The organism is Desulfosarcina sp. (genome assembly GCF_046496365.1).
Lineage (GTDB): Bacteria > Desulfobacterota > Desulfobacteria > Desulfobacterales > Desulfosarcinaceae > Desulfosarcina.
The window spans coordinates 1-43,820 of the sequence record NZ_JAWOHB010000065.1 but is presented as its reverse complement, the minus strand read 5'-3'; the positions used below and the strand labels follow the sequence as shown (position 1 = coordinate 43,820).

Below are 43,820 nucleotides of genomic sequence, written 5' to 3'. Positions count from 1 at the left end.
TAGATCTGCCCCTGGCGGCATACAATGTCAGCGGCGAGTTTTCCATGATCAAAGCGGCTGAAAAAATGGGCTGGATTGATGGTCAGAAGGTCATGATGGAAACCCTCACCGCCATCAAACGGGCCGGTGCCGACATGATCCTGACCTATTTTGCCATGGATGCAGCCGCGTTGATCAACGCGTAGTTTTTTGGCCCTTCCCCTGCTGACAGGCGGCCACCGGTACAAAAGACGACGGGCAAAGGATAGATAAGAGCCATGAGTCCCCACTCCCCCCACAGCGAAAAAGGGAATCCGCCCCGCGGCCAAGGAAAGGGCAACACCCTTCGACTGGTTGCCTGGGAGACCACCAGGAACTGCAATCTCTCGTGCGTTCACTGCCGTGCAGCTGCAACAAGGGGGCCTTACGCGGGAGAACTGGATACCGGACAGGCCTTCACGTTGCTGGATCAGATCGCCGCGGTAGGCAAGCCCATCATCATCCTCACCGGCGGCGAACCCCTGCTCAGGGATGACATCTTCGATATTTCCAAATATGGCGACGACCTTGGGCTGAGAATGGTGATGGCCCCCAATGGAACCTTGATCACCCCGGCGGTAGCCGAAAAAATGGCGGCCTCGGGCATTCGGCGGATCAGTGCCAGCATTGACGGTGCCACCAAGGCCTTTCACGATAAATTCCGTGGTGTTGACGGTGCTTTTGATGCCGCCATTCGGGGTATTGAATATGTTAAGGCTGCGGGAATCGAATTTCAGATCAACACCACCATAACTAAAACCAATCTGGACCAGATCCCCAAGATTCTTGAACTGGCCGAACGGCTTGGGGCTGCAGCCCATCATATTTTTCTGCTGGTGCCCACCGGCCGGGGAAAGTACATCGTAGACCAAGCCATCGACGCCAAAGAGTACGAATCTACGCTCAACTGGTTTTATGACCAGCGTGAAAAAACACCCCTGCAGCTCAAGGCCACCTGCGCACCCCACTACTACCGGATATTGCGTCAACGAGCCAAAGCGGAAGGCAAGACCATCACCTTTCAGACCCACGGGCTCGACGCTGTCACCCGGGGCTGCCTGGCCGGCACGGGATTCTGCTTCATCTCCCATACCGGGGTTGTGCAACCGTGCGGCTATACCGATGTCAACTGCGGGGACATCACCAAAACCCCATTTGGCAAGGTCTGGAACCACGCACCGGTTTTCCTGAAGTTGCGCGACTTCAACCAGTTGAAGGGTAAATGCGGCCGCTGCAATTACCGCGCAGTCTGCGGCGGATGCCGGGCCAGGGCATTCGAGGCCACCGGCGACTACATGGCTGAAGAGCCGCTGTGCGCTTTCCAGCCGGAAAAGCATTATCCGCCCGAATAGGATTTCTGATAGGGATCGACAGCAACCGGGAGAAACCTAATCCGGCGCTCCCACCCAAAAAGTGAATTGTTGAGTCGACGTCCGGACACGGCCAGCGCCGCACTTAAAAAAAGACGAAAGCACAGGAAATGAATGGACCCGAGCAGCACAAAAACCATGACCACGCAAGCATCCTCGAACAGATCCGCAACGACCGGATCGACATCGGTACCATGGATGGATTTAAACCCCTGCTTGAAGCTTTCCCAGAGAATCCGGATCTGTATCGTAAATATGCCGATCGTTTAGCCGCGGCCAATCAGCCCGAAGCGGCCTTGGTGGCTTACCACCGAGCCGCCGGCCTCTACCTTGAAGCCGGCATGGTTCTGCAGTCGATTGTGGCTAAAATTCTGGCGTGGAGCATCGTCAAACCTTCCCACCGAGAGGGTCGCGATTTCCACGCGAAAGTCCGGCGCATGGGAGGAGGCGATGTGCCGTCACAACTTTTTTTTCCCCAGCTGCGATATGAGGAGATGGTTGCCCTGATGCTTCGCCTGACCCGCATCCGCCTAGCGCCCGGCACGACGGTCTATGATGTCGGCCAGGAGGCCACACAGATCTATTTTATCGTATCGGGCGAATTGACCGAGACACCGCCGCAGACCAAGGATGGCCAGCCATCCGACGCCATTGCGCTGGCGGAAAACGACATTTTCGGGGATATTTTTCCTCTGGAAGAAGCGTCGTATTGCCGCGCACGGGTCGCGACCACCTCCGCTGTGGAAATGGTCAAGATGTCAAAACCGGTACTAAAGGCCGCCTGCTATCGATATCCGCGCATTCGCGAAAGACTCGAACGGTTAAGCCGGGTTCGGACGCCGCAGGACAGCGACCGAATCTGGAAGACGGTCCGACGATCCTGCCGGTATTGCCTTCCGGCCGATGTCAAACTGGAGCTCGCACCGAAAAACCCGGCTGAAAAACGGGTCCTCCACGGCAGCCTCAGAGACCTTTCAACCGGCGGGATTTGCGTAGCCCTGAAAAATGATTTTCCACCCCCTGATTCAAAGTTTCAGCTTAAAGAAAATACGACCCTGACGATTCTTGAAGGAAATCGAACGGTCATCAATCACCTGACCGGCAAGGTGGCCTGGCGTACAACGGTCGGCAGCAGCTCCCATCCCATCCACATCGTCGGTATCGCCTTCAATCAAATGGCTGAAGAGACGGCCATTGCACTAAATGCGTTCTGCACCATCTCCAACGACGAGCAGGACATGATCTGGAATCTGTGGAATCATTTGGTACGGCCCTGAATTTCAAGGAAAAAAACGAATGCAACAACGACACACGGAAAATGAGCGGAACCACGCACCTCAAATCTGGGCAGTCGGCGGCGGGAAAGGTGGCATCGGCAAGAGCGTGCTGAGCATCCTGATTGCCATAGCACTGGCTGAAGAGGGCAATGACACCGTGGTCATCGACGCGGATTTGGGTGGCGCCAACCTTCACACCTTCATGGGCATGCGCAGCCCCGGCAGAACCCTGAATGATTTCCTGAACCGCAAGTGTGAAACCCTGGACGACGTCTGCATGGGTACCGAGCAGAAGGGACTCAGGATCATCTGCGGCGCCAGCGAGGTGCTGACCCTGGCCAATCTTCAGTATGCCCAGAAAATAAAAATCCTTCAGGCCATCTCCAGGATCAAAGCCGACCATGTGGTTATGGATCTGGGGGCTGGTGCCGGCTTCAACACCCTTGACTTTTTCCTTTCCGCCGACCGCCAGATCGTCGTGATGACACCGCAGCCAGTGGCTATCCAGAACGCGTATGCCTTCGTCAGAAACGCCGTATTTCGAACGCTGAGCCGGTTGGCGAGCCGCCGACCCGCTCTGGGCGAGCTGGTACAAACGGCGATGGACCCCACAAACGGCATGCAAGTAAAAACGGTCAATACCCTGCTCGATCAGGTGGCTGAAAACGGGGATCCGGCGGATGCGGCAGTGATGGCAGGGCACCTCAAGCGGATTCGACCCACACTGATCACCAACATGGCCAGAGAACCACGGGACAAAAACGCCAGCCAGATCATTCAGGTCGTATCTCAAAAACACTTGATGATTCAAACCGAGAATGGCGGCGGGGTTTACTATGACCCCAAGATCAATGCCATGGTTTCGGCAATGGAACCGCTCACACGGGTAGACAGAGACAGCCATGCCGTCAAATCGGTGTCGGCCATCGTGTCCCATCTGGAAAAAGACAAGCCGCGCATTCTCCGAAATTGAAGTTTATCTGGCTTGGCGATCTCCGGGCTGAACCGTTCAGCGAAGGGGCAGGGTGTCCCGGAAGGTTTCAAAGCAGTTTTTAATGGCCTCAAAATTTTTAGGGGTCAGATCCACAAAAAAACAGCCCACACCGCGTTTGTTGACATTTGCGATTTTGGCCTTTAACAGAACCGCCTTCTCCTCGGTGGGAAACTTTATTGCCAGACTCACCACCCGTCCAGGATCGAGCCCGGTCTTATTCTTGACTTCAACAAACAGGCCGTTCAGGCTGAGATCGGTCACATTGAGCACATCTTTGAGATGGCCGAAGAGCGCAGTGCAACGAAATTCAAGTCTGGGATACTGCCGCCGCTCATTGCTGACTTCAATGTGCTGGCTTCGAACATCTATCATTTCCAGTTCAACTCCTTAGATCCAACCCCACGCTGGTTGGGGTTGATTATAGTACGGCCAATTCTCTTTTTTTCAACCTGTGCCAAATTGAGAACTGTCCTGATGGTGGAGGCGGCTTATCAGATTCTTCATTATTTCCAACTGGTAACTGGTCATTGATTCATATTTGATCCCAACCCCCCCTTGCTCCAGACGAATGACACGGCCTTTGAGTTTGAGGGCCAGGTGCTCCGCCGCCAAAGAAAAGCAGATGGATACGGATTGCCCCATGCTGAAGGGTTCACAACTCTCCACATACATCCCTCCCGCGCTGATATCCACGGCAGAGCAGTTGATCGCACGGCTATCGGCAGCCAGATCCAATGTAATATTACAAGGGACGCGCGGGAATTCCCGCAGCATGGCAAACCGTTTTTGCTCGTATCGGTTCATGAACCGGAGCAGATCGGCTTCGTTCAATTGATTGATCAAAAGAAAAAAACGGGCAATGAGCAATTGCCTGTCTCTGGCGCCCACGACACCATCCGGATGGAGCTTCGGAATTTCAAGAAGTTTCTCTTTTTCTTTGAGATCCAAATCTTTAAACAGGTGCAGGAGAGAGATCAACTGTTCATCCGTCATTTTGTAGATGGCAATGGAAAGGCGGGTCAGAAGCTTCTTTTTTTCCGCCTGCCAATTTGAATCATGCATCACAATTGTCTCCTTTTGTCATGGGCACTATATCCCGTTTCCCCCAAAAAAAGCAAGCCACTATTAATGCCAATAATATCGAATAATCAACAGTTACAAGAAGATAGCAAATTAACCCACAAGCGGCCCACGCAAACACCGGCTTCCGGCCAAAACGGGAGGGCCGGGTCGACCTATTCCGGCGGTGTTTCGGCAATTTGGCGTCCGGTTTAAAAAAAGGTATTTAAAATCATAGAAAAAACTTGATAATCCAAGGCAAAAAAGGGTATTAGACGCACGTGAACCGGTAAAACCGTTTGCCACCAAGGCGGATTTCCATGGCCTCCGCGCAACGGGCAGCGGAGGCGCTTACGTGGCGGTGAACCCGCGTGCAATTGCCGACACCTTTTTGGTACGTAGGTTGCCGATGTGGCCGGCTGCCTGGGATAGACCTGATTCAGCAAGGAGGAAGGGACATTGTCTTATATCCTGGACCAAGAACAACTGGACGGCTTGGAAGAAGCGTTGACCACCGATCTGATGACGCTGGGAATACAATCTGTTATCCTTATCGACATGGCCGGCAATGTAATCGTCAATCTCGATGACGGCAAAGTTCACCACGATGTATATTCTCTGGCAGCACTGGCCGCAGGCAACTTCGGTGCGGTTAGCGCCATGGCCTCAATTATCGGCGAGGAGGAATTTTCGCTGCTGTTTCACAAAGGCAAGAGCGAGAATATCAATTTCACCAAGATCATGGATGACTTTCTGCTGGTTTCTATTTTCGGAAACGATGTGTCACTGGGCTACCTCAGATTGAAAATTGACGAAGTGATTAAAAAAATAAAGATACTGATTGACCAGACACGATCGACGTAGACTGTCGGCCTGCACGTTGAGGGCCTGTACCACCCGAACTTTTGGACAACCGGGACGGAAGCATGGCTTTTATTAATACAAAAACCAAAGAAGTTCAGGTCAAACTTGTTTTTGTCGGCCCCGGAAGGGGCGGGAAAACCACCAATCTGGAATATATCTTCAGTCGGATCCGCCACCGCATCCAATCGGACATGGTCAGCATCAAAACCCAGGGCGATCGGACCCTGTTTTTCGACTTTCTTCCCTTTGAACTGGGGGCCATCAAGGGTTACAACGTCAAAACCCAACTCTACACGGTTCCCGGCCAGGTCAAGTACAACGCCACCCGCAAATTGGTGCTGAAAGGCGTTGATGGGATTGTCTTTGTTGCCGATTCGATGGTCGACCGGCGGGAAAACAATATCAGTTCTTTCAACAACCTGAAAGAAAACTTAAAATTCTACGATATTGACATCGCTGATGTCCCCCTCGTTTTTCAATACAACAAGCGCGACCTGGCATCCCAGGGAATTCCCATCCTCGATGTCGAAACCTTGGAGCGGGATCTCAACTCGCAACTCAAGGCTCCCAGTTTCACGGCCAGTGCGCTGAAGGGAGACAATGTAATCCCTACGGTCAAAAAGGCCATTTCGATAACGATTGTGGGCATCCGGGAAAAGCTTCTATAGGAGGTACCGCCGTGGACAAAAAAGCGAATGATACGTTCGCCTTTGATTTGGAAAACCGTCTGGATGATTTTTTCAGTGATTCGCTGCCTCCCCAAGATGAAACGCCTGCCGATGCTCATCCAGCAGCCAAAACCGACACTGCGTTAAAAGATCTTAAATCCACGGTTCTGGCCATTGACTGGGAAATCACGGATGATGCCCTGGAAGCCTTCATCTTCCGGATTGATGGGCTGGTGGACCGGTTCAAGGACGACAAGGTGGTCAGTACATTTCTTAAGCTTCTGAAATCAATGGGCAAATATGTTCGCAGGCATAAATCCAACGCCCATCCGGACACCATCAAACGAATCATGGCCGTCTACGCTGCCTTGGAAGAATCGGTTACCAATGAGAGCTTAAGCCCTGCCGAAAAAGAGAAAATACTTTTGGGGGAGGTCAGGCAGTTTCAGCGACTGAAAGCAAAAATTGTTGCATCCCGATCCCCCCACCCGGCCAGTGGTCATTCAGCGCCAGTACAAACGGGGGAATTGTCCGGCATCGACGCACTCATCAGGGCCATCGATGAGCTCAAATCAATGATGGCAGCCGAACTGAGCGCCATTCGGAAAGAACTCGGGCAACTGCGCCAGAAATAAATCCTTATCGTAATTTCACGCGATTTCGGATACGTGGGCTGCATGGCGTCCCTTTCCGTCAAATCCTCATGGGGCGTCCATCATATCACGAGGCGGTATGCCTTGTGCCTTCATTCCGGTTTTGAAAAGCGGTTTATTTTATCGGTTGACCCTGCTATGGGTGTGCCGATGCACCCATCTTAGGGGACTTTTTCCGGCAATATAAAAAGCATTGGAAACTGAACCGACATGACTTTTACCCGTGCACTTACCAGGCGACCAGGCCAAGACATGGCTGCCGGCATTACCACATCAGCCCTGGGGCCCCCGGATTACAAAAAAGCCCTGGAACAGTTTGATGCGTATGTCGAGGCATTAGGTAAATGTGGGTTGTCGGTGATTGTGCTCGATCCGCTGGAGGGGCACCCCGATGCCCATTTTGTAGAAGATGCCGCCGTGGTGACTCCGGAAATAGCGATTATCACCAATCCGGGGGCCGCTTCGCGCAAGGGGGAAGTGACTTCCATCGCGGCTGCCCTGAAGCCTTTTCGAAAATGCGTCTGGATCCAGACGCCGGGAACCATCGATGGTGGCGATGTGCTGACAATCGGGCGCCATGTTTTCATCGGGCTATCCGACCGAACCAACGCAGACGGCGCCAGACAATTGGGAGATGCCCTGGCCGGCTTTGGCTATACCTGGACACCGGTACCCGTCGCCGCCGGTCTGCATTTCAAATCCAGTGTCAATGCAGTGGGCAGGGATACCCTGCTGATCACCCAGCCCTTTGCAGCGCATCCGGCCCTCGCCGGCTTTGACCGGATCGTGGTGTCGCCGCAGGAGGAATATGCAGGCAACACGTTGCTGGTCAACGGCCATCTGATCATGCCCGCTGACTTCCCTGACACCCGGCAGAAACTACAGGCACTGGAAACGCCCATCATCGAACTGGACACCAGCGAATTCAGGAAAATGGATGGTGGCCTCACCTGTCTTTCCCTGAGGTTCTGATCCGATGAGGGCCGATCCCGACCGGCACATCAAAAGCGGTCGCGGACATGGCAATCCGGATCTCATTGAATCTTCCCCGCGGCAAGCCGCAGGGAAGATTCGCCGTAAGGATGAAGATCGATTTCCAGTTTGCGCGCACTCCCCGCCGCAGGCAGCGTGGAGTGCGCGCGCTATCGCGGTTCACTGACCGATCAACGCTTTTCACAGCAAGCCAACGAGGCCCCCATGATTCGCATCAACGAAAATTACCTCAAACTCCAAGCATCCTACCTCTTTGCCGACATTGCCAGACGGGTTGCCGCCCACCAGAAGGCGCAACCCGATCGGCCCGTCATCCGGCTGGGCATCGGCGATGTCACCCGCGCACTGCCCGAAGCCTGCATCACCGCCTTTCACCAAGCCATTGACGAAATGGCCACCGATGCCGGTTTCAGGGGATACGGCCCCGAGCAGGGGTACGGTTTTTTGCGCGAGGCCATCGCCCAAAACGACTTTAGGTCCCGCGGAGCACACATCCATGCCGACGAAATATTCGTCAGCGACGGTGCCAAGTGCGATACCGGCAACATCCAGGAAATTTTCGACAGCGCCTCTCGAATCGCCATTCCCGATCCGGTATACCCGGTTTATCTGGACACCAACGTCATGGCCGGCAGAACCGGAAAATGCCGCAACGGCCGCTACGATGGCATCACCTATCTAGACGGCAACGCACAAAACGGTTTCATCCCCGAATTACCCGAAGTACCGGTGGATCTGATCTACCTGTGCTTTCCAAACAACCCCACCGGCGCGACGATCACCGCACAACAGCTCAAGGTGTGGGTGGACTATGCCGCGGCCAACCGGTCCATCATCCTCTACGACGCCGCCTACGAAGCTTTTATCCGCGATGACGGCCTGCCCCACTCCATTTATGAAATCGAAGGCGCCAGGCAGGTGGCCATCGAGTTCAGAAGTTTCTCCAAAACCGCCGGGTTCACTGGCACCCGATGCGCCTACACGGTCGTACCCAAATCCCTGATGGCGTTCACTGCCTCAGGTGAGCCCCATTCGGTTCACAGTCTGTGGAGCCGACGCCACAGCACGAAGTTCAACGGGGTTTCGTACCCGGTCCAGCGGGCTGCACAAGCGGTGTACAGCGATGCGGGCAAACGCCAGGTAGCCGACCTGATTGACTACTACATGACCAACGCAGACCGGATTCGCCGGGCGCTGCAAGCCCTTGGCTACCCATGCATCGGCGGCGAGAACTCACCCTACATATGGGTCTCGACAGGCAAAGATTCCTGGGCCTTTTTCGACATGCTGCTGCAAAAAGCCGGTGTGGTTTGCACGCCGGGAGCCGGGTTTGGCACCTGCGGTGAAGGCTATATCCGCATCAGTGCATTCAACAGCCATGAGAATGTAGCCACAGCCATGGACCGCATCCGTCAAGCCCTTGAATCCTGAGGAGTTCCCGCATGCCCATGTCAGGTCCATTCGAAAATCGCCTATATCCCCGACTGGAGGAGATTGCCGCCCATTTTGGCACGCCCTTTCACATTTACGATGAAACCGGCATCCGCGAGACCGGCGCCCGGCTTAAACAGTGTTTTTCCGGCATACCCGGATTCAGGGAGTTTTTTGCAGTAAAGGCCCTGCCCAACCCCGCCATTCTGGCCATCATGGCCGATATGGGGTTCGGTTTCGACTGCAGTTCGATTGCCGAACTGATCCTTGGCAGGCGCGTGGGAGGCAGCGGCGAAGATCTGATGTTCACCTCCAACAACACCACTCGCCGGGAGTTTGCCGCGGCTATGGCTGACGGGGGCAGCATCGTGAACCTGGACGACATCTCACTCATCGACAAACTCCCCGCTATGCCGGACCTGGTCTGCTTTCGCTACAACCCCGGCGCGCGGCGGTCGGGAAATGCCATCATCGGCAACCCGGTGGAATCCAAATACGGGGTGAGTCACGATCAGATGATCCAGGCCTATGCAACGGCCAGGAACCGTGGTGCCCGGCGCTTCGGGCTGCATACCATGCTGGCCTCAAACGAGCGGGATTACACCTACATGGTACAGACGGCGGCCATGCTCCTCGAAGAAGCCGAGCGCATCGCCAGAGCGCTGAGCATCCGGTTCGCTTTCATCAATATCGGCGGCGGCTTGGGCATCCCCTACCGGCCTGCAGACAGCTCCCTGGATCTGGAAGCCATGGGCCAGGCCATTACCGTTGCATTCAATGAATTTTCCCGGCGCAACGGCACCATGCCACGGTTATACATGGAGAGCGGCCGTTTCATGACCGGCCCCCACGGGGTTCTGGTGGCCACCGCCATCAACCGCAAAGAGATCTATCGCACCTATGTGGGGTTGGACGCCAGTATGTCAGCCCTCATGCGCCCGGGCATGTACAACGCCTATCACCATATCACTGTACCCGCCAGGAGCACGGAATCGATCGAAGTCGTCGATGTGGTGGGGTCCCTTTGTGAAAACAATGACAAGTTTGCCATCCAGCGCCCCCTTCCCACCATCGCTGAAGGCGACCGTGTGGTGATTCACGATACCGGTGCCCACGGTCACGCCATGGGATTCAACTACAATGGCAGTCTCCGACCCAAGGAGCTGCTGCTCAAAACGGACGGAACGATTGCGCTCATCCGTCGGGAAGAGCGCCTGGAAGACTATTTTGCAACGCTTTCGTACACGCCCGATTCGATGCCGGCGAAGGCACCTTGAAAACGTTTATTCGATCACCGGTCTGCCATCAGGATTTTCACAATCCGGCTAAAGTCATCTGCGACCCGACCGATAAGTCCAGACAGAAAGGCGCCCGAAATCGTTTTGCACGGTGACCGATCAGACCGTACTGAAATCGGTGCCCCCAGGCCATCAATGCCGAAAAGTGCGCTTTCCATCATCCAGGACGGAATGCAAACCAACGCACGGATTTATTTTTTTTCGCGTCCGCAAAACATCGTTGACTAATTTTAAAAGGGCTGGTTTATATCTGACAGTCAAAAAAGGAGACCCCATGGATGATTTTCTGCACAATCTGAGAAGTGGAAAACTGAAACAGCCGGACCGGGGTAGGCGTGAATACACGGACTACAAAGGTCCCCAGCGCCGTGCACCCAGCGATCGGCGACGGACGGACTACTACGCCAAAGTAACCAATGAGAATTTTTCTCTGGTCAAGGACAGCCTGGACCTTCTGGTAGAGAACCAGAAACGCATTGCCGATGCACTGGCTAACGGAAACAAATCGGAGTCCCGCATCGCCGACGCCCTGGAAGCCATCGCCACCATGATGGGACGTCAATGGGGCCATGAAGACCTGTTGCCCCGACGCGGTGAACCGACCGAGGTGAAAGCGGACAAAGCGGTAATCGAAAGCCCCGTTCCGGCTGAAGGTGCTGGTAATCTCGCCGGTCTAAACATTGGCAATGGAAAGCTCAACGTTGATGACAAGCCCAGACTGCTGAATGCCATTGCAGCCATGCGGAACGAAGGCGACAGCTGGGAGTCAATCGCCCGCCATCTGGACGAGCAGGAAGTCCCTACCCTCACAGGCAAAGGGAAATGGCGCGGTACGGCCATTAAAAAATTCTGGGATAGCAAAACCGAAGATGCCGGATCCTAACCCGAGGAATAAGGCGTACTCAGCGTACGCCGCAGTGACGAGGGATGACGCGTAACCCGGATAGGCCTTTTTACGCAGCCGTCAAGGCTTACCCCGTTGATCGATACCAGGCCAGGGTATCGATCAACCCCTGGCGCAGGGCTACCCGAGGGCTAAATCCAAGCAAACCACCAATCCGACCGATGTCAGAGACGGATTCACGGATATCGCCGGCGCGAGGCGGGCCGAAAACCGGACTGATCTTTACGTTGGAAAGCGCGCCAATCATTTCCCACAGGTCACAAATGCGGATAAACGAACCGGTTCCCACGTTGAATACCCGCCCGTTTGCCGCCGCTTCGCTGGCGGCCAGCAAATTGGCGCGAACCACATCTTTGACGTATATAAAATCCCTGGACTGACCGCCGTCACCATATATGGTTGGCACCTGGCCGGAAACCGCCTTCGCCATGAAGATGGAGATTACGCCGGAATAAGGCGACGACGGGTCCTGTCTGGGGCCGAACACATTGAAATATCTGAGGCAGACCGTTTCCAGTCCGTAGAGCCCCCCGAAAACTGCGGCGTAAAACTCCCCGGCAAGCTTTTGCACCGCATAGGGACTCAATGGTTTGGGCGTCATATCCTCCGTTTTAGGCAGGCGCGGGTCATCACCATAAACGGCGCTGGAACTGGCCATGACCACCCGCCGCACACCGTTTCGCCGGGAGGCGTCCAGAACACGAACCGTTCCCAGATCATTGACCTCGCAGGAAAATGCAGGATCTTGAACGGTTTGGGAGACCGACACCACCGCCGCTTGGTGAAACACCACCTCACAGCCCTTGGTCACATGGTCCAGCAGGTCGGCGTCCCGGATATCGCCTTCGACGAATTCGATCCGATCCCCCAGGCCAACGATATTGTGGCGATGGCCGGTGGACAGGTTGTCCAACACGGTCACGCGGCATCCGCTGGCCGCCAGCTGTTCCACCAGGTGAGAACCGATGAAGCCTGCGCCCCCTGTGACCAGCGCGCGACTGATTGGTTGCATCTATCGAATCCTTTTCTTGACGCCCGTCCACCGGGAAAAAGAGTCTTGCCACAATCGCGGCCAATGGGCTAAGACGGCCACAGATTGAATCCTCCCCGCGGCAAGCCGCGGGGAGGATTCACCGCAAGGATGAAGATCGATTCCCCCGTTCGCTCGCTATCGCGGTTCAATCATCATCCGAGAATCCATTGTCATGAAGCCAAGCACAACCATCGTCTGCCGCAAATGCAGGTTTTATTTCATCACCTGGGACACCCGTCAACCCCATGGGTGCCGGGCGATGAATTTTAAAAGCCGGCACCCTCCCAGTTTTGTGGTCCGAAAGCACTCGGGGCAGGAATGCCTGCGATATACCCCCAAAAATGAAACCGACGGCAACGATCATGACCCGACCTAACCCACACTCAACCAGAAAGAATAGGTGACCGCTGAGATCAGGGTGGTCGCCGAGATGGCTGCCACGGCAAAATCCGAATCCGCGTCCATTTCCCTGGCCATGACATAAGCAATGGTCGCCGTGGGGGAAGCCAATAGAATCAGGGCCGGCATATAGTGCTCCAGCGCTTGCCCGGCAAGGCGGTAAAGCAGGACGGCCAGACCCGGCAGAATCACCAGTTTCAGCAGGCAGGCACCCACCAGGGCAGTTACGCGTGCCTTGATCAGCTGCAAGGATAGCGAACCGCCGATTATTAGCAGCGCCATGGGCAGGGCAAGACCGCTCAGGATCTGCAGCGTGCGGTCGACCACCAGCGGCATGGAGAGACCGGCCATTGAAAACAAGATACCGGCGCTCGCCGAAATGATCACCGGATTGGCGATGATCTTTCCAGCCACTGCGCTGATACGGCCGCCCTCACCTTCGACCTGGTTCTGACGGTGGGATTGAAGTACCGCCACCGCCAGGAAGTTTTGCAGAATCATGACAAAGGCTGCCAGGATGCTGGCCCTGGCCAGCCCGTCCGCCCCCAGGTGGTAAAAGGCCACCGCCAGGCCGATATACCCGAGATTCCCGTGAAAGGAACACTGAATAAAGGCCCCCCGTGTCGCAACTGGAACGCGTAATACCAGACTGCCCATCCGGCAGATAAAAAACAGCACCACCAGGGCGACAAGGGACAGCCAGAGGACGGTTGGGTTGAACTGGCGGGTCAAGGAAGCGTTGGCGATCGCCCTGAAGATCATTGCCGGAATGGCAAGGTAGTAAACCAGCCGGTTGGCCGGGCCGAGGAACTCAGTGGGCAGGAATCCTCTGGCACGGGCGATGATGCCAAGCACCACAAGACTGAAAATGGGGATAATCGTGGTTACAATGTGGCCCATAAAACTGAACCTCACCCATGCCTGACATAAAACCGGAACCGAGAAAGCTGGGCGATAATGCCACAAGAAGGTTTCAAAAGCAACCGAATGACTTGACGGATACTTCTTTTGTCTTAGATTATGGCGTGTTATGAAAAAAAGAACCTGCCATGGATGAGGAAGCCCATGTCGTCAACGCATATTCAACTCAAGCTTTTCGCCGCTTTGACCCCGCTATCACCGGAAAACGCCGACCGGGTGCCCATCGAACCGGGTGTCTCCGTCAGGGCACTTCTGGAACGGTACAACATTCCCGTCGTCAAGGCGCATTTGATTTTTATCAACGGGGTCAAACGCTGCCTTGACGCCCGTTTGAACGGCGGCGAACGGGTGGGCATCTTCCCGCCGGTGGCCGGCGGGTAATTCATGAAAAATAAACTTTCACAGCGACTTGATTCACTGGCCGTCGAATCATCCCTTGCCGATGGAACCCCCTGCCGAACGATTGCCCCCATGGATGTCAGCCGCCTGGCAGATGAAACCGGCATCACTGGGCGGGTTCTTGAAATTGAGGCGCTAAGGCAACACATCCTGCCGGACCGTTATCTCCGCAACATGCGCACCCTTGCCGAAACCGATCAGATCCGGCTGCTCGAATCCGCCGTCTGCATCATCGGTTTGGGAGGGTTGGGGGGCCTGGTGACGGAGACGTTGGCCCGCATGGGCGTCGGTCGATTTTATCTGGTCGATGACGACGTTTTTGAAGCCCACAACCTCAATCGACAACTGTTCAGCGGGATGGACCAAATCGGCAGGTCCAAAGTGCAAGCCGCGGTGGAGGGTGTGAAAAGGGTCAACCCCGGCCTCGAGGTCTTTGCCTTCGAGGAATTGCTGACCCCAGACAATGCCGACCAAATCGTGGGTTCATGCCATCTCGCGGTGGATTGTCTGGATAACATCCAATCCCGATTCATCCTCGAGGCGGCGGCCAAACGTGCCGGGATCCCAATGGTTTCGGCTGCCGTGGCAGGCATTTCCGGGCACATAACCACCATCTTTCCCGAAGACCAGGGGCTATCCGCCATTTACGGGCCCGCAGACCGGCTGAACCGGATTAAAGGCGCAGAAAAGGAGCTTGGCTGCCTGGCCCCGGGAGTAAATCTCATGGCTTCGTTGGAGTGCGCCGAGGTGTTCAAGGTCCTGCTTGAAAGACACAAACCTCTGAAAAATGCCTTGCTGGTAGTGGATCTGGCCGATTACACATTTGAAACCCTCCAGCTCTCCTGAACCACCGCTGCACAGTTCCACCGTTTTCATGCCCAACGTGCGTCCGTCTACTTGCCGAGATCGCTTACCCCATCCCATTTCTCGACCCCCCAGCGTGAAAAAACCCTTTAGTTTACCTGAAAGCTGACGAATATCTGACTTAACCGGTGTCGTCAGGACTGTTCACAAGAAATCTGGAAGTTTCCTCCATGCAGGCAAGCCGCGAATTTCTTTTCTTCTGAACTGTTTCAAGATTTTGACTTGTTAGTCAACGCTAATGGAAGGAGATCATCAATGCGCGTCGGCCATAAAATCATTCTGGTTTCTTTGTCGGGAATCGTCCTGCTGGGTTCCGCCGCCCTGCTTCTGTCTGTAAATTCGCTTCAGAAAAGAGGTGCCGCAGAGGCCGTCTTTGCTCAGTCCATGATGATGGAGGAGAAGAAGGGCAAGCTTCAGGACCTGATCAAAAGCACCTACGCCGTCATTCAGGCCCACTATGACTATGCCCATGATCCTGAAAAAGTTGCCGCCACCTATCGCGGGCAGCTCAAAAGCATCGTGGATGTGGCCTACAAAACCGTCGAACAGATTCACTCCCGCAGTGACATGAATGACCACGAAAAAATGCGTCTCGCCACCGAACTGGTCGGCGCCATGCGCTACAACGGGAATGACTACCTGTGGATCAATGACATGGAGCCGAAAATGGTCATGCACCCCATGAATCCGGCCCTTAACGGCAAGGATCTTGCTGACTACAAGGATCCCAACGGCAAGAAACTTTTCATCGCTTTCGTCGATGTCTGCCGCCAGGAAGGTGAAGGCACGGTGGACTACCTATGGCCCAAGCCGGGCCATGATCAGCCCGTGGCCAAACTCTCCTACGTGAAGTTGTTCAAACCGTGGAACTGGGTGATCGGCACAGGTGTCTACCTGGAAGCCGCGGAGCAGCGCTTTATGGAAGATGCCAAAAAAGCCATCGCCCAGTTGCGCTACGGACCCACGGAACAAGATTATTTCTGGATCAACGACATGACCCCCAAAATGGTCATGCACCCGATCAATCCGGCGCTTGACGGCAAGGACCTGTCTGAGAACAAGGATCCCAACGGCAAGCGGCTGTTCATGGATTTTGTCGGTGTCTGTCGGGATAAGGGTGAAGGTTTCGTCGACTACCTGTGGCCCATGCCCGGTCACGAGGCCCCGGTGCCCAAACTCTCCTACGTTAAGCTGTTCGAGCCCTGGGGGTGGATTGTCGGCACCGGCATTTATCTGGACGACGTCGACCAGGCCGTCCAATCCAAGGAAGCGGAAATCCAAGCGGCGGTTTCAGCTCAGCGAAACAGCCTGATCGGGACGATTCTGGCGCTGCTCATCTTGACCGCTGCGGTCATCGCTTTCATCAGCAAACGGATCACGCGTCCCATCGTAACGGCCAGCGACATGCTCAAGGACATCGCCCAGGGCGAAGGAGACCTGACCCGTCGGCTGGAGGTGACCAGCAAAGACGAAATCGGTGCGATGGCCAAGTGGTTCAATGTCTTTGTCGAGAATGTCCAGCGGATCATTGGATCGGTGGCGGAAAACGCACGTCAGGTGAATGCCGCCTCCTCCGAACTGAAGGCCATCTCTGATCAGATGTCCGCCGGTGCCGGCCAGACATCGGACAAGGCCAATACGGTTGCCGTGGCCTCCGAGGAGATGAGCACCAACATGAACAGCGTGGCCGCAGCGATGGAGCAGGCATCCACCAATGTGGGCATGGTGGCATCGGCCGCCGAAGAGATGACGGCGACCATCAACGAGATCGCCCGGAACACGGAGAAGGCGCGCGGCATCACCGGAGAGGCCGTCAGCCAGGCGGGCAACGCCTCCTCCCAGGTGGCCGAACTGGGCACGGCCGCCCAGGAGATCGGCAAGGTGGTTGAGACCATCACCGAAATTTCCGAACAGGTCAATCTGCTGGCCCTGAATGCCACCATCGAGGCGGCCCGGGCTGGAGACGCCGGCAAGGGATTTGCCGTGGTAGCCAACGAGATCAAGGATCTGGCCCGCCAGACCGCCGCCGCCACGGGAGAAATTAAATCGCGCGTGGAGAGCATTCAAAATTCAACCGATGGCACCGTCACGGAAATCGGCAACATATCCCGCGTGGTCAATCAGGTCAACGAAATCGTTTCCAGCATTGCCACCGCCGTGGAAGAACAGAGCGTCACCACCAACGAGATTGCCGGCAACGTGGCCCAGGCAGCCCGGGGCATCGACGAAGTCAATGAAAATGTGGCCCAGAGTTCAACGGTGTCATCTGAAATCACCCAGGACATTGCCCAGGTAACCCAGGCGGCCGGTGAAATATCCAACAGCAGCGCCCAGGTCAGCCAGAGCGCGGAATCGCTCAACCGTCTGGCTCAGCAGCTCAACGAGATGGTGGAACGCTTCAAGGTGTAGAAGCCAGTCAGCGGGGGCCTTCCAGCGTATCCACGCGGTCTGGAAAGCTCCCTGCTCTCCACTGCCAGGTATTTACCTGAACTGATTAGATGCCCCTTTCCCGGGATTCGTTGCTTAGCCGTCGCCACGCAGTATAGCTGGATCACAGCCATATTTCAGCTAAAGCGGCTTGACCCCTTGGGACACTGGTGTTAAGAATATTGATCCGAACACCTCTAAGGAACCGAAATCCAGTCACTTGAAAGGGACGGGCATTCATCGTGGCAGACGATAAAAAAAACCATATGGCTGAGGTGCCGCCGGGTCTGGCCCCCACGAAAGTAAAATTTGAAATATACGGTGAGGAAATGATCGAGAAGTTGGTCAAATCCAGTGGTAACAGCGGCCGCGTATATCTGCCGCCTGACTGGGTGGGTTGTCATGTAAAAATCATTCGGGTCGATTAACCCAATCACGCAGTTGAAACTGAAGGATCGTTGACGTGGAAAATATTCGGATCAGAGAACTTGAGGCATCAGATACGGATGACATCGCCGACATCTACGCATCCATTGTACGCAAACCCGTCGACCTTGACTTTAAAGCCTTGATCGAAAAGCACGCCCGAACCGACAATGATATCTGTTTTGTAGCTGATCTGGACGGGCGCGTCATTGGATTTATGATCAGCTATATCCTTACGTTTGGTTTCGGTATCGAAAAGAGCGCCTGGATCGCCACCCTTGGCGTCGATCCTGAATTCATGGGTCAGGGTATCGGTGATCGGCTGGCCCGCGAGATCTTCAAACTCTACAAGCAGATGGGGATCAGCCGCGTATACACATCGGTACGCTGGGATTCCACCGATCTGCTCTCATTTTTCAAATCCCTGGGATTCGACCGCAGCAAATTCATCAACCTGAAAAAAAATCTTTAGCCGGTGAGGTCAGGTCCCGACCATCCGGGAAGTTGAAAGCAGATCGTCAAAATTGTGTTCCCCACCGACAATCTTTTCCACCGCACCAAAGCGGGGGGGACAGGCATCAAAGCAGGTCCCGCATCTGATGCATTTGGCCTGATCAATGACATGGATCTGTTTTTTACCGCCGACAATCGCCTCTGCAGGGCATTTCCGAAGGCAAATCATACAGGCCTGGCACTTTTGGGGATCAATATGGTACGAAACGACTTCCTTAAATAGCCGCTCAACCTCGTCACTGGTGAAGAATCGGTCATATTCGGCTTCATTTTCAAGACGCGACGCCAGTTTCTCCCGTTTCACCATCTTGATGTACGGGATCAGCCGGGTAACGGCATCCAGTTTGGCGGCAAGTTCATCTTTGCCTAAATCTTCGGCTTTGCCAAGCGGCCCGATCGCCTTCACCTTCTGAACAAAATCTTCAACCACATCGACAAAATGGATCCCTTCGCCGCCGGACATAAACTCGATACGCAAGCGTTCGGGGTTCATCCCGATATGTGCCATTATTTTTTTACATAGAAGCACCAGGTTCAAGGCGTGATAATTGCCGTGGGTGATGTAGTTGCATTCATTCAGCCGGCAGCCGCCGACAAACACCCCGTCGACACCATTGGAGAATGCCCTGAGTATAAATCCCAGGTCGACTCTGCCGGAACACATGACGCGAACGAGCCGGATATCGGTTGTGTATTGTAGTCTGGAAACTCCAGCCAGGTCAGCAGCGCCGTATGCTCACCAATGGCATACAAAACCGATTATTCTTGGTTTGAATAGGGGTCTTGCACTCATTCGTTGTCATCTCCTCTATCGGTTGTCCCGGCATTTTTAGCAATGCGCTTTTGCAGGTTCTTCAATGGCAGCATCAATCTGGCACAAGAGTGCTTCATCGGTAAAATGTTTCAAGATAATCGCTCCAGTCGGGCACACGGCGTTACACAGACCATCGCCTTTACAGATCACCGGATTGACGACGGCCTTTTTGCCTTGCCGCGTATCACGAAACTCAATGGCACCATAGCTGCAAACCGAGATGCAGGCCCCACAGCCCATACACTTCTTCGCAGTCACCGCGCAAACCGAGCCTGAAACGGTGACGACGTCACGTGAAAGCAGGGTCAACACCCTGCCTGCCGCACCATAAGCCTGGTTGATCGCTTCCGGGATATGCTTGGGATAGTGCGCCATGCCACAAAGATAGACGCCGTCTGCGGCAAATTCAACCGGTCTTAACTTGACATGGGCTTCCTGGAAGAAACCATCCGGGCCCACAGGTACTTTGAAGAATCGAGATATCTCCTGGGCGCCCGCAGAGGGAATCACGGCGGCGGCCAGGGCCAGCAAATCGGCGTCTATCGCAATCTTCCGGCCCATTATGGGATCGGAAACGGTAACCCGTAAAACGGCACGGCCATCTGCCTTGACAGCTTCCACCTCGGGTTTGTCTTCCGGCTTCCAGCGGATGAAACGTACATCTTTATTGGACGCTTCGCGGTAATAGTCTTCACTGAAGCCGTAGGTTCGCATGTCCCGAAAAAGAATACTGACATCCATCTCTGGATTGATCGCCTTGAGTTTCAAGGCATTTTTAACCGCATGGCTGCAACATACCCGGGAGCAGTAATTTCTGTCTTCATTTCTGCAGCCGACACACTGGATCATCACGATGCTTTTTGCGTTGATCACCCTTGGGTCGTTTTTGGCGATCTGCTCGCCCAGCGCCAATTGGGTCACCACCTTGTCGTCTTCTCCATACAGGAATTCGGTGGGTAGGTATTCATCCGCCCCGACCGCGATGACTGCTGCGCCATGATTTATCTGGGTGCGCCCTCTTTCAGAAGTCACCTGGGTTACGAAATTCCCGACATAACCGGTCGCCTCCGTAATCGTGGCCTCGGTATAGACATGGATCAGGGGGTGCCGATAAACCTTGCGAACAAGGTCACGCAAATAGGCCTGGATATCCTGCCCGTCCAGCGTAAAATGAATTCTTCTGGCCGTTCCACCCAGATCGGTATCCTTTTCCAGAAGATAAACCTCATGCCCCTGTTCGGCGATGGAGATGGCACAGGTCATTCCGGACAGGCCGCCTCCGACAACCAATGCGGCCTTGTTGACCGGCAGATCAAACTCCTGCAAAGGTTCCAGAGCGGCGGTTCGGGCAACCGACATCCGGGTGATATCCTTTGCCTTCTGTGTGGCGGATTCCTTCTCTTTCGAATGGCACCAGGAGCAATGTTCTCTGATATTGGCCATGTCATAGAAGTATGGGTTAATTCCCCCTTCCCGAAGGGTCTCACGGAACAACGGTTCAAGGGTCCTAGGGCTGCAGGCGGCCACAACCACGCGATTGAGCCCTTTTTCCTTGATCATGTCGGTTATCTCTTTGGCCGAATTGGTCGCACAGGAAAATAGTTGTTCCTGCGCGTGGACGACATTGGGCAAGGTCGATGCATATTCAACGGTGGCAGGAACATCCACCACCCTTCCGATATTCGTGCCGCAATGACACACAAAGACACCGATGCGCGGCTCCTCCTGGGAAGCGTCCCTTTCCGGGGGGTATATCCTTGCCCGGGTCAATTTCCCTCGTCTGCTGTCAAGGCGTTGACCGCATTGGGCACCGGCTCCGCTGGCGGTGAAAACCGACTCGGGAATATCCATCGGCCCCTGAAAGGCACCGCTGACAAAAATCCCTGGCCGTGTGGTCTCCATGGGGTTGGCTGGATTGGTTTTACAAAATCCGTGGGCATTGAGCGCGATGCCGAATTTCTTCTCCAGCGCTTTGGCATCGGCAGGCGGATTCAATCCGACGGATAACACCACCAGATCGAACTCCTCCTCTTTAACACCCTCGTCGGGGGTTGCATATTTAACGACGACATTCCCGCTTTCCGGGACTTCTCTGACGATCGATGCGAAGCTTCTGATAAACCGAACACCGGGAAGTTTCTCGGCCCTTTGGTAAAAGGGCTCGAACCCCTTGCCATAGGAACGAACATCGTTGTGGAATATCGTGCAGACAGCCGCTTCGTCATGATCTTTGGTCAAAATCACCTGTTTCTGGGTATAGGTGCAGCATACGGCTGAACAATAGCTGTTGTCTCCCGGTGTCACGCGCCTGGAACCGGCGCATTGAATCCAGGCGATATTGTGGGGATGCCGTTTGTCGGAAGCACGCAGAATCTCTCCTTCGTATGGCCCGGTGGCGCACATCAGGCGTTCATAGTCCATACTGGTTATCACGTTCTGCATCTTCCCATAGCCATACTCGCCCTTGACTGCAGGGTCAAACACCTCATAGCCCGGAGAGAGGACGATCGCGGCTACATTCACTGCCAGCTTCTGCGGGGTCTGATGAAGGTCGATGGCGTCATTTTTACAGACACCTTCACAAATGCGGCATTTTTTCTCTTTAAGGAAAAGACAGCTGTCATCGATGTAGGCGATCAGCGGAATGGCCTGCGCAAAGTATATATGGACGGCTTTACTGCTCGATATGTCCTGATTGAATCGATCAGGGTACTCTACCGGGCAGTATTCCACACAGGTCGTACATCCCGTACATTTATTCTCGATGATGTATCTGGGTTTTTTTACAAGGGTAACCGTAAAGTCTCCGGCCTTCCCTTCTACGGCGTCAACCTCCGTATAACTCAGGACCTCTATATTTGGATGCCGGCCGACCTCGACCAGTTTGGGTGAAAGGATTCACATGGAACAGTCATTGGTGGGGTAGGTCTTGTCGAGCTGGGCCATGTGTCCGCCGATGGCAGGCGATTTTTCAACCAGGTAGACCTTGAAACCAGCCGTAGCCAGATCGAGCGAGGCTTGAATGCCGCTGATTCCGCCCCCGACCACCATTACGTCTCCAAAATTTCCCTGCGCCAAAAGACTGGCCGACTGATCGATTCGTTCTTTTTCCACGTTTCTATTTCCTCACCGGGTTGCTTCCGTTTCCTAAATCGTGCCCCTGTAAAATTATCTTATTTATTGGAAGAACACTACATCACTTCCTGAATAATTTCTGTGATGTCCTTGATCTCGATGGTTGCGTCATCCTTCAAGGCCAGACGGCTGTCCTCGAAATTGGCGATACAATAGGGGCAGGCAGTGACCAGTACCTCGGCACCGACGCCGACGGCTTGCTCCACCCTCAGGTCGGAAAAGCGTTCGCCTTTTACCGTTTCCATCCAAATCCTGCCGCCGCCCCCTCCGCAGCAAAGACTGTTTGCCCGCGTGTCAGGCATTTCAACCAGCCTCAGGCCGGGTATCTTGATTAAAGCCTGCCGGGGTTCGTCATACAAGCCGTTGTGCCGACCCAGGTAGCAGGGGTCATGATAGGTCACTTTTCTCCCATATTCCCTGGTGAGTTCAAGCTTGCCGGCATTGATCAGTTCGCATAGATACTGGGAGATATGCACCACCTCAAAGTTCACCATAAATTCAGGGTACTCATTTTTAAACGTGTGGTAGCAATGGGGTGAAGACACCAGGATTTTTTTAACGCCATGTTCGATAAACGTTTTGATGTTTTCCCTGGCCAGACGTTTGAATAGATCTTCATTGCCCGTCTTACGTATGCTCTCCCCGCAGCAATTTTCCCGGGTACCAAGGATGCCATATTGGACGCCGGCGCGGTTCAGGATGGCGGCCGTGGCTGCAGCCACCTTTTTCAGGCGCGGGTCATAGCTGAGGTAGCAGCCGGGGAAATATAAAACGTCCATGCCCTCGGCGAATGCTTGCACAGAAAGGCCCTTGGCCCAATCCGCCCTGGTCTTTCGCTCTTCACCCAAGGGGTTGCCGGCACCGGTAAGGCTGGCACTCACGGTGCGCAGCGGCTTGACTGAATTTGGGAAAATACCATACTCCGTAGCCAGCCTGCGCAAGGATACCCCGGATTCGATCTGCCGGACATCCCTGGGGCACTGTTGCGGGCAACTGCCGCAGGTCGTGCAGCGCCAGATGTCTTCGCTTTCGATGTCCGTCATGCCGAACGTCGCCTCACGGACAAGCTTGCGCATGCTGAACCTGATCACCCGATTCCACGGGCAAACCGCATCGCATAAGCCGCATTGAAAACACGACTTGAATGCATCTCCGCCTTTTGCTTTGATTTCGTCGACGATCTCTTTGAAATCGGCTACCGTCTCCACTGTCTTGTTTTATCCCTTCTTGGCTATCGACATCCTGGTAACGGCATCGATAATCTGCTGCAATCCATGTTTGTTGGCCAGTGACGCCAAACCGATCTCAAGCTCCTCCTGCGGCTCGCTGGCTTCGACCTCCTCTTCTCTTTCCTCCAGGATCAGGGCATCGTTGATGCACCACTTGACGCACAAGGGTTCGTCTTCGCCTTCACACATATCGCATTTCAGCGGCAGGCCGGAATCGGGCTCTTTGAAAATATCCCTGGATGGACACGACGCCCTGCAGAATGCGCACTCGTCATATTCCTTTCCGTCAAGCACATATTTATCTCTGCCCATGCATTCGGCCGGCGCATACTCACCCGCGTACACCGGAACATATATGTCCTTGAGGGGGTGACGAATCACCCGGATACGCGAACGCTCCGGGTTGTTGCTGCTGTATTTCGGCGCAGCGTGAAAGGCAGAGCAGATGACCTCGCACGCCCTGCAGCCATTGCATTTGTCGGCGTCGATTTTTATGGTTTTGATGATTTTCTTTTTCTTCTCAGCCGTCACGACTGCACCTCCTTGTCTTCCTCCACCGAGGCCGCTTTGGATGGTGCATCTCCGGTTTCTGAATAGATGCCTCTTTTTTCGAAGTCATCGAATACGTAATCCAGACCCAACTCATGCAAAGCGGTCTGGGTGGGCACCCCCTGGTCGTTCCAGCCTTTGAATCGGTAATAAGTATCCAGAAGTTTTTCTTCGAGCTCTGGAAATCGCTTCTTCCAATGGTTCTCTGGCGGCTTGTCGTCTTTCCTGCGCATGCCTCTGCGTATATTATTGGCCCTGACTAACGTCCGGTAGCGCTTGGCGGCTTGGGTCAGCTTGTCTTCATCCATTTCAATCCCGGCGCCGGCTTCGATAAATTTGGGGTAGTTGTGTATGTGGTAAGGCGGTTTCAGTGGAAACGAGGACAAGCCGGCGCACATACCGAGCGCGTCGTCGATGTAGTGCATCCGCTCCTGCCAGTCGACAATATCACAGCACATTTCAGGGGTCGGGTAATAGGGGATTGAATTGTCTCCACGAAGTTCCCAGTCCAGGAAATATTGTTTGAATTTTTCGTCCGGAACCTGGAACCAATCCTTTACAAATGCTTCCCGCTGTTCCATCTCCGGAAACGGTGCCTGGGGAAATTGCCCTTCAATCTGGGTAATGTTCATTTTCTCGCCGGTGGCATACATAAGGAAGTAAATCGGATTGAGCATGGACAGCTTGAGCGGCAGCTGTTCATGCTTTTTGATGTTGTTATGGGCATATGCTTCAGCGCCCTTGCCAATCTGTCTGGCCGCCCAATAGGTCCCATTGGCCAGAACATCCCCGATCCCTTCCCGCCGCACAATCTTGTCGAGCAGCCAATAGAATCTCCCCTCATTATCCAATGGCATGCCAGGGAAATCATCGTCCGTCAATATGCCGTTTTCATACAGCTCGAGGGCGAAAGCCATCACCTGTGGGGCCGAGAATCCATCGACCCCGTACTCCGTGGCACTCTGAGCGATACCCAAACCAAACTCGAGGTCTGAAAAAGCCGCCATGGTGTAGGTCAGTTTCGAGAAGCATTTCATCATGTATGTCGGCAGACCCGGCGGGGAAATGGTTGCCCCGCACGTCATCGGGCAGTTGTAGCAACTGATCAGCCGCGTGCGCATACTGTCCAGCGTCTTTGACCACGCGCTGGCGATGTCATCGTTCCAGAAATCTTTTCTGCGGACGCGGGAATTTCCCCACATAAAATTCTCGGTGTGCCACTTCTCGTCATGGACTTTCATCTCTTGAGGTGAGCCCAATCCGGCTAAAATGGGCATGACTCCCGGAACCGGGTTTTCATTGCGGAATTTAATGTATCGCATGACGTCGTTGCAAAGATCCATGAATTCGGCCGGGCGGGCGATATTGACATCCCTGGTTCCGCGAACCACGACCGCCTTTAAGCCTTTATCCCCCATCACGGCGCCGATGCCTCCCCGGCTGGCACTGGAACGCCCCTGCTCGATGGAAGCAAAAAAGACCCGGTTTTCACCAGCCAGGCCAATCGCCGCCACCTGGGCTTTGGGCTCCTTCAATTCCTGTCGAATGAGTTCCGCCGTTTCAACGGCACCTTTTCCCTTTAAATGGGCGGCGTCCCGAATCTCTACATGGCCATCCTTTATCCACAAATAAACCAGATCGGGGGACTTGCCGCGAATGATCACTTTGTCATAGCCGGCATATTTCAGTTCGGGCGCCCAAAACCCCCCCATCATTGAAAATGCCATCAGCAGCGTCTGAGGGGATATGGTGGAGACAATGGTGCGGTTACAGCCGGTTGCAGGGGTACCGCATAGCAGGCCAGAGGCAAAAATCAACAGGTTGTCGGGTGAAAAGGGCTCCACTTCAGGGGGAACCCGATCCCACAAAAGCTTGGCATTGGTGCCCAGCCCCCCCAGATAGAGCTCGGTATCCCTTGGGTCGGTCTCTACCCGCTCAATATTGCCTCGGGTTAGATCGACTTCCAGATTGTAGCCAGTCTCTGCGTACCTCATTTTTTTTCCCTTCTAGATTACCGATATCTGTTGCTGCCTTTTGATTAATGGTGCGCTGTCGATCGCCGTCAATTCATGCGGATGATCTTGACGATTCTGCCCACCCAGTCGCCAGGAAGGTAGACCCGACCGGTCTTGCCGCTCGTTTTGACTTCTTTTTCGATCATCTCTTCCCCGAGGATCTTGAACTCGGTCTTGGGACACAAAGCGGGATTCTCCCTCCTGAGGCTGATTTCCTTCCCCCCCATACCTTTTTTCGCGGCCACCATGTTTTCCCCCATGCGGGGCATTGCCTTTTTTTAATGCCCGCCCCCACCGGAATTTTTAGCTTGGCCCCAGCCGAAGGTCAGGCGGATGGTAGTTTTTCTTATTGATCCGGTGGCTTATGCATTTTCTACCGATTTGCGCCTCACCTGTGATCAGGTTCCACTGACAGGCTACAACATAATTACAAAGTAGCTATAAAGTAGTTATGAATTTGCCCGGAATTTGTCAAGTAAAAACTCATCGGCCTGTTGATGCGCGGTTTTTCAACCTTGGGCCTGCTTGATCGGCAGCGGTCCAGACCCTCACGGTGACATGGTGGTTTTGCCGCCGGTTACCCGGATTGCGTGGGCAAGGCACAACCCATGCCGGTTTTTTTTCCTATGGTTTGGGAAAAATAGTTCCCATTTATATATGTGTTTGAGTTTCAGCAAGCTGCAAGATCCTCGCTAACCTACCGTAATATATAAAATATAAATCAATCAGCCGCCAGATGGAAAAACTGGTCCGGATTTTGATCTATCTCTCCTGTGATAACGCCGTAAAACGTTTTTTTTTACCCATTTTCAACCGCCGGATAAAAAATGAGGCTGCCCATGCGCCTGAAGATACCACTAACATTGACTGTCCTGCTCCTTTCATCCGCCACGGTGAACGCAGAGATGCAGCCGTGGTTGGCCCGCAGTGAACTGCAAATCCGGCTGGCAGAGGCAGCCCGCATAAGGGACGCCTGTACGCACCCGCCAGGGATCAACCCGATGTTCCCCGCAGCGCGATTTTATCAAATGGTCGGCTACAGTCCGGTCTGGGTTGACCGACACGGCCTGCGCCCACAAGGCCAGACCCTGTTGACTGCCCTGGCAGCATCCGCCGATGACGGTCTCGATCCGGATGAATATCTGCTGCCATCCTTGAGAGCGTCGTTGAAACATTCCATGGCCTTTTCAGATGCTATCCTGCTTGACGACCCGATTCGATGCATTCGATTTGATGTGGCACTGACCGATGGGGTGCTGCGCTATATTCAGCACCTGTCCCAGGGTCGGTTGGCCCCGGAGTCGGTTGCCCGGCAATGGTTTGCCCAGCCAAGGGCATCGACCGAAGACATCCCGGCCGAACTGGCCCGGGCCTTGAATCAGAACCGCTTGAAGGCCTATATCGAATCGTTGCACCCCAAAGGGGATGCCTACCGGGGATTGAGAAAGGCCTTGCAGCATTATGAACAGATTAAAAGATCCGGTGGGTGGCCGGCTATCCCGCCGGGCCCCACATTGCAGGAGGGAGACACGGGGCTGCGCGTCGAGGCGCTCAAGCGCCGCCTGAGGATGACGCACGATTTATCCGCAGACATGCCCGTAGACCCTAGCAGGTATGATGAAATCGTAAAATCCGCGGTCAAACGGTTTCAGCGTCGCCACGGTTTAGAGGCAGACGGTCTTGTCGGCAACCAGACCCGGGCCGCAATGAACGTCTCCGTGGAGGAACGCATCACCCAGATGCAACTGAACATGGAGCGCTGGCGCTGGTTTCCGGACAACTTCGGCGACCGCTATGTCATGGTTAATATCCCCGCATTTGAATTACGCGTGATCGAAGCCGGCAAGCACATTGACAGCATGCGCGCCATTGTGGGCCGGAAACAGCGTCAGACACCGGTCATGTCCGGCCGCATGACCTACCTCGAACTCAATCCTTATTGGAATATTCCCCCAAAAATTGCCCGCCGGGACATCCTGCCCAAGGTCGTGGGGGATCCTGCCTACCTTCACCGACAGGGCATCCGGATATTTGACGGTTGGGACCATCAGGCCCGTGAACTGGATCCGGCCGGCATTACCTGGGAAAATCTGTCTGCCCGTTATTTTCCTTACCGTCTGAGGCAGGACCCCTCGGAGGTGAATGCCCTGGGGCGGGTCAAGTTCATGTTTCCCAACACTCAGAGTGTCTACATCCATGACACGCCCAGCAGATCGCTCTTCAATCGGCAGGAACGGAGCCTTTCATCCGGGTGCGTTCGGGTCGAATCGCCACTGGCATTGGCACAATACCTGTTAAACAACCAGGGCTGGGACCGCAGCCGGCTGGAAACCGCCGTAGCAAATGGGCAGCGGCAGGCCGTGGTGCTCGACAACCCGATTCCGGTACATCTGGTATATTTCACGACCTGGGTGGATGGCGATGGCACGGTGCAGTTCCGAGAGGACATATACGGAAAGGATCAGCTACACCAGGCGGCCATTTCCCAGCGCGCCGCCGATTTGATTTTCTGCAGTGATGATGCTGAAAAAGGTCATCTTCTGGCAGCAGGCGCAGCCGTTGATAAAGCGGTGCAATCAACGTCTGGCGGCCCCATACATATCAATCCCTCCGCAATCGAAACAGCCCTCAAACTGGCGGGAAATCCAATGGCCGGACTCTGATCGACCGCATGGGCTACTTGACGATGGGAAGAATTTTCCGGAACGCATCGGTGTTTGCCCGACACGCCCACTGAAAGATGACAATCTCGGTCGAACTGACAACCGCACCTGCCTGTCTCAATAAATTGATGGCGGTGTCACGGTTTTCATCCACACGGGATGCCACAGCATCGGCCACCAGGTGAACTTGGAAACCTGACTGGATAAGATCCAAACATGTCTGGAGGACGCATACATGGGATTCCATCCCAACCACGACGATTTTATGCCGACGGATAGATTGAACCGTTGAGAGAAATCCATCCTCCAGGCAGGCACTAAAGTGCTCCTTATGAAATACCAAGGGAGACCTGATTGCATGGATTATTTCAGGGAGCGTTTCACCAAGTCCTTTTTTGTATTGCTCGGTCAATAAAATTGGAACATCAAGGGCATTGGCGGCCGCAATGATCTGTTTGACCTTGCCGGCGATCGTCTCCCATGAATCGATGGCTTTGAGCATTCCTTGTTGAAAATCGATGATCAGAAGCAGACTGTCTTCCCGGGATGCAATATATTCCGAACGCACCATAATGGTCCTTTGTTCAGGCTTGGCAAAATTTTTCACCGAACTCAAAAGATACTTGCCCTAACCGTTTGCGCACGGCGTTGATGACCGCTTCCCCTTTTGGTTTCCATCGGCCAACTATTTGGTCGAAAACTTCAGTGCTGCTTCCAGCAGATTTTTTTGAACCGGATCGCTGAACCAACAATCAAGGAATGCACCGTTTTTTGATTTGATATTGTTTTCGTATCTTCGTTTTATCTCTTCCACTTTAGCGGCTTTGACAACCGATAATGCCTGGCTTGGGTAGCTTGCGATCTGGGAAAGCCGTTCCAACGTAAAGTCTTCAAGCTCTTCTGGTTGGCCAATTACATCGATCAACCCGATAATCTTCGCATCTGCAAAGGACATAAACTCGCCGCTGTAAATCATCTGTGTCGCGTACTGGTTTCCGATTGTATGCCTAAGCATCATATCAGCCAGATAAGGAACCGGAACGCCGAGTTTCAACTCGTTCAAGCCGATTTTCTTTATCTCGGATGACGCATATCTGTAATCGCAGGTCAGCGCAAGAATATTACCCCCGGCTACCGCATGGCCGGAAAGCGCACAAACGGTGGGAATAGGAACTGTAAAGAGGTTCAAACACAATTGGTTGAACCGTTCCAGAAAATTGCCCATTGCCGGTCGGTCAAGTTTTAGCAGTTCGGGCAGATCGAAGCCGGCACTAAAGAACTGTTGGCCCCCGCAAAGCACCATTCCGCGAGCAGTTCCCTTTATTTCGGCCAGGGACTTTGATAATTCATCGACCAATTTCAAGTTTATCGGATTGGCAGGACCGCTGTTCAACCTTAAGATTGCGATGTGATCCTGGAATTCTTTGATCACGGTTTGCATGTCAAATCCTTTCATCCTTAAAATTTCAAATGGCTGCTTCGGTCGAATCCGCATAGCTTACAATGGTCAGCAGCGGCTCCAGCATCATAAACTTATCGAAACAATGCCAATGAAACTGAATTTTGTCAACATGTTAGGTTACCAGAGGCGTACTTACCGTACGCTGCAGTGACGAGGGATGACGCGTAACGCAGATACTGGCCTTTCTAAGGTGCCGTCACGCTTTAGCGCCCTACCCTGCTTCCATCATCCCCCCATCCTCCCACCACCCAAAAAAATGAGCCATCGCCCTAAACCTTTTCGCCAGGTCGCCGATAATCATATCGTTCCGCATGAATTCGTTCCAAAGTTCCGCAGTTCTATAGTTCTACAGTTCTACAGTTCCAGAAGACCACAGCCCAGGATAGACCAATCAACCGGGGGTGCTATGACCGCAAACCAAAAGGTGCCGCGAGTAGAACAGGGACACCCGCATCCAAAACGACTGCGACAGTCCCAGCAATTGAAAAACCGACCGATAAAAAGAATCATTGACGGGGAAAGATTTGATACCGAAACCGCACTCGAAATTGCAGCAAGGGAAAATGGTCTGCCTTTTAACGATTATTACCATATATCCGAAACACTCTACCAGACCCAGTACGGGACCTATTTTCTGGCCGGTTCGGGTGGACCGCTGACAAGGTATGCCTTCGAATATGGCGGTGTGAAAGGCTATGGTTCAGGCATTTTCCCGCTATCCGAAGATGACGCCTACGAATGGCTGAAAATCAACGGGTACACCGATGCCATCGAGGAGCATTTCAGTCACATGACCGAAAACGCATAACCGCCAACGCGATGGACGTCAATTGTTAAAAGGCCGGATAATGACCGGCACCACACCGCCCCTCGCATCGAGCTTGCCAAGCTTCGCCAATGCCCGCTGATTCAACCATGACCATGAACCATGGGAACGGTTTCGACCATACCGACGGCACTGAGGTGCTCGGCCTGATCTAAATTGCCGGCGCACGTGCTATGACCGGTCGTACGGAAAATAGACCGCCACCTTGCCAGTCTTTTTTATTCCTTTCGGGACGCCAACAGCGAGCTCATCTCAATGGGGAAGGGGAATACGATTACGGTACCCTTGCTGTTGCTGATGTCGTAAAGGGTCGACAGATACCGCAGCTGCATCGCTTCGCGTTGGGTGGCCAATTTAGTTGCGGCGGATACCAGCTTGTCGGCGGCCTGCTCCTCACCGGCCGCATTGATGATTTTGGCCCGGCGGATGCGTTCGGCCTCGGCCTGCCGTGCAATGGCCCGCACCATGCTTTCATCGATGTCCACGTGCTTGATTTCCACGTTGCTGACCTTGATGCCCCATTCATCAGTCTGCACATCCAAAATCTCCTGGATGTCGTTGTTGAGCTTGTCCCGCTCCGCCAGCATCTCGTCCAGGTCGTGCTTGCCCAACACGGACCGCAGGGTCGTCTGGGCAAGCTGGCTGGTGGCTTCCCTGAAGTTTTCCACCTGATTGATGGCCCGTTCGGGATCGACGACCCGGTAGTACAACACGGCGTTAACCTTGACCGATACGTTGTCCCGGGAGATGACGTCCTGGCTGGGCACATCCTCGACCACCGTTCTCAGATCGACCCGTACCATCTGCTGGATCAGGGGAATCAGAATGAAAAAACCCGGTCCTTTGATGCCGGTAAACCTTCCCAGAGTGAACACGGTCGCACGCTGATACTCCCGCAACACGCGTATGGCCGAAGCGAGGAAGCTGACGACCAGTATGACAGCGATCAGATAAATGGTAATGGGCGGCATGTGCACCTCCTTATTTGTCCGGATTTCTTTTTTTTTGCACGTGCAGAACCAGGTTGCTGTGTCCGCACACTTCCACACGCTCATGGGGTGCGAAGTTTTCCTTGCCGATGGCTTTCCATCGTTCACCGCCGCAGCGGACATATCCGCTCTCTCCCGACCATTCCAACACCACGGCCGCTTTGCCGGTCCAGCTTTCGCTGCCGGTGGTGACCGGCCGGCGTTGAGCCCGCCAGACATAGCCCAACAAAAAGATCATGAGTGCGCCGCTGACGGCTGCAGACACCCCAATCACCGGCCAGGATATCCTGTAACCGGGAATATCCCGGTCAAACAGCATCATGGCCGCCAGTACAAAAGCAACGATGCCGCCAATGCCCAACACACCGAAAGACGGAAGGAATGCTTCGGCGGCCATCAGCGCGATGGCCAGCAGCAACAGTCCGAGCCCGGCGTAGTTCAAGGGCAGCAGGTTGAGGGCATAGAACCCTACCAACAGACAGATCGCCCCGATGACACCCGGCCCGATGGCGCCGGGGTTGGAAAACTCAAAAAACAGGCCATATACGCCGACCAGAATCAGGATGAAAGCGATGTTGGGATTCGTCAGCACGGCGAGCAAACGGTTGCGCCAGTCCGGGGCGATGGTTTCGGTTTTCAAACCGGTCGTGGCCAGTGTCATTGGGCGGCCGGCCACGGAGACCGACCGGCCGTCAATCTTCCGCAGCAGGTCATCGACGTCGGATGCGACCACGTCGATGACCTGCTGCTGGAGCGCTTCGTTGACCGGCAGACTGGCCCCTTCCCGAACGGATTGTTCGGCCCATTCGGCATTGCGATCCCGCAGTTGGGCCAGACTGCGGATGTAGGCCACGGCATCGTTGACCATTTTGGACGTCATGGCGTCCGGGGAGGGTGGCTTTTCAGGATGATCTTGCTTGTCGTCATCCGGGGGCGGCGGCTTGCTTCCCGGCAGGGGAAGTCCTCCTCCGACCTGGATGGGGGTGGCCGCGCCCAGATTGGTCCCGGGCGCCATGGCGGCAATGTGGCAGGCATAGAGAATGTATGTGCCCGCGCTCGCGGCTCTCGAACCCGATGGATAGACAAACCCGGCCACAGGCACCGCCGATCCCAGGATGTTCCGAATGATGTCCCGCATACTGTCGGCCAGCCCGCCGGGCGTGTTTATGGTCACCACGATCATGGCCGCATCCCGCGAACGGGCGGCCGCAAAGGCGGAGCGGATGTAGTCGGCGGTGGCAGGCCCGATGGGCCCGCTGATGGTAAGGATCTGTACCGGACCAGCGGCGCCCGAATCCGGTCCGTCGGCCTGAACCGGTAATGCGGCTAGCCACCCTGACAACAAAATCAACCAACAGGCGAGCTTTTTCATCGGGATCCTTCCTGTTCAATCGGAAATGGCGGATCGCGTCAGGCCGGTGTGTCTGCGTTTTTTCCTGCGTGCGTGGTTGCACCGGCGACTCTTCTGGGCCGACCTGCCCAGACTATCACTTCAAGAAAGTAAAACCAATGGGTTGGCCACGGTATTTTGATTCTGATCGTAGCGCAGCCCGGCCGGTCAATACACGCTTTCCGAGGTTTGAATACCGGTTTTACCCCATTGCCCCTCCGGACGCCTACCGGCACCAAAGCAGGCTGCCGACGCGGGGAACGCCGTCTATCACGCCCTCGGCATCCGCGCCACCGACACCTCCATCCGCTTCAGCTCTGCCGCCCGATAAAACAGCGCGGATAGGCGGCCTGACCCATGCTAGTGCAGTTTGCCTACATCAAACCCGAGTCACTGAATGAAGCTGCCGGGCACCTCAGCCGTGCCGGCGCGGTGGTTCTCGCCGGCGGTACCGATCCGCTCACCCGCATGCGGGAGCACATTTTTGAAGTCCGGAAAGTCGTCAGCATCAGTGGTCTGGCCGAGCCGCCTTCTTATTCGACAGATCGATACCCACTGCCAAGTCGGTTTGTCAGATCATTTGCATTTTACGGTAAAGCCGCAACAGTGTGATGTCCACGATTGCGAACAGGACAATGGGGAGGAACAGAAAGATCAGGGTCAGGATGGCAGATAGGGACCGATTGGATGAGGAGAGCAGCGGAAACAGGGTTCCGGTGAAGGAGTCCACGCTGCCTCCGCCGATAAGGAATACCAGAAAATACTCTGAAAAGGCCACCAGGAAAACCACACTTCCTCCGGCAATTACCGCAGGGATGAGCAGCGGCAGTTCCACCTTCAACATGATTGCAAGGGGCCCGGCCCCCAGATTCCGGGCGCACATCCGATAGTCCTCCCCCATGCTTTGAAAGCCGGCCACCAGGGCCCGGAACATATATGGGTAACTGAACATGGCCAGCATGATGACGACCCCCAGCATGGTTTCCGTCAAAGACAATTTGATGAAAACGTAATGCAGACCCATGGCAAAGGTCATGGGCGGGACCAGGGCCGGGGTGAGCAGCAGCCCCTCCACCAGCGCCTTGCCCCGAAAATCTACCCTGGCGAAGACGGCGGCCGGGACCAGGCACATGGGAAGCGTGGCAAGGACCGTCAGCAGGGAGAAGAGAAACGAGGAGCCCAAGGAAGTGAGGATCCGCTCATGGTGCCGGACCAGGTAGGCGATGGCCTGCGGGGAAAACGCTTCCGGCCAGACATGCGGAAAACGCCAGCCAGGAGCCAGGCCGATCAACACCAGGACGACCACTGGCAGGACAAAGAGCACCCCGAGCACCAGTAGTGTGACGAGGTGCTTCATAGTTTTCTCACCCCGTCTTCGAGGCGGCGGACCACCTTGGAATAGGCAATGATGAAGAGCACGGCAAAGCAGAACATGATGGTCAAAATGGCCATGGCCTCAGGCCGCCGAGCCAGGTCGTGTTTAAAATAGAGGTTGTAGACCTGGATGCTGAGCATGCCGGGCCGGCTTTCGCTTAAGATGTAGGGGATGTCAAACGCGCCGAAGCTGTAAAGAAAAAGAATGATGAAACCCGTGTGCATGGCTGGAGCCAGGCGGGGCAGGACAATGCTGAAAAAGATCCTCAGGCCCGAGGCGCCGAGCATGGCCGCGGTCTGGATCTGTCTGGCATCGAACCGGACCAGCATGGCCATGACCAAAAGCATGGCGAAAGGGGTGCCTTTGAGGGTGTAGGCCAGTATCATCCCGATGCCCCAGCCGGAGTAGAGGACATTGGGGAATTCAGTCATGGATCGAATCAAGCCCAATTGATGGGCGGCCGAGGCCAAAATGCCCGATTGGCTCCAAAAAACCAGCACCACAAAGGCAACGGCAATATGCGGAAGGATCAGTGGGATTTTGTAGACCAGGGCAACGGTGGCCAGCCTTCCGGGCAGCTTCCAGATTCTGTAGGCAAGCAGGGTGCCGATCGTTACGGCGGAGGCGGCCGAAACCGCCGCCACCCCCAGTGAAAAAACGAACGAGGCGAAAAAGGACGAATCGGTCAGCAGCTGCAGATAGGCGTCCGACATCCCGCCCGGGTAGGGCAGCGGGGTGAGGAGACCGAAGGACTGGCAAACGGTTAAAAAGATCCCGCCGCAGAACAGAGCCAGGTAGGGCAATGCCAGGGGGCTCAGCTTCAGGATGAGACTACTCGTTGAGGACATGGTCCCGCCATCCTCGTTCTATAGCTTCCAGGTAGTCGGCTGGAATTTCGGGAACCGCCGCCGGGTTCAATTGTTCCGGCCCCAGCGTCGCCGGACCCAGATCGACGGCCTGGAACCGTCGACGGTCCTCCTGACGCAAGCGTTGGGGATCCAGGGCCGGGAAGTCCCCCCAGTTCTCCGGGCGGTACTTGGACAGCTGTGCATCCACGGAGATGAGAAAATTGGCCAGCACCATGGCCCCGGCCTTGTTGGGGCTGTTGAAGGGAATGGCCGTGAAATGCGTGTTGTAGATGGAGCCTTCCTGCATCACGAAGGTGCGTACGGTTTCCGGGTAGGTGCCTTCGATAATTTTATTCTGGGCGTGGGGGGGGTGGTAGGACATACCGAAAGACACCTCGCCCCGGGAAAAGAGCGTATCCAACGCCGCGCTGTCCTTGGGATAGGTTCTGCCCTTCTGCCACAAATAGGGCTCGATATCATTGAGCCATTGCCAGAGCAGCGGGGCGTTTTGGGCAAAACGATCCGGGTCCCATCCACCCATATACTGGGCATGGCCACCGGTAACGGCGTAGAAAACCTGGCGGAGGAAGGCAGACCCCGTGAAATCCGGCGGTTGGGGATAGGTGAAGCGGCCCGGATTGGCCTGCATCCACGCTTTCAGTGCGGCCAGGGTCGTCGGCGGTGTAACGATGTGGGCCGTGTCGTATTCGAAAACAAACTGGGCCCGGCCGAATGGCGCTTCGTAGCCATCCACCGGATAGCCGAAATCGAAGGTGACGCTGTCCGGATCCACAACTTGCTGAACGTTGGGCAGTTTTTGGGCAAAAGGGCCGAACAGCAGGCCCGCCTTCCTGGCATTCTTGAAATTTTCTCCGTTGATCCAGAGCAGGTCGATATTGCCCTTTTTCTTGCCCGCCGCTTTTTCATTGAGCAGTTTGTTGACGAAAACCCCGGCATCCATGGGGACCCGAACGAGATCGATCTCGTAACGCGTTTTCATTTCCCCGGCCACATAAGTGTCCACCCAGGTATTAACATGGGCCCAGCCGCCGAACATGTACCAACTGACCTGGCTGCCCCGAGCTTGTTCTTCAATCTGGGAAAACGGGGTCTTTGCCAGGTCGGCATCGGTTTGCTGCGCATATAGCCCACCAGGCACTGACACAATGAAATAAAGGCCGATGATGATTAGGACGCGTTTCATAGTTTTGTCTCCTTCAATACGGTTTGAGGGCCAACGTCACCCGCTGACCGGGCATGAACCGGTCGTCCTGGCTGTAGGCGGTGTAGACGGTGCCATGTAAATCAATCGTATAGGCCGAATAGTGGCCGGCAAATGTTTTTTCCACAATGTGCCCGGGACCCGCTTCATCGGCGGTCATGGCCAGGTTTTCAGGCCGGGCCAGAATGACGCCGGACGAATTTCTACTGACGTCGTATCCGTTGACCCGGAAAAGGGCGAATAAATCCTCGGGAATGGGGTTGACCGGCCCCAGAAACCGGGCCACCTCATGGGAGGTGGAGTGAAAATAGACCTTTTTGGGGGCATCAAACTGCATTAGGCGGCCGTTGAGCAACACGCCTATTTGATCGGACATGGCAAAGGCCTCTTCCAAATCGTGGGTCACGCTGATTGTGGGGATGCCGAACTCCCGCTGGGTGCGGCGGATGAAACGGGCCGTCTCCATTTTCAGGTTGCGGTCCAGGTTGGCGAAGGGTTCATCCAAAAGAAGCACCGCCGGGTTGACGATCATGGCTCTCGCGATGGCCACCCGCTGCTTCTGACCGGCCGACAGTTGGGCGGGGTAGTGGTCGCCCATATCTTCGAGCTGAAAATAGTCGAGCATGCGGTCCACCTGAAAGCCGATCCGTTGTTTATCCTCTTTCCGGGCACGCAGGCCGAAACCGATGTTGCCCCTGACCGTCATGGTGGGGAAGAGCACATAATCCTGGAAAACGATGATCACGGGATGCTTCTTGGTCGGTGGATGCGAAAAGTTGACCGTCCCGTCGTCCGGGCGGTCCAGTTGGGCAATGATCTTGAGCAGGGTGGTTTTGCCCACGCCGGAAGGCCCGACAATGGAAACCAGCTCCCGTGGCCCGACATCGAAGCTGATGTCTTCCAGAACGGTTCGGCTTTTGAAGCGCTTGGTTATTTTACAGACGCTAAGATCCATGGGATATTGTCCAAGTATTGTTCGATTTTGGCAAGGGTTTCCGGATTCCGCAGGAGCCGATCGGTCTGGGTGTATTCATACCAGGCCATGAAACACCAGGCGAGCGCGCGCAGCAGGATCGTCTTTTCCAGCACCCGGGTTTTGGTGACCAGTTCGTCCATGTCCATGTCCGGGCAGGCCTTACGTCGGTAGGCTGCCAGGAACCGTTTTTTCTCATCCGGTGTCAGGATGATGTCGCTCTTCCACAAGGTGGTGGTGGGAACCATAAAATGGCCCAGGTCCTGATACCGGTGGGATGCCACGGCCTTTTCCCAATCCACCAGGTAGGCGCCGGCCTCACCGATCAGAAAGTTGCCTGCGTTGACCTCGGTATTGACAATGCAAAGCGCTTCATTAGCGAACAGGGGGCGGGTCCGTTCGGCCAGTTCGAGAATGCTGTCGAGATACGCCCGGATTTGATCGTGCGCCTCGTGCCGGGGGTGGTCGGCAAAACGGTCGAGCAGCCCCGCGCTCTCCCGGGCGATGTCCGTCACGGGGTCGGCCTGTACAATCAGACCCTTGGGCACGGGGACTGCGTGGATGCGGGCAAAAATCTGCGCGGCTCGCTCCAGGTCCCGCCGGTAGTCCAGGGGGGTGCCCGGCAGGAAGCTCATCAGCAGGGCGCCGCCGCCAAACGGTTCCGCGTGGGGATGACAGGCGATGGGCCGCGGAGTGACGCCGGTTGCGGCCAGGGCTTGGAGGACCATGTACTCGTAGGCAATCTGATCCTCTCCCAGTCCCAGTTGACTGCCATGGTTAATGCGCAACACCCGGCGCCCGTTGGCGCCGTCAACGCGGTAATTGGCATTGTATTCCCCGGCAGCTAAAAACGATATGGCCACAGGGCTGTCGACCCAGCCCCATGCCCGCATGAATTGGTTGATTCTTTCCAGCGTTTCTGGTTCGTTCATTTTGCCACCACGTTGGCTTACCGTTTTAATGATGATAATACGATCAATAATATCCAATAATACCATAGGCGCCGGACAAGCCCCGTCGGAACAAGAGCCGTTACACCCACGACACCCAGGCAAATCAGCGAAAAGAAGGTGTAAAAATAGCCCTTGGCCACCAGACCGGTCAGGAAAAACATACTGATGTTCACAATCACCATCAAATTGTTCAATCGGCTGAGATTGCTCCAATAATTGACATGATCCGCATCAAATACACTTTCCAGTCTTGAGTATTGAGCTTTCATCATTCTATCCCCACCCTTCCGAAATCCGTTAAGGTATTTTACCTTTTGTCGTTTTGGCTCGATGAAAATTACATGCGACCTCTGAATCCTTCGTTCATGTTGATAAAAAGAAAGTTGTAAGGTTCTTTGATCCTGGCCGACGAATGGCACAGATAGAAAGCGTAGTAAGCAAAAAATTAAAAGCGCTTTCAAACTTTTCATTAAGGAGGCTTCAATGAAAACAAAATATAGATTTCGCATCGTACTGATCGCTCTAATGAGCACTTTCCTTTTTTCTTTGAGCTGGGCATCCGGCACCGGGCGTGTATTCGTTCTCGAGTCGACGCCGAAACACCCGCATGCCAGTGGAACCGCTGTCATTGCCGACGATCATATCAATCTTCAGTCCCGGGGGCTTAATCCCGAAGCGGTTTACACTGTCTGGTTCGTCAACATGAAACCCAAAAAGAGCGAAACAGGCGCTGGCTCGGCGCCATACATGTTCAAAACCGACCAGTGGGGCAATGGCAGTTACAGTGCGCCATTGGATGAGACTCCCCTTGGAAAATGGTCGATGATTATGGTGGTTCAGCATCCCAATGGCGACCCGACGGATATGAAAAATATGGTCGGTGCCTTGAAGGCCGCGCTTTAACCCTATTGGTGCAGTCCACCTGCCCTCGGACAGGATCGCAGGGCAGGTGCTGCACAATTTTATTTCGCAATCACCTCACCATGAGGTTGCCCGACAAAAGGATCCAATTCCCATTTGCAAAATGGTCCCAATTTGTTACCCTTACGCATCCGGTTATCTGCAATCTGTCAACTCGGGGTGCCAGTCGCCATGCAAGACCCGTTGCAATTGAATGCTGATCAGTGGGTGGATCGATACGCGGATGCGCTCTTTCACTTTGCAAAGGCCCGCGTCAAGGACAGGGCCACTGCCGAGGACCTTGTCCAGGATACGTTTATGGCGGCTGTGCAGTCACAGCAGCGGTATAAAGGAAAATCATCCGAGAAAACATGGTTGTTCGGTATTTTGAAACACAAGCTCATAGACCACTATCGCAAGCAGAAAAACGTGGTGAACGTTAATGACTTCATCGAGGATCCTGACCAAATGGAAACCTTTTTCAATGTTAAGGGCGGTTGGCAAATGCGCCCGGCGCATTGGAGCACCAATCCGGGCAAAGCGCATGAAACCAAAGAATTTCTGGACCATTTTTTCCGCTGCCTGTCAGGGTTGCCGAAACGAACAGCGGATGTATTTACCCATAGGGAAATCGACGGATTGAGTACCGGCGAAATATGTACGCTGCTCGGCATCACCGAAAACAACTGCTGGGTGATCCTGTATCGCGCACGCATGCTGCTGCGCAAGTGCCTTGAACTGGTAGGATACACCACCTCGGCAAAAGGAGATGAGGCATGAAGCTCTGGATGCTCCGCTGCCAGGATGTTAGCCAAAAAGTCTCCCAGTCCATGGATGCGTCGTTGCCATTAAGCCATCGTTTGGCGGTTCGCATGCACCTGATGATGTGTCGATACTGTGCCCGGTTCCAACGCCAACTGGTCATGCTCAGGCAATTGAGCCGGGCCGAGGATCCGTATCGGGCGAGCGACAAGACGCCTGAAAACCTCTCTGAAACTACTAAAAGGCGAATTAAGGAAAAACTTCGATCTATTCACTGAGCATCAATCACCGCCATTCCTCCTGACCATTCTTCGGCTTACCGTACCGGCAAACTTATTTCGATGGATTCAATTGACAAGTATGTATAACAATGTTTAACATTGTGTATCAAATGATATGTTATACTTCAACAAAACCAACCGGAAAACGCCAATGACCTGATAATCCGATAAGCGGCCTTCACCATCCTCTAAAGGAGTTATTTCATGCCTCGACTCGACTTAATGCCGGAACCCATGCGTTCTCACCTTGCCAAGCTTCCATGTCCATCCTTTCCAACGAATCCCTGGGTCATAGGGCCGAAATTGACCGAGCGGCGCGTATCCCTGATTTCGACGGCCGGGTTGCATCGTCGCGGTGATCGCCCCTTCGAATCCATGACCGGGGATTACCGCGTCATTCCTGGCAATATCCAGGCTGAAGAGTTGGTTATGACCCACATTTCGACCAATTTTGATCGGACTGGTTTTCAACAGGACTGGAACGTGGTTTTTCCTTTGGATCGGCTGCACGAAATGGCTGACAACGGCCTGATCGGCAATGTTGCGGACTATCACTATTCGTTTATGGGAGCCACTGATCCGGTTGCAATGGAGCCCGAGGCCCGCCATCTGGCCGAACTCCTGATAGGTGACCGCGTGGATGCCGCCATGCTTATTCCTGTTTGACCGTTCTGCACGCGCGCCGTGGGCGCGTTGGGGCATTATCTGGAAAATGCGGGTGTGCCGACGACCCAGATCAGTTTAATACGCGAGCATACCGAAATTATCCAACCTCCACGAGCGCTCTGGGTGCCGTTCGAACTCGGAAGGCCCCTGGGTGTGGCTGGAGACCGATCCTTTCAGAATCGCGTCCTGCTTACAGCACTTCGCCTGTTGGAGGCACAGCAGGGGCCATTGCTGGTCGATTTTCCAGAAGCGGCCTATGCGGACAGGATCCAGGGAGAATCGCAACCAGCGGTTTGGGCCTGCCCTGTCAATTTTGAACGAAAAACGCAGGAAGAACCAGATTCGGAACGACGATTATCATCTTTTTTGGATGAAGTCCGCCAGTTAAAGCCTTGGTATGACTTGCGAATGGAGAGAGTCAACCGCACCGCGATGGTAAGCTTTACACCTGATGCAGCAGCACGCCTGCTCACCGATCTGGCCAGAGGCAAACTTCCGGACCATCAATTGGCGGATATTCCTTTGGCCGCCGCCATTCGTATCGCCGCCCAGGACATCAAAGCGTTTTATTTTGAGGCCACAACGGCCAAGCCAGGTGCAAAAGTACCTTCCAGCGAAACATTTTCACGATGGTTTTGGCAGGAGACCGCAGCGGGATGCACTCTGACCACTGTAAAACAATGGTGCCTGGATCAGAATGACAAAGCACTGCGAATGACTGGCGCCATGCTGCTTGTTCCGCTGGATCGATCATAATTCAAAGCGAGGATTATCATTGGAACAATTATTAAACATTCGTGAGGCAGCCGAATTTTTGAATGTATCGGAGATGACCATACGGCGTTGGACCAACCAGGGAGCATTGAAATGCTACCGTGTCGGCGGAAGGCGCGCACGGCGTTTCAAGCAAAAGGATTTACAAGCATATCTTGAAGACAATACGCGATCAGCCAGCCCTGAGATGGTTTCGCTTGGTTTTGGTGAATTGACTGTACCGGACGGGGCTCACATTACTCACCTGAGTGTAAATGACGATGAAGCGATAGATGTTGCAGCTGCATTCATTGCAGATGGATTGATAAAAAACGAATCGATTTGCATCGTAACCCCAGAAACTGAAGTTGAAAAAATTGTCGCCTCCTTGGGGCAACGTAAACTTGATCTCAATGGGTTTGGAAAAGCAGGCCGACTGCACTTCAGCAACGGCATGCCAACGCCCCAAGGACAAGCCGAGTACCTATCACAAATCGCTGGGTCGTCTCGAAGACGCCTAAGAGTATTCGGCGACATGACCTGGACAAAGGATAAACGTTGGCGTTCGGAAGACCTTCGTGAGCTTGAGGAAAAGGTCAATATAACCCCAATAAGTAACATGCTGTTTTTCTGTCAATACAAGCTTGGACGGTTTTCCGGAGAAGAAGCGATGTTGGCCATCGAGACGCACAGTCACTGCGTTTACCGCGGTTTACTCAAAGAAAGTCCTTATCGCAGTTAATGCCGTCCAAGGTGCCTTTTCATTGATATGCTGCACCTCGACACGAACCAACTCGAGTCAACTCTGGAACACTTGACCGAAGCGGATGTCAGGCCATGCCTTCCGAGGTTGGGCAATATTTCATCCCCTAACCTCAGCCACTGTAATTCACATTTCTAACGCTCTGCCGGTGGACCACGGCCTCTGACGGCTACTGTAAGGAATTTCTGGATTCTCCGACTATGGTTCAGACGATGTTCACGACGCCTTTACCTTAAATGAATAAATAGAACCGTGGCCGGTAGTGTTCAATTGTATCCGGACGACAACGCTTGGGAAAGGATATGGCGAGATGAAGAAAGCGGGCAATCATAAGTGGCTTCGCAAGGCGGCCGTAATCGGGTTGATCCTGGTCGGCATGGCCGTCTTCAACTATCTTGATTTAGGGCAATACCTTTCCCTTGACTACATTAAAGCGTCCCAGGATAAATTCCAGATGCTTTACCAATCACACCAGGTGCTTGTAATTGGAGCCTACATGGGACTTTACGTCGTGGTGACCGCCCTGTCGCTGCCGGGGGCCGCGGTGATGACTCTTGCCGGTGGAGCACTGTTCGGGCTGACCATCGGAACCGTGGCGGTTTCCTTTGCCAGCACCATCGGCGCTACCCTGGCTTGCTTTGTCTCCCGCTTTCTCCTGCGTGATTGGGTGCAGAATAAATTCGGCGACAAACTTGCCTCAATCCACACCGGTATCGAAAGGGAGGGCGCCTTCTATCTTTT

General features: G+C 54.4%; 45 protein-coding genes and 1 pseudogene. 26 read left to right on the top strand and 20 right to left on the bottom strand.

The window, feature by feature from the left end; all coding sequences use genetic code 11:
• From R6V78_RS05555 to R6V78_RS05540, 4 genes and pseudogenes are all read left to right on the top strand, one after another.
• Nucleotides 1-185: pseudogene (locus R6V78_RS05555) on the top strand (porphobilinogen synthase); the annotation flags it as partial.
• Between the two features lie 72 nt (nucleotides 186-257).
• Nucleotides 258-1,370: a heme b synthase gene (gene ahbD, locus R6V78_RS05550; RefSeq protein ID WP_410288341.1), complete on the top strand. Its 1,113-nt coding sequence runs from the start codon at nucleotides 258-260 to the stop codon at nucleotides 1,368-1,370.
• Between the two features lie 128 nt (nucleotides 1,371-1,498).
• Nucleotides 1,499-2,665: a PilZ domain-containing protein gene (locus tag R6V78_RS05545; RefSeq protein ID WP_410288340.1), complete on the top strand. Its 1,167-nt coding sequence runs from the start codon at nucleotides 1,499-1,501 to the stop codon at nucleotides 2,663-2,665.
• A 19-nt stretch (nucleotides 2,666-2,684) separates the two neighbouring features.
• Nucleotides 2,685-3,638 carry a P-loop NTPase gene (locus R6V78_RS05540; RefSeq protein WP_410288339.1) on the top strand — a complete coding sequence of 318 codons (954 nt, stop codon included), beginning with the start codon at nucleotides 2,685-2,687 and terminating at the stop codon, nucleotides 3,636-3,638.
• Nucleotides 3,639-3,674: 36 nt separating this feature from the next.
• Here the strand turns inward: R6V78_RS05540 and R6V78_RS05535 are convergent, their stop codons facing one another.
• Nucleotides 3,675-4,031: a PilZ domain-containing protein gene (locus tag R6V78_RS05535; RefSeq protein WP_410288338.1), complete on the bottom strand. Its 357-nt coding sequence runs from the start codon at nucleotides 4,029-4,031 to the stop codon at nucleotides 3,675-3,677.
• 72 nt (nucleotides 4,032-4,103) lie between these two features.
• On the bottom strand, nucleotides 4,104-4,721 hold the full coding sequence (locus R6V78_RS05530; protein ID WP_410288337.1) for a PilZ domain-containing protein: 618 nt from the start codon (nucleotides 4,719-4,721) through the stop codon (nucleotides 4,104-4,106).
• 456 nt (nucleotides 4,722-5,177) lie between these two features.
• On the opposite strand from R6V78_RS05530, the gene R6V78_RS05525 reads away from it, so the two are divergent.
• From R6V78_RS05525 to R6V78_RS05495, 7 genes are all read left to right on the top strand, one after another.
• Complete coding sequence (locus tag R6V78_RS05525; protein ID WP_410288336.1) at nucleotides 5,178-5,582, top strand: roadblock/LC7 domain-containing protein; 405 nt, start codon at nucleotides 5,178-5,180, stop codon at nucleotides 5,580-5,582.
• A gap of 62 nt (nucleotides 5,583-5,644) precedes the next feature.
• Nucleotides 5,645-6,250 (top strand): GTP-binding protein, encoded by a 606-nt coding sequence (locus R6V78_RS05520; RefSeq protein ID WP_410288335.1) that lies wholly within the window; start codon nucleotides 5,645-5,647, stop codon nucleotides 6,248-6,250.
• A gap of 11 nt (nucleotides 6,251-6,261) precedes the next feature.
• Nucleotides 6,262-6,885: a hypothetical protein gene (locus R6V78_RS05515; RefSeq protein WP_410288334.1), complete on the top strand. Its 624-nt coding sequence runs from the start codon at nucleotides 6,262-6,264 to the stop codon at nucleotides 6,883-6,885.
• A gap of 270 nt (nucleotides 6,886-7,155) precedes the next feature.
• Nucleotides 7,156-7,875: a dimethylarginine dimethylaminohydrolase family protein gene (locus R6V78_RS05510; RefSeq protein WP_410288333.1), complete on the top strand. Its 720-nt coding sequence runs from the start codon at nucleotides 7,156-7,158 to the stop codon at nucleotides 7,873-7,875.
• Nucleotides 7,876-8,100: 225 nt separating this feature from the next.
• Nucleotides 8,101-9,327: an LL-diaminopimelate aminotransferase gene (locus R6V78_RS05505; RefSeq protein WP_410288342.1), complete on the top strand. Its 1,227-nt coding sequence runs from the start codon at nucleotides 8,101-8,103 to the stop codon at nucleotides 9,325-9,327.
• An 11-nt stretch (nucleotides 9,328-9,338) separates the two neighbouring features.
• Entirely contained in the window at nucleotides 9,339-10,604 is a 1,266-nt protein-coding gene (locus R6V78_RS05500) for a diaminopimelate decarboxylase (protein WP_410288332.1), read from the top strand.
• A gap of 295 nt (nucleotides 10,605-10,899) precedes the next feature.
• A complete protein-coding gene (locus R6V78_RS05495; RefSeq protein WP_410288331.1) occupies nucleotides 10,900-11,508 on the top strand; it encodes a hypothetical protein in 609 nt (202 codons plus the stop codon).
• Nucleotides 11,509-11,596: 88 nt separating this feature from the next.
• Here R6V78_RS05495 and R6V78_RS05490 read toward each other — a convergent pair whose 3' ends face one another.
• Entirely contained in the window at nucleotides 11,597-12,541 is a 945-nt protein-coding gene (locus R6V78_RS05490) for an SDR family oxidoreductase (RefSeq protein ID WP_410288330.1), read from the bottom strand.
• 393 nt (nucleotides 12,542-12,934) lie between these two features.
• The gene (locus tag R6V78_RS05485; RefSeq protein ID WP_410288329.1) at nucleotides 12,935-13,861 is read right to left on the bottom strand and encodes an AEC family transporter; all 927 of its coding nucleotides are present in this window, start codon (nucleotides 13,859-13,861) and stop codon (nucleotides 12,935-12,937) included.
• Between the two features lie 165 nt (nucleotides 13,862-14,026).
• Here R6V78_RS05485 and R6V78_RS05480 point away from each other — a divergent pair, with 165 nt between their 5' ends.
• The 5 genes from R6V78_RS05480 (at nucleotide 14,027) to R6V78_RS05460 (ending at nucleotide 18,470) form a co-directional block, all read left to right on the top strand.
• Complete coding sequence (locus R6V78_RS05480; protein ID WP_410288328.1) at nucleotides 14,027-14,263, top strand: MoaD/ThiS family protein; 237 nt, start codon at nucleotides 14,027-14,029, stop codon at nucleotides 14,261-14,263.
• Between the two features lie 3 nt (nucleotides 14,264-14,266).
• On the top strand, nucleotides 14,267-15,127 hold the full coding sequence (locus tag R6V78_RS05475) for a HesA/MoeB/ThiF family protein (RefSeq protein WP_410288327.1): 861 nt from the start codon (nucleotides 14,267-14,269) through the stop codon (nucleotides 15,125-15,127).
• A 273-nt stretch (nucleotides 15,128-15,400) separates the two neighbouring features.
• Nucleotides 15,401-17,554: a methyl-accepting chemotaxis protein gene (locus R6V78_RS05470; protein ID WP_410288326.1), complete on the top strand. Its 2,154-nt coding sequence runs from the start codon at nucleotides 15,401-15,403 to the stop codon at nucleotides 17,552-17,554.
• A gap of 260 nt (nucleotides 17,555-17,814) precedes the next feature.
• On the top strand, nucleotides 17,815-18,000 hold the full coding sequence (locus R6V78_RS05465; protein ID WP_410288325.1) for a DUF2080 family transposase-associated protein: 186 nt from the start codon (nucleotides 17,815-17,817) through the stop codon (nucleotides 17,998-18,000).
• 35 nt (nucleotides 18,001-18,035) lie between these two features.
• The gene (locus R6V78_RS05460) at nucleotides 18,036-18,470 is read left to right on the top strand and encodes an N-acetyltransferase family protein (RefSeq protein ID WP_410288324.1); all 435 of its coding nucleotides are present in this window, start codon (nucleotides 18,036-18,038) and stop codon (nucleotides 18,468-18,470) included.
• A gap of 9 nt (nucleotides 18,471-18,479) precedes the next feature.
• On the opposite strand, the gene R6V78_RS05455 is transcribed toward R6V78_RS05460, so the two are convergent.
• The 6 genes from R6V78_RS05455 to R6V78_RS05430 form a co-directional block, all read right to left on the bottom strand.
• The gene (locus R6V78_RS05455) at nucleotides 18,480-19,304 is read right to left on the bottom strand and encodes a hydrogenase iron-sulfur subunit (protein ID WP_410288323.1); all 825 of its coding nucleotides are present in this window, start codon (nucleotides 19,302-19,304) and stop codon (nucleotides 18,480-18,482) included.
• 36 nt (nucleotides 19,305-19,340) lie between these two features.
• Nucleotides 19,341-22,439 (bottom strand): NAD(P)-binding protein, encoded by a 3,099-nt coding sequence (locus R6V78_RS05450; protein WP_410288322.1) that lies wholly within the window; start codon nucleotides 22,437-22,439, stop codon nucleotides 19,341-19,343.
• Nucleotides 22,440-22,516: 77 nt separating this feature from the next.
• Complete coding sequence (locus R6V78_RS05445; protein ID WP_410288321.1) at nucleotides 22,517-23,668, bottom strand: (Fe-S)-binding protein; 1,152 nt, start codon at nucleotides 23,666-23,668, stop codon at nucleotides 22,517-22,519.
• A 9-nt stretch (nucleotides 23,669-23,677) separates the two neighbouring features.
• Nucleotides 23,678-24,220 carry a (4Fe-4S)-binding protein gene (locus tag R6V78_RS05440; protein ID WP_410288320.1) on the bottom strand — a complete coding sequence of 181 codons (543 nt, stop codon included), beginning with the start codon at nucleotides 24,218-24,220 and terminating at the stop codon, nucleotides 23,678-23,680.
• On the bottom strand, nucleotides 24,217-26,232 hold the full coding sequence (locus R6V78_RS05435) for an aldehyde ferredoxin oxidoreductase N-terminal domain-containing protein (protein WP_410288319.1): 2,016 nt from the start codon (nucleotides 26,230-26,232) through the stop codon (nucleotides 24,217-24,219). Before R6V78_RS05435 ends, R6V78_RS05440 begins: the two co-directional genes overlap by 4 nt.
• A gap of 68 nt (nucleotides 26,233-26,300) precedes the next feature.
• Nucleotides 26,301-26,513 (bottom strand): DUF2080 family transposase-associated protein, encoded by a 213-nt coding sequence (locus R6V78_RS05430; protein ID WP_410288318.1) that lies wholly within the window; start codon nucleotides 26,511-26,513, stop codon nucleotides 26,301-26,303.
• A gap of 476 nt (nucleotides 26,514-26,989) precedes the next feature.
• On the opposite strand from R6V78_RS05430, the gene R6V78_RS05425 reads away from it, so the two are divergent.
• Both R6V78_RS05425 and R6V78_RS05420 read left to right on the top strand, forming a co-directional pair.
• On the top strand, nucleotides 26,990-27,184 hold the full coding sequence (locus R6V78_RS05425; RefSeq protein ID WP_410288317.1) for a hypothetical protein: 195 nt from the start codon (nucleotides 26,990-26,992) through the stop codon (nucleotides 27,182-27,184).
• Nucleotides 27,159-28,916 carry a murein L,D-transpeptidase gene (locus R6V78_RS05420; protein ID WP_410288316.1) on the top strand — a complete coding sequence of 586 codons (1,758 nt, stop codon included), beginning with the start codon at nucleotides 27,159-27,161 and terminating at the stop codon, nucleotides 28,914-28,916. The genes R6V78_RS05425 and R6V78_RS05420 overlap by 26 nt, the downstream gene beginning before the upstream one ends.
• Before the next feature lie 13 nt (nucleotides 28,917-28,929).
• On the opposite strand, the gene R6V78_RS05415 is transcribed toward R6V78_RS05420, so the two are convergent.
• Together R6V78_RS05415 and R6V78_RS05410 are read right to left on the bottom strand one after the other, a co-directional pair.
• Nucleotides 28,930-29,487 (bottom strand): isochorismatase family protein, encoded by a 558-nt coding sequence (locus tag R6V78_RS05415; protein WP_410288315.1) that lies wholly within the window; start codon nucleotides 29,485-29,487, stop codon nucleotides 28,930-28,932.
• Between the two features lie 114 nt (nucleotides 29,488-29,601).
• Nucleotides 29,602-30,357: an enoyl-CoA hydratase/isomerase family protein gene (locus R6V78_RS05410; protein ID WP_410288314.1), complete on the bottom strand. Its 756-nt coding sequence runs from the start codon at nucleotides 30,355-30,357 to the stop codon at nucleotides 29,602-29,604.
• 427 nt (nucleotides 30,358-30,784) lie between these two features.
• On the opposite strand from R6V78_RS05410, the gene R6V78_RS05405 reads away from it, so the two are divergent.
• Nucleotides 30,785-31,186 (top strand): hypothetical protein, encoded by a 402-nt coding sequence (locus R6V78_RS05405; RefSeq protein WP_410288313.1) that lies wholly within the window; start codon nucleotides 30,785-30,787, stop codon nucleotides 31,184-31,186.
• Nucleotides 31,187-31,422: 236 nt separating this feature from the next.
• Here the strand turns inward: R6V78_RS05405 and R6V78_RS05400 are convergent, their stop codons facing one another.
• Both R6V78_RS05400 and R6V78_RS05395 read right to left on the bottom strand, forming a co-directional pair.
• Nucleotides 31,423-32,175 (bottom strand): slipin family protein, encoded by a 753-nt coding sequence (locus R6V78_RS05400; protein WP_410288312.1) that lies wholly within the window; start codon nucleotides 32,173-32,175, stop codon nucleotides 31,423-31,425.
• A gap of 10 nt (nucleotides 32,176-32,185) precedes the next feature.
• Nucleotides 32,186-33,565 (bottom strand): NfeD family protein, encoded by a 1,380-nt coding sequence (locus R6V78_RS05395; protein WP_410288311.1) that lies wholly within the window; start codon nucleotides 33,563-33,565, stop codon nucleotides 32,186-32,188.
• Between the two features lie 375 nt (nucleotides 33,566-33,940).
• Here R6V78_RS05395 and R6V78_RS05390 point away from each other — a divergent pair, with 375 nt between their 5' ends.
• Nucleotides 33,941-34,195: an FAD binding domain-containing protein gene (locus R6V78_RS05390; RefSeq protein WP_410288310.1), complete on the top strand. Its 255-nt coding sequence runs from the start codon at nucleotides 33,941-33,943 to the stop codon at nucleotides 34,193-34,195.
• Here the strand turns inward: R6V78_RS05390 and R6V78_RS05385 are convergent.
• From R6V78_RS05385 to R6V78_RS05360, 6 genes are read right to left on the bottom strand one after another with little or no spacing between them, the layout of a single operon-like run.
• Nucleotides 34,155-34,940 (bottom strand): ABC transporter permease, encoded by a 786-nt coding sequence (locus R6V78_RS05385; RefSeq protein ID WP_410288309.1) that lies wholly within the window; start codon nucleotides 34,938-34,940, stop codon nucleotides 34,155-34,157. The genes R6V78_RS05390 and R6V78_RS05385 overlap by 41 nt on opposite strands.
• Entirely contained in the window at nucleotides 34,937-35,806 is an 870-nt protein-coding gene (locus R6V78_RS05380; protein WP_410288308.1) for an ABC transporter permease, read from the bottom strand. Before R6V78_RS05380 ends, R6V78_RS05385 begins: the two co-directional genes overlap by 4 nt.
• Nucleotides 35,790-37,010 (bottom strand): ABC transporter substrate-binding protein, encoded by a 1,221-nt coding sequence (locus R6V78_RS05375; RefSeq protein WP_410288307.1) that lies wholly within the window; start codon nucleotides 37,008-37,010, stop codon nucleotides 35,790-35,792. The genes R6V78_RS05380 and R6V78_RS05375 overlap by 17 nt, the downstream gene beginning before the upstream one ends.
• A 13-nt stretch (nucleotides 37,011-37,023) precedes the next feature.
• The gene (locus tag R6V78_RS05370; RefSeq protein WP_410288306.1) at nucleotides 37,024-37,983 is read right to left on the bottom strand and encodes an ABC transporter ATP-binding protein; all 960 of its coding nucleotides are present in this window, start codon (nucleotides 37,981-37,983) and stop codon (nucleotides 37,024-37,026) included.
• A complete protein-coding gene (locus R6V78_RS05365; RefSeq protein WP_410288305.1) occupies nucleotides 37,959-38,933 on the bottom strand; it encodes a phosphotransferase family protein in 975 nt (324 codons plus the stop codon). Before R6V78_RS05365 ends, R6V78_RS05370 begins: the two co-directional genes overlap by 25 nt.
• Before the next feature lie 17 nt (nucleotides 38,934-38,950).
• Entirely contained in the window at nucleotides 38,951-39,223 is a 273-nt protein-coding gene (locus R6V78_RS05360) for a hypothetical protein (protein ID WP_410288304.1), read from the bottom strand.
• Nucleotides 39,224-39,437: 214 nt separating this feature from the next.
• On the opposite strand from R6V78_RS05360, the gene R6V78_RS05355 reads away from it, so the two are divergent.
• The 6 genes from R6V78_RS05355 to R6V78_RS05330 all read left to right on the top strand — a co-directional run.
• Complete coding sequence (locus tag R6V78_RS05355; RefSeq protein WP_410288303.1) at nucleotides 39,438-39,857, top strand: hypothetical protein; 420 nt, start codon at nucleotides 39,438-39,440, stop codon at nucleotides 39,855-39,857.
• A gap of 114 nt (nucleotides 39,858-39,971) precedes the next feature.
• Entirely contained in the window at nucleotides 39,972-40,634 is a 663-nt protein-coding gene (locus R6V78_RS05350; protein WP_410288302.1) for a sigma-70 family RNA polymerase sigma factor, read from the top strand.
• On the top strand, nucleotides 40,631-40,894 hold the full coding sequence (locus R6V78_RS05345) for a zf-HC2 domain-containing protein (RefSeq protein ID WP_410288301.1): 264 nt from the start codon (nucleotides 40,631-40,633) through the stop codon (nucleotides 40,892-40,894). Before R6V78_RS05350 ends, R6V78_RS05345 begins: the two co-directional genes overlap by 4 nt.
• A gap of 207 nt (nucleotides 40,895-41,101) precedes the next feature.
• Nucleotides 41,102-42,319 (top strand): glycine/sarcosine/betaine reductase selenoprotein B family protein, encoded by a 1,218-nt coding sequence (locus tag R6V78_RS05340; protein ID WP_410288300.1) that lies wholly within the window; start codon nucleotides 41,102-41,104, stop codon nucleotides 42,317-42,319.
• A gap of 19 nt (nucleotides 42,320-42,338) precedes the next feature.
• Nucleotides 42,339-43,058 (top strand): MEDS domain-containing protein, encoded by a 720-nt coding sequence (locus tag R6V78_RS05335; RefSeq protein WP_410288299.1) that lies wholly within the window; start codon nucleotides 42,339-42,341, stop codon nucleotides 43,056-43,058.
• Between the two features lie 331 nt (nucleotides 43,059-43,389).
• Nucleotides 43,390-43,820 (top strand): TVP38/TMEM64 family protein (locus tag R6V78_RS05330; protein WP_410288298.1); only part of this gene is annotated, 431 nt, incomplete at its 3' end.

Coding starts and splice junctions, on each gene's coding strand:
- R6V78_RS05545 (WP_410288340.1), top strand. CDS start 1,499: ATGAATGGACCCGAGCAGCACAAAAACCATGACCACGCAAGCATCCTC.
- R6V78_RS05415 (WP_410288315.1), bottom strand. CDS start 29,487: ATGGTGCGTTCGGAATATATTGCATCCCGGGAAGACAGTCTGCTTCTG.
- R6V78_RS05520 (WP_410288335.1), top strand. CDS start 5,645: ATGGCTTTTATTAATACAAAAACCAAAGAAGTTCAGGTCAAACTTGTT.
- R6V78_RS05485 (WP_410288329.1), bottom strand. CDS start 13,861: ATGGGCCACATTGTAACCACGATTATCCCCATTTTCAGTCTTGTGGTG.
- R6V78_RS05530 (WP_410288337.1), bottom strand. CDS start 4,721: ATGCATGATTCAAATTGGCAGGCGGAAAAAAAGAAGCTTCTGACCCGC.
- R6V78_RS05375 (WP_410288307.1), bottom strand. CDS start 37,010: ATGAAACGCGTCCTAATCATCATCGGCCTTTATTTCATTGTGTCAGTG.
- R6V78_RS05490 (WP_410288330.1), bottom strand. CDS start 12,541: ATGCAACCAATCAGTCGCGCGCTGGTCACAGGGGGCGCAGGCTTCATC.
- R6V78_RS05360 (WP_410288304.1), bottom strand. CDS start 39,223: ATGAAAGCTCAATACTCAAGACTGGAAAGTGTATTTGATGCGGATCAT.
- R6V78_RS05385 (WP_410288309.1), bottom strand. CDS start 34,940: ATGAAGCACCTCGTCACACTACTGGTGCTCGGGGTGCTCTTTGTCCTG.
- R6V78_RS05500 (WP_410288332.1), top strand. CDS start 9,339: ATGCCCATGTCAGGTCCATTCGAAAATCGCCTATATCCCCGACTGGAG.
- R6V78_RS05505 (WP_410288342.1), top strand. CDS start 8,101: ATGATTCGCATCAACGAAAATTACCTCAAACTCCAAGCATCCTACCTC.
- ahbD (WP_410288341.1), top strand. CDS start 258: ATGAGTCCCCACTCCCCCCACAGCGAAAAAGGGAATCCGCCCCGCGGC.
- R6V78_RS05365 (WP_410288305.1), bottom strand. CDS start 38,933: ATGAACGAACCAGAAACGCTGGAAAGAATCAACCAATTCATGCGGGCA.
- R6V78_RS05380 (WP_410288308.1), bottom strand. CDS start 35,806: ATGTCCTCAACGAGTAGTCTCATCCTGAAGCTGAGCCCCCTGGCATTG.
- R6V78_RS05370 (WP_410288306.1), bottom strand. CDS start 37,983: ATGGATCTTAGCGTCTGTAAAATAACCAAGCGCTTCAAAAGCCGAACC.
- R6V78_RS05470 (WP_410288326.1), top strand. CDS start 15,401: ATGCGCGTCGGCCATAAAATCATTCTGGTTTCTTTGTCGGGAATCGTC.
- R6V78_RS05390 (WP_410288310.1), top strand. CDS start 33,941: ATGCTAGTGCAGTTTGCCTACATCAAACCCGAGTCACTGAATGAAGCT.
- R6V78_RS05425 (WP_410288317.1), top strand. CDS start 26,990: ATGGAAAAACTGGTCCGGATTTTGATCTATCTCTCCTGTGATAACGCC.
- R6V78_RS05480 (WP_410288328.1), top strand. CDS start 14,027: ATGTCGTCAACGCATATTCAACTCAAGCTTTTCGCCGCTTTGACCCCG.
- R6V78_RS05510 (WP_410288333.1), top strand. CDS start 7,156: ATGGCTGCCGGCATTACCACATCAGCCCTGGGGCCCCCGGATTACAAA.
- R6V78_RS05540 (WP_410288339.1), top strand. CDS start 2,685: ATGCAACAACGACACACGGAAAATGAGCGGAACCACGCACCTCAAATC.
- R6V78_RS05410 (WP_410288314.1), bottom strand. CDS start 30,357: ATGCAAACCGTGATCAAAGAATTCCAGGATCACATCGCAATCTTAAGG.
- R6V78_RS05420 (WP_410288316.1), top strand. CDS start 27,159: ATGCAGCCGTGGTTGGCCCGCAGTGAACTGCAAATCCGGCTGGCAGAG.
- R6V78_RS05395 (WP_410288311.1), bottom strand. CDS start 33,565: ATGAAAAAGCTCGCCTGTTGGTTGATTTTGTTGTCAGGGTGGCTAGCC.
- R6V78_RS05430 (WP_410288318.1), bottom strand. CDS start 26,513: ATGGGGGAAAACATGGTGGCCGCGAAAAAAGGTATGGGGGGGAAGGAA.
- R6V78_RS05475 (WP_410288327.1), top strand. CDS start 14,267: ATGAAAAATAAACTTTCACAGCGACTTGATTCACTGGCCGTCGAATCA.
- R6V78_RS05535 (WP_410288338.1), bottom strand. CDS start 4,031: ATGATAGATGTTCGAAGCCAGCACATTGAAGTCAGCAATGAGCGGCGG.
- R6V78_RS05405 (WP_410288313.1), top strand. CDS start 30,785: ATGACCGCAAACCAAAAGGTGCCGCGAGTAGAACAGGGACACCCGCAT.
- R6V78_RS05345 (WP_410288301.1), top strand. CDS start 40,631: ATGAAGCTCTGGATGCTCCGCTGCCAGGATGTTAGCCAAAAAGTCTCC.
- R6V78_RS05355 (WP_410288303.1), top strand. CDS start 39,438: ATGAAAACAAAATATAGATTTCGCATCGTACTGATCGCTCTAATGAGC.
- R6V78_RS05495 (WP_410288331.1), top strand. CDS start 10,900: ATGGATGATTTTCTGCACAATCTGAGAAGTGGAAAACTGAAACAGCCG.
- R6V78_RS05435 (WP_410288319.1), bottom strand. CDS start 26,232: ATGAGGTACGCAGAGACTGGCTACAATCTGGAAGTCGATCTAACCCGA.
- R6V78_RS05400 (WP_410288312.1), bottom strand. CDS start 32,175: ATGCCGCCCATTACCATTTATCTGATCGCTGTCATACTGGTCGTCAGC.